We start from the raw sequence: 57,671 nt of genomic DNA, 5'->3' as shown, positions 1-57,671 counted from the left end.
GGGTTATCTATGGAGATACCGATGCTGCAGCTATAGTGTATAATGCCAATTATCTTCGGTATTTTGAAATTGGTCGAACAGAGATGATGCGCGCCTGGGCTATGCCCTACACCGCCATTGAAAAGCTTGGATGTATTCTTCCTGTGACTGAAAGCTATATCCGCTTTAAAGCTCCTGCCAGGTACGATGATCTGATCACCATAGCAACTTCATTGGTAGAACTAAAAAACGTTTCCTGCCGTTTTCATTATGCTATTACCAGGCAAGAAGAAAACGAAAAAGAAACCTTATTGGTAAAAGGATTCACCACCCATGCGTGCGTAGATATGGCTGGCAAGCTTACGGCTTTTCCTCGGGAGGTGGTAGAAATGATCACTCCTTTGCTTGGAAATGCAAAATAGAACAGTAATGGAAACTTATATTATTTGTTGACACATTTTTTTTAATGTGGTATATACATATCTCGCAACGCGGGGTGGAGCAGTTCGGTAGCTCGTCGGGCTCATAACCCGAAGGTCAGAGGTTCAAATCCTCTCCCCGCTACCAAGCTTATTCAAGGAGTTAAGTCAGTCTGGCTTAACTCCTTTTTTTGTTTGTACAAAATCGTACAGACAGTATGACGCACTGCCGCCAATTCCCACCAGAATGCTATGCCGTTCAGATACCATTCAGCCTGATTGAGTTTTCTCAATGGATTTTTTTATAAAAATGCTTGAGTCAGTTTGACATTTGAAAAAACACATGCCATAAGATATCTTTGTTACCACTTTGTGGTGCTAGTCTGTGTTTCTCATGATTTTTTTGAAGACCTATTTGAGGTACAGAATGAATAGTATTTATCGTATGCCTCGGAGTCTGTGTTTACCTAAACTTGAGTAAAAATTCTCATTTGTGAATAGACATGATTCGGTTTTGAAAACGTAGCGTTTCTAGGAGTCTGTCAGAGAATTGCTATGTATCTCAGATTAAGGTATTTTCAGGAAATCTAGCACAGCCATATACTTGATATTGCGAGCATTGATTTTCTGGAAATAACACAAATATGGGAAAAAGAGCTTTCTCCGACAGGCTCCTGGAAAAAATCAAAGAAGTTGACTGCTGCTGCATATTTGGTGCATCGTATCAACTACTATTCTCATGAGAAATCCGGACTGGTTGAAGTTTTTGTTAATAAACTACCAGTAAAGAGACACAATGAAACTGACCAAGGCCATCATAGCCAACGAAATTCGCAAGGCAAACAATAAGGTTTCCACAAAAGAGGCAAGTAAATATGTAGAAACATTTCTTGCTATTGTGAAACAGGATATCGTAGCCGGTAACGACCTCTTGATTTCAGGGTTCGGCAAATTTGTCGTCAGGGATAAACGGCAAAGGCGTGGAAGAAACCCACAGACAGGAGATGCCTTGTTGCTTGACCCAAGAAGAGTAGTAACTTTTCACTCTTCAGTGAAATTGCGGGAAAAAGTAAACGGAGACGTCGTCGATTGAAGTTATGGAGACGCCATTATGGCGCGCTCCACAATCGGCAGCTTGCTATTTTAAAGAGGAATATCCCCCTTTGGGGTAACTGTTCACAGTGTACCTGATTTTTCCCAGGTCAGCGTGGCTGACGGGCCAAAGACGCTGCACCAGTCTGTTTGTGAGAATCTCAGGTGCCTTATAACCACTTATAAAGAGGGAAGGCTTTCACGTGTAATAGTCTTCCCTCTGACACTCTGTGCAGTGATCTCGTTAGTGTTTGTCCATAAATGGCCTTGCTACCCAATTTTTGCGTTATGTTCAGACTTCTGCCTTTGAAGGTAAGCGTAACCTCTGATATCAACTATATGTCTGCGGACATTTTATTGTATAGCTTAAATGTGAGCAAAAATCTTCATTGCTGGACAAATACAAACTCTACATCGAAGGTTTTTCCAGGTAGAATGGGTTATCTGTAAACAAGGGAATTATTTTCCTGCACTGTGCTGCTGGTATTAACCAAAAATCTGAGCCGGAATATTGACGGAAAAAGCTTTTTTTGCTGTAGTTGTGTTTTTTGAGAAGTTCAAAGCTTTCCTTGTCTATCAACATGAGTGTGCATATTTTTGGAAAAGTTTGTATTCTAAGGAAAAAAGTAATTCTCCGACCGGTTTTAGGAAGGCTTTTTGAAAGGTGTTTGCATGAAAGAAAAATTGAAAAAAATCTTCGCCCCAATTCTTAAGCCATTTGAGTCTGGTGAAAACGAATATATTTACCGAGAATCACATAGAAGCATACTTAAAATATTTGGCTTGTTGTTCTTTATCCTTTCCATTGGTTCTATCTATGCTTCTATTAAAGCCTCTGTGCTTGGTGGTGTTCTACCGGCAACAGTTTTTTTCCTGATAGCATTTGTTAGCGAAATTGTCGCTTTTTTAGGGAGTGATAGAGCTGTAGCAAATATATGGAAAAGAAGATAAGTGACAACCCTTCATAGAAGAAACGGTTACAGTACCAACTCCCCCGTATTTTTGTAACTGGTTACAGTGTGTTTGAACGCACACAGGTTGATCACGAAAAAAATCAGAAGCACTGTGAGCAGTATCGATAAGTGTTACAAAAATATTCCTGCGACAGCCCCTGTCATGCATGTTGCAAGGGTTCCCGCTACAATGGAGCGAAAGCCCAGAGCAACTATTTCGTCTCGTCTTTCCGGCGCCATGGTTCCCAGCCCTCCTATCATGATTCCCAGGCTTCCGGGGTTGGCAAAGCCGCACAGTGCATAGGATATAATGATGCGACTGCGCTCTGTCAGGTCTCCTTCAGGAATCCGGCTGAGATCCAGGTATGCGATAAACTCATTGAGAACAGTTTTGGTCCCCATGAGTGAGCCGGTTGTCAGTGATTCGGTCCAGGGAATCCCCATAAGCCATGATATGGGAGCCATAACCCATCCAAGAATACGCTGTAAGGTCAATTCCTGGTCCTGAACCAGAGGCAGAAGTGTCAGGATCATATTGAGCAGGCTGACCAACGCAACCAGCACGATAATCATAGCCACTATGCTTAACAGAAGCTCGATGCCGGAGACTGTTCCTTTGGTTATGGCATCCATGGAGCTCTTGTATTCCAGGTTTAAAGAGAGTTTTCCTTCTGTTACGTTTTGGGTTTCCGGCAGCATGATTTTGGAAATCAACACAGCCGCAGGGGCACTGATAATTGAAGCGGTCAGAATATGGCCCAGAATTTCCGGGATGGCTTCGTTTAAAATAGTTGCATACAGTACCATGACTGTTCCGGCAATGGTTGCCATGCCACAGGTCATCAGAGTAAAAAGTTCACTCCGAGTCATGGATGCAAGATAGGGTTTTATCAACAGGGGCGATTCCACCATGCCTAGAAAAATATTTGCAGAAATGCCAATGCCTTCGGCTCCTCCTGTCCCCAGCGTCTTTTTAAGAATCATGCTGAAGAAATGCACCATGGCCGGAATAATTTTCCAGTAGAACAACAGAGCCGAAAGAGCACTCATTACCAGTACCAGCGGAAGGGACTGAAAAGCCAACACGAAGGCCGCACCGGGGTATGATTCTGTGAAAGGCAAGGGGCCGCCTCCAAGGTAGCCGAAAACCAGGGCTGTACCATCCCCCGTAGCCCTGGATATGGCCATTACCAGGTCGTTGAGGTATAAAAAAAACTGGCGCACCCATGTAAGTTTCAGCAGTAAGAGGCCCAGGAAGAGTTGCATTCCCATGGCTGCCACAATCAGTTTTACCGAGACTCCTTTTTTGTTTTCACTCAGTAGAAAAGCGATGGCAATAAAGGCAAGCAGGCCCAAAAGACTCTGAATCATAACTTCTCCTTATCTCTTTCCATAACTCTGCTCATTTATCATAATCAGCTAATTGAAGTAACTCAACTTGACAACTTCCATGTATCTGAACCTGGTTACAGGCTGTCTGAGCTTTGCGCAAGCAGGCTGGTGCTGCGCATTGGATCATACGTAAACAGGGCTGATTGCGGAATATCAGGGCCACCGTGAACAGGTACGTTTTACCCTGTTGTGTTGGAGCAAAAGGTACGTGGGGAAACGGCTTGTTGTAACTGTTTAAAATTCTGTGTCCTATTGAAGGTTTCAAGGGCCTTAATCAAATGTTCATCGCCTTCGCGGATAAAAGAGCCTCCCTCCACGGCCAGACCTTCATCAAACAATCCGACAAAGAGGGTGAGGGAGGAATCCTCTGCATATAGAACTGCCTGTACCACATCAACCAGCTTTGGAGGCACGAACGTGCCTTCGTAAAAGGATTGTTCCAATGGCGTACCGTATGCTGCATAGGTGGGATTAAGGTGCATGTTGATTCTTACATTATATCGTATGGACATGTCATTCAGGTAGTCTATGGCATGGATAATATCAGCCAAAGCATCGCTATCAGAAAAATTGGGTATGGGTTTCTGCATAAAATAGCATTTCACCCGGCAGTTGAATGGTGACACCTGTCCAATAAACCTTTCGAAGGTTTCAAGTGTTAACCCTTTGTTGAAGGTATCATTTCGGATTGTTTCATCAAATGCCTCAAAGCCTATACCCAGTTCCAGCAGGGTAGGAGTATCTCCCTCGGCAAGGGTTCTTGAGAGGAATTCAAGTTCTTCAATCTCTACAAATTCTGGCCTGGTCTCCAAGGTGAGAATATCCAGATTGGTAAAGTTGAGGTTTATTTTGGCCATTAGATACAGCAGGGCTGTGGATGAAAAAGTATCCTGGTCAAGAATGGAGCCATTGTTGCTGATTATCAACTTTCTGATTACATGGCGTTTTGTGAGAACCTCGGGCAGGGAGAAAACATGGTCAATCTGGGCAATAATATCTTTATATCCCACATGGTGATATGAAGATTTACTTGGAAGATTACATCCCATGCATCTCGACCATCGGCAGGCTTGGGTATAAAAAACAATAAAAAGAGTGAGGCCGTCAACGCTATTCTGAAACCACATCTGGGCGGGAGTTTTTTGATCGTGCTCCTCGTTAAATGCGTATGTTTTTCCCCCGGCAAGAGAACCTGTTTTGATTTGTTTTTCTATATTGTCTGTTGTCATGATTCATTCAGTCCGTATTCTGAGCGGACGAGTAAGGTTCGTCTGATTTGAGTGAAGTATACCATTCCGGCATATCTGATGAAATAACATAAACGTCTTTTAATTTGCGCCCTTCCGCTTGAGCTTTTCATTGCGTTTATAGAAGATAATTGCTCACAGTGTACCTGATCTTTCCGCAATCAGCCCTGTTTACGTATGATCCAATGCGCAGCACCAGCCTGCTTGCGCAGATCTCAGGCACCCTGTAACCAGTTATAAATACAGGGGGAGTCACGTTTGCCCGTTTTCTTATGAGTAGTTGCCGTTTGCGTATAGTAATATATTTTGTGATAGGTTTTACCTATTTGACACATTGAAAACATTGTGGTAATAAACTGTGTTTTTATTATCTGATACATAATTCTATTGAAGACAAAACTGGTAGCTGAGTGATGCAAGAGAAACAAATGACTGATTTGCGGATAGGTGTGTATGTTTGCCATTGTGGGTTGAATATAGCTGGGGTGGTTGACTGTGGTGCTGTATCGGAATATGCGGCAACTCTGCCTGATGTCGTGCTATCTCGTCATAATGCTTATACTTGCTCAGAGCCAGGTCAGAATCAGATAAAGCAGGATATTGCAGATCATAAACTCAATCGGGTGGTTGTGGCATCCTGTTCTCCCAGACTTCATGAGCCTACCTTTCGGCAATGTGTGGCTGAGGCAGGATTAAACCCATATCTCCTCGATATGGCTAATTTGAGGGAACACTGCTCCTGGGTGCACTGTAATGATAAGCAGGGAGCTACACAGAAGGCATGTGATCTTGTACGAGCATCTGTGGCTCGTACCCGCTTACTCCAGGAATGCCACGAGGCCCAGATAGCAGTGACTCCCACCACTCTGGTAGTAGGTGGAGGGGTAGCAGGAATTCAGGCTGCATTGGACTTGGCAAACGCTGGCACCAAAGTCATTCTGGTTGAAAAGAAACCCAGCATTGGTGGGATAATGGCGGCCTTGGACAAGACGTTTCCAACCATGGACTGCTCTATCTGTATATTGGGTCCAAAGATGACGGATGTGGGACGTCACCCAAATATCACTTTACTGACATTGAGTGAAGTGAAAGAAATTAAGGGGTTTGTTGGTAATTTTACTGTCAGGGTTTTAAAGAAAGCCAGATATGTGCATGAAGATATGTGTACAGCCTGTGGTGAATGTGCCAAGGTTTGTCCTGTTGTGCTACCAGACGAATTTGATCAAGGCTTATCTTCCAGAAGAGCCATTTATTCTCCTTTTCCCCAAGCTGTTCCTTCTTCCTATCTCATAGAGATGGAGAGGTGTCTGGGGCAGAATCCCACTGTATGCGGTAAGTGTGTCGATCAATGTGAAAAGCAGTGTATTGATTTCCACATGAGTGATGAAGAGTTATCTTTTGAAGTCGGTACGATCATCATGGCAACCGGGATGGACATTTATGATCCGACACGGCTCGATGAGTATGGCTACACGCGGTTTGACAATGTGCTGACGAGTATGGAATTCGAGCGCTTGATTAATGCAGGCGGACCGACAGGCGGTGAAGTGGTGCGCATGACCGATCGTAAGCGACCACGATCGGTTGCTTTTATTCAGTGTGTGGGGTCCAGATCTCTGCATAAGGGAAGTTCATATTGTTCCAATGTCTGCTGTATGAATACAATCAAATGCGCTTTTATGTTGAAAGAGCATTATCCTGATATTGAAGTCAAAGTGTTTTACATTGATATTAGAGCATTTGGTAAGGGCTTTGAAGACCAGTATCGACGGACCAAACGAATGGGAGTGCAGTACATACGTGGTTTGCCAGGAACCGTTGAAGAAAATACAGACAACGGGAACCTAACGGTATTTGTAGAAAATCCGGAAACCAGGATTGTTGAACGTCATGAATTGGAAATGTTGGTTCTGGCAGTAGGCGTAAGACCACCATCTGGGCTGAAGCACCTGCAGGAAATGCTAGCTCTGCAACGTAATCCAGATGGTTTTTTTCTCGAAGCACATCCTAAATTACAACCGGTTGATGCCGCCACCAGAGGAATCTTCTTTGCAGGATGCAGTGAAGGTCCCAAGGATGTAAAGGATAGTGTAACCCAGGCCTCTGCAGCGGCCATGCGAGCCAGTATATTAATGAGCAAAGGCATGCTTTCTGTTGAAGGTATTACAGCTGAGGTAAATCCTGAACTGTGCTCTTCTTGTGGATTGTGTGCAAAAGTATGTCCATATAAGGCAATTACTGTTGATAGAATAGCCAAATCCGGGGCTCACGTAACCACAGCAGCCTGTTCCGGCTGCGGAACTTGCTCGGCTGAATGCCCTGAAAACGCCATAGAGATGCATCATTTCACCGACCCTCAGATAGAGGCACAGATAGAAGCTGTATTAGGGGATAGGGCGGAAGAGCGCGTACTGGTTTTTGCCTGTAACTGGTGTTCGTATGCAGGTGCTGATTTTGCAGGGGTTTCAAGGCTTGAATATCCGGCAAGCACTCGCTTAATCAGAACCATGTGTTCCGGCCGGGTCGATGAAAAATTTCTATGGAAGGCTTTTGCCTTAGGTGTGCCCGCCATTTTGGTATCAGGGTGCCACCTCAGTGACTGCCATTACATTGATGCCAATCACTGGACGGAAAAACGCATTCATCGTATGTGGCGGAAAATGGAAAAATTGGGTGTTCGGCAGGAGCGGCTTCAATTGGAATGGATCAGTGCCGCAGAAGGCATTCGCTTTCAAGAAGCCATGCAAAAAATGGAAGGTATCCGGAAAACGGTCAGTTCAGAGGAGATTGCACTCACCAGAGAAGCATTGCAGTCTATGTTGGGCATGGCAACAGCTGAAGAAGTGTTGTGATTGAATGGCATGAGCTTGCGGCATCCTTCCTGCCCGGAGAAACAAACCCTATGTGCATTTAAGTTGCTCTTGCATTGTGTCAGCGTCCAACGTGTTGCGGGCTGGGCTGCTTTCGCTTGAAGCTTCTGAAGTCCAGGCCAGGATCTCTTCCTGGAAGTCGGCTTCATTGATCAGCTTCAAGGCTATGATTTCACATATTTCTTTTGAGAGAGAAGGGTAGTCCTGGCCAATGACATCAACGACCATCTCACCATTTTCATCAAGGGTCAGTAGGAGTGCAGCCTGGTTATGTTCTAATTTTACTGTGTGCACGTGTTTGTAGTATTAAGTTAATATTGGTTGTTTTTTTGATTAAGTCATCTTTGAATGTATAATATGTCAGTTTTTGACAACACACAAGTGCGATTTTATGGAGAAATTTCACGATTTGTTTAAGGAGCTGGATAACTATTTAATTTTATAAGTTATTTCTGGTGATGAGAATGTTTGTTTAGTGCTTCATTTGCAAACTTCCGCTTTTTTTCGCAGGATAGTTTGCGATACCGTATTCCGCCACTGAGTCTTCCGTGTATATTCAGATTTCTACCTTGCAATTCAAATTCTTGTGGACAATTGCTTTTTGTCAAGAGTATTATCGTCACACATTTCATGTGAAAGAACATCTGCAACCGTTGTGTGTACAACGGCATTTGTTTTGAACCGTTGGTAGAGCAGCCTTTAGCGCTGTATTTTGGTGATTACTTACCTTCCCGGCCGATTATCTTGGCCTCAGATCCTGTGGACCCTCAGGTGACAACCTCTATTATTTCGGGATGTGTTCTTGTACGGAACGTTTGCTGGAGGAATTCTGCGAATTTCTGACATTGGACACGACTATCCATGCGATGTGATATCGGATAATGTAGTGAGATAAGATTTATGTTCCAGTTTGGCGTATATGATAGATAGCCAGAATATCTTGGATATTCACTCTAATTTTTTAGGAGTAATACACAATGCCAGAGAGCAGCTTAAAAGAAATATCTGTGGTAATTCCAGCCTATAACGAGGAAAACGCAGTCGCGCAAGAGATCATGAATCTCAAGAAAGTATTGGATGTGTGCGATATTACTTATGAAATTATCGTTGTTGACGATGGCTCAAAGGACAGGACGGCGGAAGAGGCTATTGGTACAGGTGTGCAGGTTCTCAGGCATGTTAGAAACAGAGGATATGGAGCATCGTTAAAAACAGGTATTAATGCCGCCCAATATGACCATATAGCCATCACTGATGCCGATGGGACATATCCAGCAGAGGCATTGCCTGCAATGCTGAAGTTGGGAGCAGATTACGATATGGTCGTAGGAGCCAGGGTCGGGCCCAATGCACAGATTCCCACTATCCGTAAACCAGCCAAGTGGTTTTTGCGTATTCTGGCGAGTTACCTGGCCGGTCGGGTCATTCCGGATCTCAACTCCGGATTGCGGGTCATGAAAAAATCAGTGGTGAAACGTTTTGAATACCTTCTGCCATCGGGTTTTTCTTTTACCACCACCATTACGCTTTCCATGCTATGTAATGATTACCTGGTACATTATCACCCAATTGATTATTTCCAACGTGTGGGAAAATCTAAAATTAAACCAGTAGATGCCTATTATTTTTTTCTCCTTATTCTTCGCACAATCGTTTATTTCAATCCCCTGAAAGTGTTTTTACCTATTGGCGCGATATTTTTCGCGACAGGCCTTGGGAAGTTCATCTATGACCTTTTTCTGGGAAATATGTCTGAAACAGCAGTCCTGGGATTATTGGCAGCCTTTCTTTTCTGGGGAATGGGGCTTCTCTCCGATCAAATTGCCAAAGTCGGTATGAGTTTGCACAGGGAATAAGCATGCAATACCTTCTGGGGGTGTTCAAATCTCTCTGGCAGAAACCATTGGCCAGGGCCTTGACCAGCATACTCATCTTGGGTGTGTTGTTTACGCAGTTACCGATTGCAGAGTTCGGTCAGACGTTCTCAAAAATTTCTTTCACTCTCTGGGGATTGGTGGTGACTGTGTTTATTTTAGGTCACCTGGTCGGCGCTGCGAAATGGAATGTGCTGATAAATATTGGTCAAGGTGGTTTTTCGTACCTGCCCACAGTTCGTTATTATTTTGCTGGTCTCTTTGCCAATCTTTTTTTACCTTCAATTGCAGGGGGAGACGTGGTTCGCGCTGGGCTGGCAATTCGTCAAAACAGTATGGAGAAAGAAGCGGTTGTTTTGGGGAGCCTGCTTGATCGCTTTCTTGACATGGTTGCTCTGGCTTTGCTCATTATGTTCGGGGCTCTTTTTTCTCCACTTGGCTTAGGTGTAGAAGATCGATGGAGAATCTTGTGGGTGTGCATACTCCTTGCCTCTCTTTTTATAGGTGTTCTTCTGTTTGTCGTGGTTCCAATCCCTTCCAGTACGCCAGCAAAAGTATTGGCAATTATTGAGCGTGTTCGATCCATTCTCAGACAATTGTTTCTACGTCCCCAAAAGGCGATTCTTGGGCTATTCTTGGCTCTTTTGATACAAGGTACGTTTGTGGTGATCAACGCTTTTCTGGCAAAGCATATCGGGCTGGACCTGCCCCTGGCAGTATGGTTTTTAGCCTGGCCTCTGGCAAAACTTACGGCAACTTTACCTATCAGTCTCGGAGGACTTGGCGTTCGAGAGGCAGCTCTTTCCATTTTCCTTGGAAAATTTGGCGTCAGTATGGTGGCTGCTGTAAGCCTGGGGCTTATGTGGCAAGCTGTTTTAATCTGTGGGGGGGGACTCGGAGGTATATATTATATTATAGCCAGTCATCAGTTACCAACCGCTCAAGAATTAGGTGTTGCAACCAAAGAAAAGCATGAGGATGCCTGAATGTGGATACACCAGGCATTTTCATTAACTGAACCCGTAAGCGTCCTGGAGAGCGAGAGGTACAGAGTTGTTCCGTTGAGCCGCTGTTCGTATCTGTCTTGCAGGCTGAGCGCAACGTCTTCACGGATTCATGTTCAGAACAACGACAAAATAACGACCTATGGAGCATATTAATGTGTAAGCCACGTGTGGCGATTTTAGGTGCAGGACCTGCTGGTCTTGGTGCGGCATTTCAGTTAGCTCGTCAGCAATCTGCAGAAGTTACCGTTCTGGAGCAAAACAGTTACGTCGGAGGAAATGCAGGAAGTTTTGAACTGAATGGCATACACTTGGATTATGGTAGCCACAGGCTGCATCCGGCATGTGATCCTGAGGTGTTACGAGATATTCGATCTCTACTCAAAGCTGATCTCCTTGATCGGCCTCGCCATGGGCGTATCCGTCTACGAAGGCGATGGATTCATTTTCCTCTTAAGCCCCTGGATCTTGCCCTTAAACTCCCACCAGCTTTTGCGATCGGTACTTTTGGAGATATTCTGCGGAAACAATTTCCCGGGGGGAACGATAACTCTGGATGCGGTAAAGAAACTTTTGCGTCTGTACTGCAGGCTGGACTTGGCAGGACAATTTGCAGGGATTTTTATTTTCCTTATGCACGCAAGTTATGGGGCACAGAGCCGGAATCATTATCTGCAATTCAGGCTCATAGAAGAGTTTCCGCAGGTTCTCTCGCGAAGATAGTTCGGAAAGTACTTGCCGCTATTCCAGGATTAAAGCCGGAGGGTAGTGGACGGTTTTTTTATCCCGTTAAAGGGTTCGGACAAATTTCAGAGGCGTATTATCAAGCTGCTGTTCAGGCAGGTGTACAGTTTCATTTTAACACGTCTCTTACCAGTGTAAATATGCAGGGTGCCAGCAGGTCAGTGTCCTTTTTGCAAGATGGTCAAGAGAAAACCATAGAAACAGATAACGTCTGGTCAACCATCCCCATTACCGTGCTTGCCAGGTTGCTTATGCCATCTGTTCCCATGAAAGTCCTGGAGGCAGCAGAAAATCTTGCATACCGATCAATGATTCTTGTCTACCTGATACTGGAGCAGAATCAGTTTACGGAATATGACGCTCATTATTTTCCTGAAACAGCAATAGGTATTTCACGTCTCTCGGAACCTAAAAACTATAATGCATCCATTCAGCCTGAGGGGAAAACCATACTCTGTGCAGAATTACCTTGTTCTAAAGACGATGATGTCTGGACACAGAGTGATGAAGAGCTTGGGACCCTGGTCTGCGAGAGCCTTGCCGCTGCGGGAATACCTATTCAGACAACTGTTCTGGAGGTCGTTACCAGACGCCTGCCACAGGCCTATCCCATTTATACAAACGGATATGATGAATATTTTGATCAGCTTGACAAATGGTTGGGTGGCGTGGATGGTCTGCTGACTTTCGGTCGACAGGGGGTGTTTGCCCATGATAACACCCATCATGCCTTGTTTATGGGGTATAGTGCAGCCCGCTGTCTGGATGAGGAAGGACAATTCGATTCCTCGCAGTGGCAAAGATACCGTGAAATTTTTAAAACTCACGTGGTTGAGGATTAAAAATAGAGAGGATCGAACAATACTCAAGTGAATAGGCAGAGCCATTGGGGCTCTGCTTTTTTTGTTTGCAATGTAAAAAGCTGATACTATTTTTTGCAGTATGAATAGAGAAAAAAGAAAAATAGAGTTACTCGCACCTGCAGGTAATCTCCGTAGCGGGATAGCTGCCATTAATCACGGTGCAGATGCTGTTTATATAGGCGGACCTGCTTTCAGCGCACGCGCTGCAGCTTCAAACAGTCTGGCCGATATTGAACAATTGGTTCGTTACAGCCACCAGTTCAATGCAAGAGTGTATGTGGCACTCAATACCCTGTTTACAGACAGGGAGATAGAACAGGCTGTGGATCTTACCTGGCAAATGTATGAAATCGGTGCTGACGCTCTTATTGTACAGGACGTTGGACTGCTGGAATCTGATATTCCCCCCATTCCCCTACATAGTTCAACCCAGATGAATAATCGTACCCCTGAAAAAGTACGGTTCCTTGAAGAGGTTGGTTTTTCCCAGGTTGTTCTGGCCCGGGAATTAAGTCTGGACCAGATTCGATCTATCCGCGCAGCAACGACGGTTCCCCTGGAATGTTTTATTCATGGGGCATTGTGTGTCTCATACAGCGGGCAGTGCTATATCAGTGAGTCGGTTGCCGGCAGGAGCGCTAACCGGGGAAATTGTGCTCAGTTTTGTCGTCATGCCTATGATCTTTGCGATCTGCAGGGTAACACTCTGGCTCAGGAGAAGTATTTATTGAGCCTGAAGGATCTCAATCTCTCTCACTACCTCAACGCGTTGATTGATGCAGGTATTGATTCGTTTAAGATAGAAGGTCGTTTGAAAAATGAGAACTATGTTAAAAATATTACTGCATATTACCGACAGTTGCTCGATGCCCTGATATTGGAGCGGAAAGATTTGGTACCTTCCTCCAGCGGCATCTGTAATTTTACGTTCGTTCCTGATCCTGACCGAGTATTCAACCGTGGCTACTGTTCTTATTTTGTAAAAGGTAAGAGAAATCGGGTGGCCCAGGTAGAGACGCCCAAGTCTTTAGGGAAAATGCTGGGACAGGTAAACGAAATACAATCACGCTCTTTTACGCTCAATACCAAGGAGACTGTCGTCAACGGAGATGGTCTTTGTTTTTTTAATGATCAGCATCAATTGGTTGGAATCAGGGTAAACAGGGCCGAGGGTACTACTATATTTCCCTGGGACGGTGTGACGAAAGCAGGATTGCGTAGCGGACTGAATGTATATCGAAATCTGGATGTTGAGTTTTCCAGGCAGTTGCAAAACAGCATCCTGTGTCGACGGATAACCGTAGCGTTGACATTGCAGGACAAGGGAAATTTTCTCCAATTGCAATGTGTGGATGAAGATGCCATTGAATCCGTTGCCTCCATCCCTATTACAAGGGAGAAAGCCCGCAAACCAGGTACCTTGGAAGCAGTGGCTTGCAGGCAGTTGCAGAAAAGTGGAGAAACTGTTTTTTCCATTGGAACAATCAACACTGAACTCGATGAGGATCTTTTTGTTCCAACGGCAGTTATCAATGCATTGCGTAGAAAAGCCCTGGACCTCCATCTGGAGAGACGATTGGAGCATTACCAGCAGAAGAAAGTTTCACTGAATCGTAACACATACCCGTGGGTGGCTCAAACGGTGTCGTTTTTTGACAATATAACCAATAGCAGGGCAGCAGCCTTTTATCTGCGTCATGGTGTCCCCCCCTTTTCCTGGAAGGAGTTACGTGCTGAGTTTCAAGATAAAGGAGCTCTGATGACAACCAGGTATTGTGTTCGCTATCAGTTAGGCATGTGTTTGCGGAAAGGTCCACAGGAAATATCTGCAGAACCGCTTATTCTAGCTGACAGGACAGGAAAATATCTGCTTGAATTTTGTTGCAGGCAATGTGAGATGACGATAAAAAAATTGATAAAACTTGATTCCTAGTCCATCTCAACGTTGTATCTGCTTGATAGCACATCTGTATTCCCTTTGCGGCAACTCGTTCCACAATTTGACAATTATCTCCCGTGTGCTAGAATTTTTCTTATCTTATAGAATATTAGCGCGTCATGCTATTGTTTGTATCCCTGCTGTTTGTACTTTTTGTTTGCGTATTAACCCGCATTTCTCGTGACTTCTTTGGATAAAGGTACAGTCATTCTGAAATGATTGCATTTGTCGGGTGTTCTTGGAAGACATTGTGCTTCCAGGGAAATTTAAACGTTCGTATTGCAGGGGGAGCAGATTATACACATTTGTTGTATTGGCAGACGGTGTCATTCTGGTGAATGATCATTATGTAGTGTTGCATATAAAATGCATCCTTTTTGAAGCGCGCCTGTATTGGCTATAAGCACAGGAAAAGAATACATAAAGGAGATTGCCATGGGGTTGTTTGATTTCAAGAAAAAACTGAAAAATGACCTTCACGTGGGGGCTGTTGTCGTTGAAAGTAGTGTTGACCGTTTGTCAACAAAGCTCAATGCGGTGTCTCTGGAGCCAACGTTTATATCAGCCTATGTTTCTCCTTATGTGGATATTGAACAAGCAGCCAAAATCATTACCGCCAGATTTCCCAAGGTTCCCATGACCCTTTGCTCCACAGCCGGAGAACTTTGTTCAACTGACGAAAAGCTTTATTGCCAGACAGGGAACAGCTGGGACAGAGTGGTGGTGCATTGTTTCGACGCCTCGGTTGTTTCCAAAGCCGAAATAGTGAGCCTTCCCCTTGCCTGCGAAGACCTGCGTAGAGGTAATGTTGAAATGCCTCTTAATGACCGTATTGCAAGAATCAAGAGAGGGATTGAAAGTCTGAAAGTCTCCATGCCTTTGGATTACCGTGATACGTTTGCTTACATTCTTTTCGATGGGTTATCAGCATCTGAATCATTTTTCATGGAGGCACTATACGATTCGGGACGCTTTCCCTGCCTGTTTGTTGGAGGATCTGCTGGTGGGAAGCTTGATTTCCAACACACCTGGCTGCATGATGGAAAGAAGAAATATGAAAACCATGCCTTGATCGCCTTTATAAAGACTGCTCCTGGAGTACGCTTCGGCATTATGAAAAGTCAGAATTTTGAGCCGACTGCTCATGTATACTCCGTTCTCTCAGCTTCTGTGGAGCAGCGATACGTTAGCCAGGTGATAGATAAGCAGGGGAGGATCAGCACTCTCGTCGAAGCATTGTGCGATACTTTACATTGTTCACCGACAGGGTTGGAAGGAAAGCTCTCGGGGTATTCCTTTGCAATTCATGTGGGCAAGGAACTGTTTGTTAGATCCATATCACAGATAAATCTGGAAACCGGTAACGTACATTTTTATTGTGATATCTCTCCAGGAGAGCAGATTTTGTTGGTTAAAAGAGGCGATCTTACTCAAAATACGCGGAGGGATTTTGAGCGTTTCATGGAGGGAAAACCTGCCCCTCCCATTGCTGGAATTTTAAACGACTGTATTTTGAGACGTCTGCTCAATGAACGGGAACTAGCAGGTATGGGAAAAGTATTGCATGGGCCTGGTATGGCAGGTTTTTCTACCTTTGGGGAGATTTTGGGACTGAATCTTAATCAGACCCTGACAGCAGTGTTTTTCTTCAGGGTGGGTGACGGACAGCAGTTCAGGGATGGGTATGTAGATGGATTCGTTTCCCATTATGGTGAATTTAAGGCGTTTTTTTTGAAAAGGCAGATTGCTAAGCTCAATGGGCTGGCCCAGGTTGTTGTCAGGCAGATATCTGATTTCAAGCAGCATGATTATGAGAGCCATCTTGATGCAGTTGGAATGGATCCGACCATGGCAAGGGTATTTGCGGGTCTCAATGATCTGGGAAATACACTCCAGGCTGTTAACGAGCAGCGTCGGGACATGTCTGGAAGGATAGAGGATTGTTCCACGGATATTTATGGATCTGTTGATAATCTGGTTTCACATATCGATCGGCAGATAAAGGCTATTGAAGAGCTGGGAGGCAATGTATCAGAGCTGGCAGAACAGGCGACAACAACCGCAGCCAGTGCGCACGATTTAGCCGATGCCAGTCGACGTATTCAGAAAGTAGTTGAAATAATTGAGCAGATTGCTGACCAGACCAACCTGTTGTCACTTAATGCAACCATTGAGGCGGCTCGGGCTGGTGAGAGCGGCCGTGGTTTTGCGGTTGTAGCCGATGAAGTCCGTGGTCTGGCGGAACGATCCCGAACCAGTGCTCTTGAAATACGAAACAGTATTGTTTCATTGGCTTCCGAAATCGGCAATGTGGCCACTGAAATTGAATCACAGAACGAGAGTGTTCTCAATCTTTCATCGCTGTTGGATGTCATTAAGGAGGCAAGTGATCAGACTTCAGAAACAGCCAGTCATACAAGAGGGATTGCAGATACATTAAAGGATGTTATCAGTTCACAGCACACGTTGTAATAACAAGCATGAAAGAAGAAGGGTGGAGGAGTTTGTTCGAAAATGCCTCTAAATGTCTCTTCTCGGACAACCCTCTCCTGTCTGTGGAGGTTATCAGCACGTTATCTGCCATTCTTTGTTAGCAGTGTGGTCGGGCAAGATTGCCCGACCATAATCAAGGTGACTTGTCACGGCTTTTGTATTTTGGTCAATGGTTCATTTTTCTTTGGTTCACTGAAACGAACCACCCAGAGCATTATCCACATGCCGGTAAAGAGCATAAAAAATACTTTAACCCCAAACAGCAGCTCTGTGGCTAAATTCCCTTTCTGCTGTGCTTCAAGGGGTGGGGAAAACGTATATACATAGTAGGGGTCAACAGCCGCATCTTCGGTTTGTATACCCATGGTATTCGAACCTATTGTATTGAAGGCTGTAATTTGATTGCTGAGCGTAGGGGTGACACGGAGCAGATCAACGAGTTGTTTACCTCGCACGTTGTACAATCCCGCCTCCTTCATGACAGCTGAACCTGCCATGTTCATCACATCCAAACGTATTCCATGAATTTTGCTGGCGGCAATGGTCAGGTAAAGCGGTGTTTCTACTTCTGGTGTAATAACAAAACTTGTTGAGTCATCTTCTCCGTATCCCCCCCCTATATCATAAAACAGCTGAAATATGAGGGGAGTATCTTCTGTGGGCAGTGTTGTCGGGGTAAGTGTTACGGTAGCTTTGAAAATTATCTGCTTTTCTGCCTGGTCGTGAAACCAGGTAGAGATGACAGCTAGGATCAGGGCCAGAATACAAGGAAGATAGTGGTTTTGAAATCGGGACATCGTCATCCTTCTGGTGTGCGGAGCCAGCGAGTGGTGCGTTGCTCTATGACCAGCTCCGGGTTATGTTTAAGGGTAAGTTCCTGCATGTTGACTCTACGTACAGGACTGTGTGGGATATAGGTAACTGTCCCAAACGTTTCTGTGAGGTATGGCATCAGGGCCAGGGAATAGGAGTCTCTGAACATAAGAACAGAATATGGTTTACCTGTACATGTTGTGGTAAACCATGCACGGTTGCGTGCTGCTGATGTGGGAAGGTTCTGTTCATTAATGGCTCGATTGAAACATTCCGACTGCCAGTTTTGTGGTATGAAAGCTGTTTCCCGTAAGCTGTCTCCCAGGTTGAGTGATTCCGCCAGATCTCCACCTTCCTCTTGTACTGCTATGAAATCCTGCACAGAAAGGTGTATTGGTTGTACCTGTGGGAGAACACGGTTGATTTCCTGCAACAGAGCACGATATCCATAGTAGGCTCCAAGACTGTTCCAGTGAGTGTCTGTTTTATGGTAAATCTGTCCGTTTTTTTTAGCTTGTTGCAGTGCCTTTCTCATATCTACTACGGTAACGTTTGTATGGCGCTGTAGATATGTTGTCAACTGGTCGGCCCTGCTTTCCGGACTGACAGGTTGGAAAGCATCTGGAAGGTTTTCTCCGTATACAATATGTTTGCTCGGTGTTATGACGAACATGTACTGAACGTTTCTCTGTTGCAGCCAGCGTTGTTTTTCTATAAGTACGTTGGCCCAGTGTCGTAGTTCTGCTTCAGAAAATGGCCATTGGTTTCGCATGTCTTTGAAGTGCGGCTGGCCATTTTGAAACAGCCAGCCGTTTTTGCCAACTATAACTTTTTCTGAAGATGATACATTGAAAAGCGCAAACTGATACAGGGCATGTGTTTTGAGAAGGGGTTCTCTGAGGCCAAACTGATCGTTGAAATATTTTTCAAACTGTTTAGGGTAGCCGCTTACTCCGGTTTCTTTCAGAGAGGGTAGGGAAGCCAGTTTTCGTTTTTCATGTATGGATATTTCTTTTCCTCCTGATATGAGAAGAAGAGATACCGGAATCCAGAGGGCTACAAAAAATGTAGAAATGAAGATAAGATGTAAAGGTTTGGGACAATGCATGTCAAAACCTGAAATAAATAAAAGGGTTGTGTGTTCCTGCCGCCAGTTCCATGGCACATAAGATAAAAAGCACTGCAAAAAAGAGAAAGCTCATTATGCACCAGAACATGGTATTTGTAGATGCTGAACCAGGCACGAAAAGAGTTTGCTGACCTTTCAGAAAAAGAGGGGTGGCACCGGCACAGGCCAGGATGAGAACGAAGACGGAGTGACTGTTCCAGACAAGGTCTAAAGGATATATCTGTGAGGATATACGGTGACCACCAAACATTGCTGCAATAAAATGCAAGCCTGTTTGTATGGAATCAGCTCTGAAAAATACCCAGGTTACAAGAACCCCGAATAGAAGATACATATGGCGCAGAATGTTTGGGAGTGTACTGAGCAGAGTGCCCCACAAGAAACGTTCGCCTATGAGGAAACAGCCGTGCAGGGTTCCCCAGAGTACAAAATTCCAACTTGCTCCGTGCCAGAGTCCGCAGAGCAGGAAAACTATCCACAGGTTGATTCCTGTTCGCCAGGGTGAATAGCGGTTGCCGCCAAGGGGGATGTAGAGATAATCCCGAAACCAGCGACTGAGTGATATATGCCAGCGTTGCCAGAATTCACGGAAGGATCGTGCCGTGTATGGATAGTTGAAATTAATGAGAAATTCAAAGCCAAACATGCGGCCTAGGCCGATGGCCATGTCGGAGTATCCGGAAAAATCAAAATATATCTGCAGGGTGTAGGCTATGGCGCCACTCCAGGAGAGAACCAGGGAAAGTTCTTCAACGGGCAGTGCAAAAATCTGGTCAGCAACACTTCCCATGGGGTTTGCCAGCAGCATTTTCTTACTCAGACCTATGATGAAAAGGATTATACCGCTATGGAATTTTACTGGTGTATGCTGCCTGTTTCGTAGTTGTAGGGCTATATCGTGGTAACGAACTATCGGGCCGGCAATCAGTTGAGGAAAAAGGGCTATGTAGAGCCCGCAATCCAGTACATTTCGTTGAACACGGGTCTGTTTTCGAAAAACATCAATTACATAGGAGAGAGCCTGGAAGGTAAAGAAAGAAATACCGATGGGCAAATGGATTGGAGCAAGCTCAAGAGGAGCAATTTCTAGCTGGTGAAGAAGCATGTTGAGACTTTCAACTAAAAAATTAGCGTATTTGAATGCTCCCAGCATTCCAAGATCTATTGTGATTGCAAGTGTCAGGAATAGCTTGGCCCGGAAAGGAGAGTTGTTTGCGGCCAGGAGTAATCCTATTCCGTAATTAAAAAAGATGGAGAAAAGCATGAGGATGAGATAGATTCCCTCCCCCCATGCATAGAAAAACAGGCTGGCAAGCAGCAGGCAGAGGTTGCGTAACCGGATACCAGGAATGCAGTAGTAACCTGTGAGAACAATCGGAAGAAAGAGAAAGAGAAAAACCGTTGAGCTGAATATCACTGGAATACTGTCCGCTGAGGCACAAAATCCTTGTTGTCTCTACTCCGTATCCTGCCGAAGAATACAAGGGTAGAGAGATTTTTTGGCGTTATTTTTTTCTTGCTGTGTCAATATAACTGAAGATATACAAGGTGCATGAAAAATATTAGTTATGCAAGCAAAATTAACGGGTAATACCCAACGAAAGCCATTGGATTAACACCGGCTTTAGGTACTATGAGAATCTTCTGTAAATGAGACGATTTATCCACACAGGGCATGTATCCTTTTAAAAAGTCAGTCGCCCTGTAATTACAGCTACGGGAAAAATTTAGGGCAGCGGAAATTAAATGATCCAATCTTGTTGGTCTATCAACTCATTTTCACGACTGTTTCACTGGATCAATACGGCCTGCATGGAACCATTGCGACATTCATGAGAATGAGCCGATGTTCTGGCAGTTTTTGGTAGTGATTATTTTCCGTTACCCTTAAGAATGATCGTCTCTTCTAGAAATCGTTACCCAAAAAAATAATGCAGATGAAGGATGCCTGCTGAATTCGTTCTGAACGGGCAATTACATAAGGAGTCGTTAGTTTGGAGCTCAATGCAAGAAAACAGGATCAGAAGGAAAATCGCGTTCTTCTGCTTGCCCCGCAACCTTTTTATCAGGAACGGGGAACTCCCATGAATGTTCGCCTTATGTGCACCATTCTCGGAAAAGCCGGATACAAGGTGGATCTGTTAGTGTTCCCTACAGGCAGCAGTCTTGAAATACCTGGCGTACGTATTTTTCGCGTGCCCAATGTGTTCAGACTCAAACGGATTGCCATCGGCTTTTCCATGATCAAACTTATGATGGATGCTGTTCTTATTCCGTATGCCGTTTTTCTATGCCTGCGAAACAGATACCATGTTGTTCATGGTATAGAAGAAGGCGGAGTGGTCGCGGTTGCCCTTGGCAAACTTTTTGCCTGCAAAAGTGTTTATGATATGGATTCGGTTATATCAGCCCAGTTTTCCACCCATGGTCTTGCTGGCGTTTTTCAACGTTTTATTTCCTTGGTTGAAAAGCTGGCTATTCGCAAAGCGTCGCTGGTTTTAACGGTGTGCGAATCTTTATCCGTTCATGCCGGAAACTTGCAGCCCGGTGGACAGATAGTGCAGATCGAAGATATCCCTCTGGATTTTGCATTTCCACTCTCTGAAGAAAAGAAAATGGCAAGTATGCAGACTGTGACAACGTACTTGAAAGACAGACAATTACTCGATAAGCAACTGTTTGTCTATACCGGAAATCTTGAATCATACCAGGGGATAGATCTCATGCTTGAGGCATGGCAACAGGCATGCCTCAAGTCAGAGAATATGAGTGACGCCAGGCTCGTAATCGTTGGAGGCGCGGAAGGCGCGGTTGACGCTTATAGGAGAAAAATAAAGGAACAGCAAGGGTTGGAAGGTGTATTGTTTGTTGGTCAGCGACCGGCAGAAGAGATGGGAGCCTGGATGCAGCATGCGTATTGCCTGCTTTCTCCCAGGGCAGAAGGTGAAAATACACCTTTGAAAATCTATAGCTACATGTCTTCAGGAAAGCCTGTTATTGCTACCAATATCGTCTCCCATACCCAGGTATTGAGCGATGCAACAGCAGTTATGGTGGCTCCTGAAGCTGACGTTATGGGCAAGGCCTTTATCCAGGTTGTTCAGAATGCCGATGACATGGCTGCAAAGGGAATGGCCGCAAGGCAGGATGTGGCGTCCCGTTTTGGATATGAAGTTTTTTCTGCAAAACTTCTTGCAGCGTATGCTGAATTGGTCAAGAAAAGAAGTGATAGAAACATTTTGGGGTAATGATCTGCAGGAAAACAAAGAAGCGCGTAATCGAAAATCCACTCGTATCAGTGGAATATGAGAAGAGAGAATATAATGGAATCAATACTAGTCACTGGTGGGAATGGATTTCTCGGTTCCCATATTGCTAACCGGTTACAGACTCTTGGATACCGAGTTCGTATTTTTGCACGCCGTCATGGACAGCAAGCCGTACGGGAAGAGTTTGACACAGTCTGGGGTGACATCCGTGACAAGGAAGCTGTCCGTACAGCTGTTCAGGGCATGGACCGTGTGATTCACACTGTTTCAAATTTTCGTAAAGGTGGATCAGATAAAGATGAAGCTCATGCCATTAACGTGGAAGGTACCAATAACGTTCTGGAGGCATGTAGTGAATTTAAGGTGAAACAGCTTATTCACTGCTCTACCATAGGTGTACATGGAAGTGTCAAGGAGATACCGGCAACTGAAACCACACCTTACAATCCAGGAGACCTTTACCAGGAAACCAAGCTGGAAGCAGAGCTTGCTGTCCGTAAATTCGCTGAAGATAAAAAATTGCCTACAACTGTAATCCGGCCAATTTCTCTTATCGGGCCTGGTGATATGCGAATGCTTAAGCTGTTTCGTATGATTCAGAAAGGGAAATTTTTCAAGGTAGGTCCCTGTACTGCATATTTTCAACCTGCGTATATAGACGATGTGGTTGAAGGATTTGTTACCTGTCTGGGTAATGAAAAGGCCCTGGGGGAGGTCTTTATTGTCGGTGGTGAGGAGTATGTTCCACTGGAAGAGCTGTTCCAGATTATCGCTGATGAATTGGGAGTAACCCCACCTAAAATTCGTATTCCTTTGACCCCGGTTCTCTGGATGGCCTCACTCTGTGAAACTATATGCGTGCCTTTACATCTGGAGCCGCCATTGCACAGACGTCGAGTTAGTTTTTACCAGAATAACCGGGCGTTTGACATATCTAAAGCCAAAGAGAAACTGGGATATAGGCCCGCTGTCTCCTTACGTGATGCAATCAGGAAAACCATTGACTGGTATCGCCGGGAGGGATGGTTATGAGTGCTGACAACAGCAGAGACCAACAGGAAATTTTTTCCGCTGAGCAGGCGGCAGAAGGAAAAACAGCGCTTCAGTCAGCTTTGACAGATAAGAAAACCTCGGCGTTGAAAAAATATCAACAGGTTGTAATCGGACGACCTGGCCTGATGAAACTCCTGTTTCTGGAACTGATTACATTGTTTATTACTCCCATGCCGGGTGCTCTGGGACTTTTACTACGCAGTAAGATCTATCCCTTGATTTTTGGCTCCATTGGTAAGAAAGTTGTGTTTGGTCGTTCCATGACCATTCGTCACCCCCATAAAATCCATATTGGAGATCATACTGTCATTGACGACTATGCAGTACTGGATGCCAAAGGTGAGAATAACAGGGGAATCAGAATTGGCAGTAATGTCATGATTGGCAGATCAACGGTGGTGAGTTGTAAAAATGGCGACATCACCATAGGTGATAATACCAATATTGCCATGAACTGCTTTATCCAGTCTGCAGGCAATGTACATATCGGAGATTTTGTTCTGTTTGGCGCGTACTGTTATGTCATCGGCGGTGGTGACCATCAGTTTGACAGAATAGATATCCCTATTATCAGCCAGGGACAGATAGTTCGTGGTATCCGTATCGATAAGAATTGCTGGCTCGGTGGCGGTGTGCTTGTCCAGGACGGGGCAGAGATAGAGCGCGATTCCATTGTCGGTAGCGGCGCTGTGGTGCGAGGCCATATTCCTGCATACAGCATTGCTGCAGGTGTTCCTGCCCGAATACTAAAATCCCGGAAAGAGAAGGGGGCTGAGTGAAAATTTTGCCCAGGATCTCGTATTGGCTCAAATTATGTATAAGTTTGTCCATACTCGGGATTATTTTAACCCAGATTGACTGGCAGACTTTTCTCCATACACTGCGCAGCGGTGACATTATGCTGCTGAGTGCAGCGTTTCTGCTCTTGTGGGTTGAGCGTGGCTGGGCTGTGGTCAAATGGCATTTTCTCCTGCGAACTCAGGGGGTGGCTATCTCCTGGTGGACCTTGTTCGGAATTTACAACATAGGCGCTTTCTGGGGCTTGTTTCTTCCCTCCAGCCTGAGCACTGATGTGGTCAGAGGGTATTATCTATCTAAAAATACCAGAAATATGGAGTTATCTGCAGCTTCTGTTGTTGTAGATAGGATGATGGGGCTCTTTTCTCTGCTTTTTCTCTGCCTTGTAAGTATAGGCGTGTATAGCTCCAAATTACAAACCTCGGTTATTGAACATGTGGTGCTGAGCAGTCTGTTTTTTATTCTTCTGGCTGTCCTGGTACATCTGGATTGGGTTTCTGATGTGTTGGAAAAAAAGATCCCATTTTTTGCCCAGCATAGTCTGGGTAAAAAATTGATCAGCATGCACAGAGCTTTCCTTCAATTCAAGAAATTTCCCCGTATCCTGTTAATATCGTTCATATTTTCCCTGGTACTGCAATTCATCAGGGTCATCACTATGTATGTTACTGCGTGTGCCTTTGGCATTGACGCCGATATAGTGACCTTTTTTATTGTGGTGCCCATTACAGTGATCGTGATTATGATCCCCGTTTCTGTGGGTGGGCTCGGAGTAAGAGAAGGAGCCTTTGTCAGTCTCTTCGGGCTTGTAGGTATCGGCGTCAATGAATCTTTTGTGATTTCAGGGACTAATTCCGTAATGGTTACCCTCATCGGTTTGATGGGGGGAATTTTCTATATAGCCTATAAAAACAAGGTACCAGCCGAATATGGACAGGTTAAGCAATGAACTGTTTTGCTGGTCAGGTATCAGAGGCTCAATTCGAACAACAATTATTATTTCTGGATAGATATAAACCAGGAGAGCAGAGTGGAACATTTTTCAGCAGCTGACGTAACCATCGCTGTCATAAACTATAACGGCAGAACGAAGATCCCAGATTTGTTTGAATCCATTCTCAACCTTGTGGAACCTCCAGGTGAGGTCATTATGGTTGATGACGGATCAAACGACGGCAGCCCTGATTGGGTTGAAGCACATTGGCCTGATGTGCGAGTTATTCGTTTTACAGAAAATTCAGGCGGAATGCTCAATATTGTGCGAAACAGAGCACTGCGCGAGGCGAGAAAACCGTTGGTATTAATTGTGGATAACGATGTGGTTCTTTTACCGGATTGTCTTCGGGAAGCATTACATGGCCTCAACACCTTACCGGATGCTGCCGTCTGCATGACCCGTGCTGTTTATGATGATCGTCCTGACATTATCTACCAGGATGGTCAGATGCTGCATTACATAGGTGCATCTCCGAATATTAACCGGGAAGCATCCATTCAGGAGGTTGATGCAGAACCCAGACTCAGTATTGGCTGGGGAGTACAGTTGATAAATACCAAACGCTGCGAACCACTTGGTTGGTTCAATGAAGCGTATCCCATGGGTTGGGGAGATGACGGTGAATTTAATCACAAATTGAATATGGCCGGACTCAACTGCTATCATATTCCCAAGTCTGTGGTGATTCATAAACGGCATAGCGCCTCAAAACGGTATATGGGCAGCGTCAGTAACCGGTGGCGGTTTCTTCTGGAAATGTATTCAGTGAAAACCCTGGTTCTCATTTCCCCTGCCTTGATTTTTTACGAAATTCCCCTGTTTCTTTTTCTGGTTATGAAAAAGCGGCCTGGCGATTATTTCAGGGGCATGTGGCATATGACGACACGGTTGCCTGGCATTTTACGTGAGCGAAAAAAAATACAGTTTCACAGGAGAGTTGCCGATAGAGAACTTATGGGGTGCGGTGATATTTTTGTATATACAGATGATATGTCATCCAAGATACTTCAACTCGGGTACAATTTTTTGAACAAAGCTCTCTTTTTTTACTGGCGAATTATTCGCAAAGCGCTATAAAACGATAAGAGATGGCTCTGTAGCATTTTTGTCATACGGTTGTAACAAAAGGTTAATGGTGCTGTTGAGCTTACTTTTCTGTTTGAGCCTTTGAGGAATATAACAATGAGAAAACGACTCCAAACCCTGTGGAGATATTGCGGCCAGTGCCTTTTTTTCGGTGTGTGTGTAATCCTGTCTGGACAGGAAATCGTCGCGGCTGCCGCAGGCCTAAGTGATTATGATGCGATATCCGTATATTCACAAGAAGATGAAAGCCGTTATTCCATTTTTCTGACAATACAGAAAAATGGGGCCTGGCAAACACCGGTAGTACTTTCTGACAACGATTACCTGAATATCGTTCCTTCCCTGGCTGTCAATGACAAGGGAGAAATCTGGGTTGTCTGGGCGGTTTTCCACAAAGGGGAAACCAGCCTGTACATGAAACAATATAGTAATGGAGCCTGGAGCAAAGAAGAAAAAATTGAAACCGGTCAGGCCTCCAGCATTGCTCCTTCTTTAATTTTTGACGCAGATAATGTGCTTTGGCTGGTTTGGGCCGGAGATGACGGGCAGGATGACGACATCTACTTTTCCCGCTGGAATGGCGCCAATTTTGAACCCCCTTCCAGAATCACAGACAATGAGGTTCCCGATGTTCAGCCTGTACTCGGATTGACCGATGAGGGAATTCCCTGGGTGCAGTGGCAATTCTATGGTAATGACGGCTATGTTCCCCGTTACGCAACCTGGAATCCTGATAAATCAGAGTGGGTGATCTCCACCCAGGAAGAAGAGGAAAACGACGTTCCTCTGAAAAAGGCCATGACCTTGAAATCCTCTGACGACAAATCCTCTGATCAGGTTTCAAGCTTTGATGTTCCCGGTTTTATAGAAAAGCCTAAGACAGCTTCATTTTATATCCCGGGAAAACAGGTGCAATCAATCCCTTATCGTATGGTTGAGGAGTATTTACAGGGTGGGACAAACGAGACAAAATGAAAGGGAACAGTGGTGTGAATAAGACAAAGGTGAAGGTCATGAATAAGATTTGTCTCAAGTGTCTGGCAGGACTCATCGGATTCTTTGCGCTGGTACAGGGCGTGCAGGCCGGAGTTATTATCGCTTTTGGAGATAGTATAACCGCAGGCAGGGGAAGTTCAACAGGAGGATATCCCCCCAAGCTGGCTGCTCTGACAGGCGATAACGTTTTGAATTACGGAGTGGGTAGTGAAAATACGGCCGCAGGCTCGTCACGGATCGATACTCCCCTTTCAGAAAATTCCGGTGCCTCGTTTATTTTGATTATGGAAGGTACCAATGATTTGTATTATGGGCAGTCATTGAGTTCGACACAGTATCATCTGGAAACCATGGTTGATAAAAGCCGTAACCATGGTGTGACCCCGGTACTTGCCACCCTGACTCCTGATACCCGCGAAGGCCATGAAGAAAAGGATATATCAGGATCCTATAATCCCATGATTCAATCCATCGGTTCAAGTAAAGGTGTTGCCGTCGTAGATATGTATGGTGCAGTGGCCGCTGACTGGGGGTCTCTGAATTCCGATGGACTGCATCCCAATGACAGCGGTTATCAGATCATTGCAAATATGTGGTCAGGTGCCGTCTCGTCGGGAGGTGGAGGAGGCAGCGACGGTGGCGGTGGCGGTGGCGGCTGTTTTATCGCAACCGCTGCTTTTGGTTCTTCGCTGGAAAAGCATGTGCAATTACTTACCCAGTTTCGTGATCAGTATTTGCTGACCAATAAACCGGGAACAGCTTTTGTTCATCTGTATTATACCTATTCTCCACCAATGGCTGACTTTATTGCTGATCACGATGGGTTGCGCACCTTTGTTCGGATTGCCCTCTATCCCCTTGTTGGCTTAAGTTATATTTTGGTAAAAGGTACTATCTGGCACAAGTTAGGCGCCATGCTGGTAACGTTGGTTGTGTTGACGACCCTGATAAGATTGCGAAAAAGGCGAGCATCTGTACTTTGCGCTTAGCCTGTTTGTTCCTGACAGCTACCCAGGAGTCTGGTCGTCAGATCAAATCTGTTAGGGTATATGAAAACAACATGAATATGTTACTTACATAGTCACACCCTGTCGTGGCAGACATTTCATCAGAGCAGGAAAGGGGATGCCTCTTTCCTGCTCTTTGTTTGTGCACCTAGCCCGGATTTCAAACGAGTATATTTTGCAGGAGATGCGAGGCACCGGAAATGAAACTGTAGTGAACTCGCGGAGTCTCTGCGCTTACCTGCAAATGTTCGGTAACAAGGCAGGTACTGTAAAATCTGCTCGTCCCATTGGGGACTTTTTTGAATCTCCCTGAAAAACAGTCTGTTTTTCAGGGGGGTAGCAAACGCTTTCATTTGAGTGAGTTGAGCATTTATTCAAAAAAGTCATGAGAAAGGCGGGCTAATTGTTAATCTATTAATGCGTTATATCCCATAGGTTGTGCCCGTGTATGTTGTAGATGCTCATACTCATTTAGATAAAGTAAAGAATTTTCCCGTGTTGCTTGATAATTGTGCGCGGAATATGCGATTTGTTCAGCAGGCGCAGTGTGGAAAAAATGCAAAACTAACCGGTCTTATGCTTTTGGCGGAGATTTATGGGCAGGATATTGTGGATCCCATCCTCACTTTGGGGCGGCAAGGGCAATCTTTGCAAACAGAGAGTCAATGGTGTTTCAGCGAAACTTCCGAACCTGGAAGCATATGCTGTACAAATCAGCACGGAGACAGTTTGTACTGTGTTATGGGAACCCAGGTCAATACCCTTGAAAAAGTGGAAGTATTACTTTTTGGACGCCAATCTGTAGAGTCCAATCTTCCTTTGAGAGATTACCTTCCAAAGAAGCGCGACGAGGCAGGTCAGCTGACAATCCTTCCCTGGGGGGTGGGAAAGTGGCTTGGCCAACGGGGGAAACTTATCAGTGAAGTATTGCGCCAGGAAGATACCCCATTGTTTGTTCTTGGAGATAACGGCAATAGACCCCAATGGTGGAAACGTGTGCCTCAATTCACCTTTGCTCAGCAGAATAACCTTCCGGTTTTGCGTGGAAGCGATCCTTTGTTTATTTCCGGTCAACTGTCGCGGGTAGGAACGTATGGACACCTCATTGAACAGGTGCTTGATCAGAAGTATCCATTACAAAGCTTGTGCCGCCATATCTTGAATTGGCCCGCACATATACTGCCCTGCGGTAACCTGCAGGGGATTTTATCCTTTATTCGTAGTCAGATAGCTCTGCGAGGAGCAAAACGTATTTCATGAAAAGACAACTCTCTGAACTCTCAAATCAAAGGTATGACCTCGCTGTTATTGGCGCTGGGATACATGGTGCCGCCATAGCGGCCATGGCGGCAAGTTGCGGTCTTTCGGTTGTTCTTCTTGAAAAGGGGGATTTCTGCAGTCGTACCTCGGCCAACAGTTTAAAGATTTTGCATGGTGGTTTGCGATACCTCCAACATCTCGATGTACCGAGAATTCTGGATTCCATTGCCAGTCGTCGCTGGGTAATGGCAAATTTTCCAGAAATTGTTGAGCCGCTAGAATGCATTCTTCTTACTTCAGGACATGGTTTTCGCAGCAAACAGGGGATGGCTGTTGGGCTGGCGGTGAATGATTTGTTCAGCTTGTTCAGGAATCGTGGTGTGCGCCTTGATAAACATCTGGGACGTGGTCGCACACTCCCTTTTGAGAAGTGTCAACAAATTATACCCGGGCTTGCCCGGGATCATTGGACCGGTGGAGCTTTATGGTTCGATGCACTTGCTACCAACACCGAGCGTGTTGTTCTGACCCTTATACATAACCTGGTTGATGGTGGAGGTGCAGCGGCTAATTATGTGGAAGTGAAGCGTATTCTCTGTCCGCATGGCAAGGTAACCGGGGTTCTCTGCCATGATCACCAGGCTCATCAAGATATTGAAATTCAGGCCGACATGGTGGTCAATGCTACTGGAGCCGGTGTCGCCCAGTATGCGGAAGACAAAATACCGCAGGAAAGTATTTCCGGGTGGAGTAAGGCTGTAAACCTGGTTTTAAATCGTCGCTTTTTTGGAAAATATGCTGTAGGCCTTGAAGGAACCAGCAGCTTTGTTGACAAGGATGCTCTGGTTCAGAAAGGGAAACGGTTATTTTTCTTTGTGCCCTGGAGAGAGAAGACCATGGTGGGTACCGTGTATACCCATGTGGAAAACGTTGACAAAGGTGCGGATTTGTCTCGTGAAGAAATTGAGGCAATACTTTCCGAGATAAATCAGATTTACCCTGCGGCTCAGTTGCAGCTCCGTGATGTCATAAACTATCATGCCGGCTTTGTTCCCTGTATAAAAGGCCGGCATCAGGGGCATTTTGATGTGCAGTTGGATAAACGGGAAACAGTTCTTGATCACGGCGCAGAAGGCGGTGTTGAGGGGCTGTACAGCATAAAGACTGTAAAGTTTACCACTGCCTATACACTCTGTCGGGATTTTTTGCAGAGGTTACAGGCAAAAGATAAAATTTCGAAACAGATATGGAAGGATCGAAGCAGGTCAGAATTCGTACTCTCCGGTGAAGGCGGGTCTCTTGAGCAGATTCCTGAGTGGCTGGTACTTCGATGGGGAAGATCTGCAACCGAGGTCGCTCGCAGGCTTCCGCGCGAGATCTTGGAAGACGTCAATGCAGGACATGTTCTCACCACAGAAGAAATCAAATATGCCGTGGAAGAAGAAATGGCATTGCATCTTGATGACCTGCTATTTCGTAGGACGGGCCTGGCAACCATTGGTCTGCCTGAAGAGGATATTCTACAAAAAGCCTGCGTAGAAATGGGGGCACTGCTTGGATGGGATGATGCGACCTGTTTAGCCGAACGAGGGCGGGTTACACATCACTTTCACCCTTTGGAAAACATGCAGGAAGAGCAGGCCTGACTGAAAACGGTGGTATGCAGTAGTGAACGATGGAGCTGGTCTGCCGGTAACGAACAGGAAATATATCATGATCTTGCAGCAGAGGATGTGGCGTTTAGCCGAAGTATGAGTGCTCGAGTCCTTGCCGTTATACCAACGTATTTACCCCAGCGGGAGCATCTTGGCCTGCTCTGCACTGATATCGCAGAGCAGGTCGATCATATTTTGTTGGTTGATAACTCCACGTTCAACCAGGCATGGCTGCATGAGCTTACCGCGGCAAAGATAAGTGTAGAAGTGCTCGGAACAAACGTTGGTATTGCTGCCGCTCAAAATAAAGGTGTGCAGTATGCAGAAAAGCAGGGGTTTGACTTTGTTCTTTTTCTTGATCAGGACAGCAGACCGACCAGAGGGATGGTAAAGGCACTTGTGGATGGCTACCACGCTTTGATGAAGCAGGGATTGCCCGTTGCTGCAGTTGGACCTGCCACCTATATGCAGAGCCCTGATACACTTGAACCATTTTATACCACCTCCAGATGGGGCTTGGGAAGTCGGCACTGCTGTAGCCCAAAGGATCAGGTTGAGGTTGCTTATCTCCATGCTTCCGGAACTCTTGTCTGTACAAGGATTTTTAGCCGCGTGGGGCTCCTGGCAGAGAACCTGTTTATTGACATGGTGGATATGGAATGGTGTTTTCGTGCAAGAAAGCAGGGATATCTCTGTTTTGGCCTCTGTAGGGCACTGTTGCAGCATCAGGTCGGTGAGGTATATCGTCCCTTATCTCTGAAAAAAATGCCACAATTGAGTGTACACGCGCCGTTACGCGGGTATTATCAGGTCCGTAACATTGTTCTGCTTATGCGTGGCCGCTGCGCCTCCCCAATGCTGCTCTGCCATTATTTTTTACGTCGGGTGTTATGTCGGTTTTTAGCGCAGCTTGTTTTTGCAGGCAACCGTCGTGAACGGTTGATGTTATTTGTTAAAGGTCTTATGCATGGGCTGCAGGGTATTGAAGGGCCTTATAAGAGTTTTTCAAAGAAGATATGAAAAATGCTGGGTAACAGGAAATTTTTACGGGCAGGTACTTCACCTGTAAATCCAGTCTGGGCAAAATATTATGAATTGTGAAATCCTACATATCCTCTACGTTAAGAGTAATGGGGAAATACTCTGCAACGATGACTTTGGAGAGCGTATTGTATTAGGGCATGTAGATACTGTACAGACAGCGGATGATGTCTCGACCCTTTTCTGCAATGAACAGTACACGCATATCCGCGATAGTTTTTTGCAAGGTGTGGTTCCCTGGCCGGATATTTGTGAACACTGTGCTTTTTTGCGCCGCAATGACGAGTTTACAGATCATATAGCGCACAAACATATTATCAAATTGCAGTTGGAGCCAACACTGCTTTGCAATCTTAACTGTCGGTGCTGCAGTAATGATGTGCAGATACAGACCAGAAAGAAACCTCACATAATGGCTCCGGAAACCTATGAGCGATTTCTCAGGGCTTTGCATGGGGCTGGGTTTCGTATTGACAATCTGGAATACTGCGGCCAGGGAGAGCCTCTGTTGCATCCAAAGATTGGAGAATTGCTGCGCATAACCCATGAAGTATACCCCAACGCCTGGCAACGTGTTATTACAAATGGCAACGTCTCCTACAGTAAAACCCTGCAAGGGACACCCGTTGATGAGGTCATGGTTGCCGGAGATGGCGTATGGCAGCGCAGTTATGAGCAATACAGAGTGCAGGGGCAGGTTGACAAGGTCCTCCGCTTTATGGCCGATGCTGTGGCGGACAAACAACTGGGAAAACCTCTGGTTATCTGGAAATATATTCTTTTTGAGTTTAATGACAGCAATGATGAGTTGATCGATGCCCAGCACAAAGCCCAGGAAATTGGTGTGGATTCGCTGCTTTTTGTGGTAACCCATTCCGAGTTTCATTCCCGGCGTTACCCAATGGAGGAGTTGGCGAAACTACCCATCATTATTCCGCAGGTTGCTACTAATGCACATCCTTCTTTTTTTGATGGTGTTCAGCAGGGAGTGTTACGTTTTCCAATTTTGCAGGCTATTAAAAACAAGTTGAGGAAACAATACCGGGCACAACTCGATGAAGCCCTGCTTTTTCCTGGAAATCTTCTCCAATTGAGAGGATGGACCGCTGCCACGGAACCCGTGAAGCGGATTTTACTGTATCTTGATGGAGAAAAACTGGGAGAAGTTGTGCCAACAGACTTACGTCCTGATGTGGAGGAAGTGTTTGCCACTTTCCGTCATCAACCCATGGGTTTTCGTCTGTCCGCCCACCTGGGAAAAAACATGACTGGTGCCTGCACATTTCAACTTGAGAGTTATGGAGAGAATGGCAGTTTTTTGGGCCAGACCACGACAAAATGTATTTTTATGCCATACACTGAACCTGGTATGGAGTAAACCGGTAAGAATTACCCTTTGAGGAAATCCACAGTGGATATATCTATTATTGTCCCTATTTATAATGAGGAAGAAAGCATTCCCCATCTGTACAAAGAAGTGACAGATGTTTTGCAAAATGTAAACCGTACTTATGAGCTGCTTTTTGTTGATGATGGTTCAAAGGATAGCAGTATGGAGATACTGCAGAAGATTCAGCAGGAAGATGAGCATGTGGTTGTGGTCAGTTTCAGAAGAAACTTCGGGCAGACAGCTGCCATGTCGGCAGGATTTGACCATGCCAGAGGGGATATCTGTATTACTATGGATGGAGACCTGCAAAATGATCCCCGGGATATCCCTGCACTGATCGCCAAGGTCGAGGAAGGGTACGACGTGGTAACCGGATGGCGCCATGATCGCAAAGATCCCTTTATTTCCAGAAAACTTCCTTCCATGCTTGCCAATCGTCTCATTTCATGGATAACAGGTGTCCAACTTAACGATTATGGCTGCACATTGAAGGCTTTTCGTAAAGAGGTTACCCAAAACATTAAGCTGTATGGCGAAATGCATCGCTTTATTCCCGCAATTGCCAGCGGGATGGGGATCAGTTTTACAGAGATCAAGGTTAATCATCGTGCTCGCCAGTATGGAACCTCTAAGTATGGCATTTCCAGAACCATTCGCGTGGTTCTGGATCTCATAACTGTAAAGTTTTTGCTGAGCTATGCAACAAAACCCTTGCATGTTTTTGGTGGGATAGGGTTTCTCAGTTCAGCCATTGGTATTCTTATGGCACTGGTAATGACTTTCCAGCGTCAGTTTATGGGAATTCCTCTGGGAAGCCGTCCTCTTCTTCTGCTGGCTATTCTTCTGATCTTCATCGGGTTCCAGTTTATCACCATTGGCCTGGTGGCAGAATTAATAGTCAGGACCTATCATGAGTCCCAAAAAAAACCTATTTATTATGTGCGCAAAGTATTGGGTAGAGAGCAGCAAGATAAGTAGTCATTTTTAACGTAACCTTAACCTACCAGGCTTTAAGCGTCCAATCTGGGTTAAACGTGAGATAATACCGACACATCTGTCACTGTAGTACTGACAGATGTGTCGGAAGCTAGATGAAACTCTACTCTGCTGGAAGCGGGAAAATTTTTCCCGTTGCCTGGTCCACCGCAATGGGTTGCTTTCGTTTCCAGATACTGGCTACCTCAATATCGAAATTTCTCTTGACCGCATATACTTTTTCAAAGTCCCTTTCCAGTTGTTCTTTGTTAAAGGGGTAGTCAAAAATACTTTCTCGAGGATCCCTTCTCGTATAGTTTGTGTCCACAATATAATTAAAGTGAATGAGCACATAGTTGGCGTTTTCAGGTGACCATGGAATGTCCAGGCCGTAATGCCAATAAAAGGGGGCCTGAATAAAAGCGTGTGCCATCATCCTGTAATTGAGGTAGGCAACCACATTCTGCTCTGGAGGGATATTGGCAACAGCCCATTTCAGCACCTGGGTTGTGCCATCCGATGGAATCTGGACTATGCCTTTATATCCAATGCTGCTTCTTCCTGCTATATATCTTTTACCAAGCCACTGGTAGCCGTTCAGATGAAAATTCGGGTAAGTAAGTTGTATGTCATAGAGGCAGTGGCCACAAAAAAGAAACGTTAGAGCATATCCTGTTATCTTTGAAGCGTTCCAGATGCGATCTAACAGGCAAGCTGCCAGGAGCGCGCATTGAGGAAGAATGGCCATCATATAAAAGGTCTGGGCTCTGCCTATGAAGATCAAAGATATAGGGTACACCAGCGCCATGGTAACCGGTAGGATAAGAATTGGCTTTCGGGATATGCAAAATGGAGAAATAAGGACTGCGACCAGTATGAAAATGCCTACGCTAAGTCCGGATTTGATGACCAGAGAAAGAATATTCAATCCTGCCGCGGAATATATTTGCATTATGCTTAGTCCACTTCCGTTGCTGAAAAATTCTCTGTAGAGCCCTTGAAGCAGGTTACCGTTTGTGAGGTTTGTCGGTGGGAAGACAAAGAAGGTTAGCAGTGATCCCGTAGAAATGATAGCAAGAGTCCAAAAAAGAGATATAGATTGTTTGCAACGTATAAGGATGACACTTGCTGCCGCAACCCAAAACACGGCAACCGATTTATAGTGTTCGATTTTGAAGCTAAGCACATGATGATCGTAGTACTTGTTCATATTTGCAACATGCTGTGCACCGCAGGTATAGTATCCTTTGACTATAAAAAAAATACCACAGAGAAGAAGGAGCACGACCAGCAACGGGCTTATGCTTGACAGGCTGTCTTTACTGGCTCGAGGTCGCAGAAAAATAAAGGGAATACATAAAAAGGGAATCCATACGGCGGCTATGACTTTGGTGGAGACCATGATGCCTGTTGCAAAGGCCAGCAGACCGGTTCGTCCAAGATCAGGAGTGCGCCGCCAATATGCGATTGTCAGCATGAGCCAGATACTGGAACAGGCAAGAAATGCATCACCTTCCGTCATGGCTGTTCTTGAAAAAGCAAGAAAATAGGGACTTACGGCAGCCATCCCCGTGGCAAGCAGGGCGGTTCTTCTGTTAAACTCCATACGACCAAAAAGATAGATGCCTGCCAATGTGAACACGCTGATGATGCAGCTAAAAAAGCGTGCCGTATAAACTGTCGGATTTTCAAACAATGTGCCGAAAAGGCCGCTGAGAAACATGGGCAACCTGGCTTGGGTAGGATCAACATCAGACCCGTTCCACCAGCCTTTCAGGGAAGAAAATAACGTCTGACTGATGGAGTGATCTATAAATTCGTCGTTGGAAATGCCTTGTACCGAGATGGTTGGCAGTATAATGGCCAGATACACAGCAATAAGCAGGAAGAGTGGGAGAATATCTTTGGTTAGTATGGAGTCCTTGTTCATAGGGTTTTGTGTATGCAAAAAGTTATGTTGAAACGTCCAGCCAAAAGATTACTGTAACTTCAGGAGAACACAGATGTGAATGTTCCCGGAGTTTTATGGCTTTTTTTAGAGACGGGCTTCATGTAATGAGTAAGCTGGGATAAATTGCCATCAAGCTGATAACTTTGCAAATACTAACCCACATTTCCTGTGTTTTTTTTATAAATATTTAGCTGATCGAAATAATACTGTTTATCTGGAATTCTTGAAAAAAATGAATTTTCCAGGAAAATTAAAAAAAACAATATGTTGTAGTGTTTTACTGGAGTGCATCATGTAAGACGCTACAAAAGCACAAGAAAGTCTATTCAGGGACGAGAAGAATACATGCGTACTCTTGTTTCTCCCCACCACGACATGAGGCAGAGCCCTGTCAGTATTCCCACTTCCTGAAGTACGGCTAGAAAATTATGGAGAGAAAAGAGACTGGGGATAAAACTGCTGGTATCAGAAGCTCGCCTGATATCGCTGAACAGGGCGATTGGACTTATGAGATATTCGTTGGAAAGCGGCCAGAGAAGCATGAGGCCAAAAGGGGCGGTGGTGTCTGTACAAAAGAGATCTAGCACGAGATGAAGGGTGGCCAAAAAGGTAAAGTAAAGAAAAAGTCTGGTACGTTGAGGAGTAGAATTTTTTTGTTGTTTGTCTTTGTCGCTAAAAAGTACAGCAAAAAGAATGCCGGTGATGAGTGCGAAAAAGAAGCTGTGAGTAAGCTGATGATGAAATTGATTGGGTGCCCCCACAAGAAATCCGGCAAGAAAATCAATATCAGGACTGTTGGCAACAAAAATGCTTGCCAACAACAAGGAGGGGCTGGCTTTTTTCTGCCAAATACCGCGACCCAATATTGGCAGGGCAATGCAAACACTTAAAGTGTGACCGACAGGTGAGGGCATGATAAATGATTAAAGACTGACACTGGGAGTTTGTAGGAGAAAGCTCTTCTTCCCCATATTCGTGTTGTTTTCAGGGGATTAATGTTCACAATATCAGCTGTATGGCTGTGCTTGATTTTCTGAAAATGTTCTCATCTGAGAAAGAAAACAATTCTCCGACAGACTCCTCGATAGTTATTCTTTTGCGCGGCCCTTGGAAATATGTGTGCAAGGAGTCTGTGGGTAAGTATTTTTTTCCGCGATCTTTATGTTATCCTCAACAAATCAATGTTCGCAACAGCAGTGAGATGGCTGCGCCTGGTTTCCTGAAGAGGTTATTATCCTGAAAGAAATTTTCGACAGACTCCGATCATGTGTATTTTTCAGGCCAAACGTTTCTGTTCAGATGTACTATTGATCAGTAGAAGCTTTTTTTCAAGGTCAATAATGCTATGTCGAACAGCAAAAATATATTTGGCACCAAGATACACATCCCGAAGAGGGGTGCACATAATAGTGGATTGGTATGTTCCTGTTTTTATCCATAGGGAACATCAATATGTCCTCCGATGGTGTACCAGCGTTACCAGATTCTTTACATATCTGACAACGGGTCAGGCTAATTTGCACAAGAATATACATTGGATGTGTGGTATAGTTGCCTTGTTGACATTCAGGAAATATGTTCTGCGTTGAACGTTCCTGTCAGGGGGTGGCATGAGCGATGGAAAGCCGGGAACAAGAATTGCAGGAAATATTTACAATGCTGTGGAACATTTACATCTATGTACGAAACAATGAATGAAAAGCTTTCCAAAAAGAGTATACCTGTAGCGCAGGCAGTTGGCATGGTTCTTCCACATGATATCACTGAGATTGATGGTACCACATTTAAAGGCACAGCCTTTAAAAAAGGTCATATTATTCAGGAGAAAGATGTAAGTCATCTGAAGCGTCTCGGGAAAGAACACATTTATGTATTTGAATTGACCCCGGAAGAAATTCACGAAAACGAAGCGGCACTTCTCCTTGCTGATGCACTCACAGGGGTGGGGGTCGGGTATTCGACAGAAGTTTCAGAAGGCAAGATAGAACTGGTCGCTCTGTGTGACGGAATTTTGAAAATTAATAAAGACGCTCTGTATGCACTCAATATGAGCGGAGAAGTGATTTGCGCGACTTTGCAGAGCAATACACCTGTTTTCAAAGGCGATCAGGTGGCAGCAACACGACTTATCCCGTTGATCAGCCAGCGTGCGCTAGTAGATAAGGCTGTCAAGGCTGCGAAGGAAGCGTCAGAACCTGTTGTTTCCGTAAAACAGTTGCGTAAAGCCCGGGTGGGATTGGTAATCACAGGAACTGAAGTATATTCCGGACGCATACAGGATAAATTTGAGCCGGTATTACGCAAAAAACTAGATCAACTGGGGTCGGAGGTTCTCAGTGTATCCTTTGCACCCGACGATATTGAACATATTGCTGCAGAAATAGGCAAGGCTCTCGACAAGGGGGCTGATCTTATTGTCACTTCCGGTGGAATGTCGGTGGATCCCGATGATGTTACCCGTTTAGGCATTCAGGCTGCGGGAGCGGTTAATATGGAATATGGGACGCCTGTGTTGCCAGGTGCTATGTTTATGGTAGCGCAAATTGGAGAAATTCCTGTTTTAGGCTTGCCTGCCTGTGGCATGTTTCATAAAATTACGGTTTTTGACCTTATACTGCCAAGAATTCTGGCCGGAGAAAAAATAGGAAGAAAGGAACTGGCAGAACTTGGACACGGCGGCCTGTGCCGGAACTGCAAAGTCTGTCAATATCCTGTCTGCAGTTTTGGTAAATAGTTTGTAAAACAAGACGTTGTCAGTTGGTCGATGTCTGTTCGGCAAGGAAAATTTCTGTTCATGTTCAGGTGAGACAAGACTCCGGGGCATGCTCAGAATTTTACCTCAGACATATCATGGATATCCGTATCTACTGCCTGTCTATTAAATGGGTTTTTACCCAATTTTTGCGTTATGCTCAGGAAAATATCCATGGAATATCGATTATATGTCTGCGGTAAAATGTATCGCATGCCTTAAGCAAAACTCCCAATTAATGGACAGCCTCCTAGGCTTACCTGTGCAGGTCAAATTTTGAACATAACTTGGGAACAGGATGAGAGATCGATATTGGGCGCAGACACCATTGTATCAGTCACAGCAGAATTTTGCCCAACTCGGTTTTAGTAGTATACTATCAATGTGCACAAGACGTTTTCTCTACAGGGAGACTACCAATGTTTAGGTACGCATTTGCAACTGGTCTATTTTTGCTTGTCGTCTTGACATCGTTGGTTCAGGCAGAATCAGCCTTGCGTTTAGCTTCAGACTTCGGTGAAGATGGTATTCTGGATACCGGTGTAGGCGTGTATGGCGACCGGGGACATGCCATGGCTGTTCAGGCTGATGGTAAACTGGTTATTGCCGGATCATCGTCCAATGCAGCGGATAATGATTTTGCTGTACTGCGGTTGCTGCAGGATGGCTCCATGGATACGAGCTTCAATGTTACCGGGCAGGCAACCACTGCAGTCGGCAGAAGCGATGATGAGGCGCTTGCCGTTACGGTTCTCAGCGACGGACGTATTGTTGCTGCAGGGTATACCATGAATGAGGGGAATAGGGATTTTGCATTGGTTTGTTACCAAGCTGACGGTTCCCTGGACACCTCATTTGGCGATCTGGGTATTGTTGTGACTGCAATAGGCAGTGGCCACGATGAACTGACAGCTGTCACCGTCGATAATGAAGGCCGTCTTGTCCTTGCTGGCATTGCCGAAGGTACCAATGGCGGTGTGGTGGTAATAGGTAGATTTTTTGAAGATGGAACTCCGGACACTTCCTTTGGTGACCAAGGGTGGTCCCTGGTAGGGGTAGGGGATGACGCCGTTGCCCAGGGCATTCTTGTACAGGAGAATGGACGCATTCTGGTTTCTGGTACCTACCAGGAAGATGATGTCACCTCTCTTTTTCTTATCGGTTTTTTGGAAAACGGGACCGTGGATGAATCCTTTGCTGAAAAAGGGGTTGCCATCCCAACTGCTGTTTTTGAGTTCAGTGAAGGGTATGGCCTGGCAAAAGGGGCGGGAAATGAAATTTTTGTTGCCGCGGCAGTTGGAGTAGATCAGCAGCGGGATGCGGCTCTTTTTGAATTTAGCGAAAGTGGAGTACCTGGAGTTTATTTTGATGGTGAGCAGTATCTCATTGCCCACGCAGGTGAAGGTGATGATGCTCTTTATGATGTGAAGGTGCTTGCCAGCGGCACTCTTGTTGCTAGCGGTTTTACCACAGAGGATGAGAGGAAAAAATTTCTCCTGATCAGCTACGGAGAGCAGGAGGCGGAATTCACCTCCAGCAGTCACGAAATAAATGAATCCAGCAGTACACAGGTAACAAAGCCTGTCAAGGTATCTGAGCTTCAAGTGGTTGAAGACGGGTCTCCTTATGCAATTCCAGATATTCAGGTTCGCAGCCTGAAAATGGAAAGCTCCCTGGAGTCGTTTCTTCAGTCTTCAGAGAGTGCTGCTGTTCCGTACACCGTCAGTCCTTATACCATTGATGTACTTGGAATTGAGCGCAAGCATCTGAGTTTTGGTGAGGTTTGCAACAAACTGTTGACCATGCTGGGCAATTTTTTTGTCGCCCCGGCTGCGGCCGAAGAGTCTTCCGGAAAGACTGTGACTGCAACAGTAATTGATGTCGGTGATGGAGATTCTGTCAGTTATTCCATTGGTGTGGTGGATGGGGAGGATGTAGTTGTTGTCGGTACCTCCAGTGATGATTCAACCGATACCGTGAGTGTAGCGAAAGTGACTTCAGGAAGCAGTGCCGATGCTGCAACCAGCAGTTCCATTGTGACTACACAGGTAACTGATATTAACCGAACAGGGGCGTTGAGCGGTGGCACCATCACCAGTGGTTTGAGTGGGGTTACCCAGCGCGGTGTGGTTTTCAGCATCGATCCTTATCCCATCTATAGCGATGCCAGTGGAGATGATGGCGATGATGATACCCCCACTACATTTACTGCGACTATAACCAATCCTAATAGTTCTACGATAACTACTACTACGCCTACGTTAGAAGTTACAACCTCTGATACCGCAACATGTAAATATAGTAAAGGTAGTGATCCTGGATATAGCTCCATGACCACCTTTTCTTCAACATCCAGCACGTCTCACAGTCAAGCTTTGTCAACACCGGTTTCTGAAAATCCCTATACGTATTATGTACGCTGTCAAAATAGTGACGGGGACGAAGCTTCCGATTCAGTTTCCTTTACTGTTTCAACTAGTAAAAATGCCAGTGCGCAAGTCTTACAGGATGTGCTGCAGAAGATGGGAAGTTTTTTGGTTGGCGATGCCCTTGCCGCAGACGACGATTCATCTGACGACAGCAGCGGCGGTATTTTTAGCGGGGTAAATTCATCCGATAAGAGGTTTGATGAAGAAGGCCATACCGACGATGGATCTGGAATCGGAATCTACACGTCAAGATTAACGAATCTGAAACCCAGCACTATCTACTATGTCCGCGCGTATGCAATGGTCGGAAGCTCGGTATACTACGGGCAGCAGTACAGCTTTAAAACTGCTGACGCCTGTTTTATAGCAACAGCATCATATGGGTCTCTGTTGCATCCATGTGTGCAGGTGCTCAGAGATTTTCGTGATCAATATTTGCTTACTAACGGTCTGGGAAAGGCTTTTGTAGATCAGTATTACTCCCACTCGCCATCCATAGCAGCATATATTGAACAGCACGGATGGGCCCGCGTCGCTGTGAAGGTTCTTCTTCTCCCTTTAATCGCTTTTTCCTGGCTAGCTGTTCATTGCGGGCTATATCCTGCATTGGTTATATCTGCAGCATTGACGGGAAGTGTGATGATGTATCTGAGAAAAAGAAGGCACTTGGCAGCGGTGTAATGTTAAGGTGGTGTTTCCCTGGCGAACGATCTCGACAGGTGATTTCAACTGTTGATTTGTGCGATGCTATATTTGCCTGAAAAATGCCCGCCAGGAAATCTTTACGTGAAAAAAGAGAAGACTTCTGAGTAAGCGAAGTCTTATTTATTGATATTCAACCGGTTGTATCTATGCAAAGAGCAAGAAAAGACAATATGCAAAAGATGTGTCGAAATATGAGAAAAACCACACTATTACGCTCCCAATCCGGCTTTACGCTGATTGAGCTGATGGTTGTTATGGTAATCCTGGGTATTCTGGGAGTGCTTATCGCACCGAGGATAATGGATCGTCCGGAAGAGGCGAGACGAACCAAAGCCGCTATTCAAATACAGTCCATGGAACAGGCTTTGAAGTTGTACAAGCTTGACAATGGCGAGTATCCAACGACTGAGCAGGGATTACAGGCTTTAGTAGAGGCTCCTTCTGTTGGGAAATTGGCTAAAAAATGGAAGGAAGGCGGATATCTGGAGAAAGGAAAAGTTCCAAGCGATCCCTGGGGAAATGATTTTGTCTATCTGAGTCCCGGTCTTCACGGCGACTTTGACCTGACCAGTTATGGCCCGGATAACGAACCCGGTGGAGAAGACAAGAACGCTGATATTAACAACTGGGAGTTGGAATAATTGCTGCCTCAAAGCAGGTTTTTTATGCGAGGACCTGCACGATGTATCATTGAGAATGCAACTCCAACTCGGAGTACACCTATTGGTATGGGTGCCCGGATGTCCGGGTGCCCGACTCTTTTAGGCTGGGACACAGTTTTCAGCCGTGTATACCTCATTCATTTCTCAGACAGTGTTTCATGACAGGCAGTAACAGCAACACACCAGTTGCGTTTTCATCTGTGTATGCCACGGTGAAAGGAGATCAAGCTTTTACTTTGGTTGAACTCATTGTGGTGATAGTTGTTCTTTCCATCACAGTGTTTTTTGTCATGCCACAACTCGGCTATGTTGTACCCACCGGTTCCGTGCAAAAGGCAGCCCGTCAGCTTTCCGCCTATTTTTCACAGGCTTCCCGGCTTGCCCAGAAACAATCAAGACCGTTTACAATTCATTATACTCCGTCTTCACACACTTTTACCCTGGAACCCACTGGCCTGGAATGGAGAGCAGACGTTGATGAGGAACTGACATTACCACAACTCACTTTGAAGCAGGATGTTGTTGTCAAGGATGTACAACTCTACAATGGTGGAATATTTTCAACAGGTACATTTTCTTTGCACATCGACAAGCATGGTTACCTGCAACCTGCTCTTGTCCATCTTCAGGATGGGAGTGGCAGTGAACTTACCCTGCAAATAGAACCTTTTCTCGGGGCCAGTAACATTATGAAAGGGTATGTGTCTTTGAGTGAAGAACTTTTTTATTAATGCCATGACCACGCAATCATTTCGTATGCAACAGGGCGGTTTGGCCCTTCTTGAAGTATTGCTTGCAGTCGCCGTTATCTCCATCACCTGGGTAACCCTCATAGGCAGTCAGTCGCAGTGTGTCTCATTGATCACAGAAGCACAGTTTGAGACCACAGCCGCGTTTCTCATGCAGCAAAAACTGGCAGAATTGCACCTGATGAAGTTTGATGATTTGAACAGCGATAATGGCGAATTTGGCGAGGATTTTGCAAATTATCAATGGAAAACAGAGGTGCAGGTTTTGTCTGAGGGCGACTTGAATATGGAAGGTGCAGACGACATGGTCAAGTCAATACTGCTTACTGTTTTTTCCTCCTCTGACCAAAAGGTATCTAGTCAGGTCCACACCCTTGTTTGTCGAGCCATTGATGGGAATAACAATGAGCAATGAAAAAGGGTTTACCCTGCTTGAAATACTCCTTGCTCTCTCCATCCTGGCTGTGGTGGGGGCAATGGTCGGATACGGTTTGCATTCAACTGTGCAGGTAGTGGCCGCCACTCGAGATCAGCGGCAGGTTTATCGCTATGCACAGATTACTTTAGCCAGAATTACCAGTGATTTAAAAAGCACGATAGTACATCCGGATATCGCCTTTGAAGGCATATCTCCCAAAGATGATGCGGAAAGTGTCACTGTATTGAGCTTTGCATCTTTGGCCCACCTGTCGTTTGACGGCAGTGAAACAGGGAATGCCCTTACAAAACTTCAATACAGGATTGTCCGCGAACCTGACACTGACGGGCTGTATAAACTCGTGCGTGATGACAGACTGATTTTACCTGGCCAGGAAGATGATGAAGACCAAACTTCGGGATTTGTACTTGCCAGGGGAATACGCCAACTTGAAATTGCTTTTATTGATCAGGATAGTCAAGAAGTTGACTCGTGGGATTCATTTTCTCAAATGGAAGAAGATGCAGATTACACGACACAGCTGTTTCCCCATGCCGTGCGTATTTCCCTACAGTTTGCGTTGAATCGGGATCAAGATGAAAACCTTGCTCTGCAGACAATGGTATGGTTGCCCACAGCAGTGTTCAAGGCCGATACAGGTGGGGAGTAAAGTGAGATCGCTGCAGAATGATCAGCGAGGTGTGGCCATGTTGCTGGCCTTACTGACCATGAGTTTTATGGTTGTTTTGACTGTGCAACTTATAACAGATGTCAACCAGCAGGTACATGAGAGCAGGAGTGCGATACACAGTGTGCAAAACCAGGAAGCGCTTATGTCTGCGCTGGCGCTGGTACAGACTGCTTTGTTTGCAGATAAGCAAGAAAATCGTGGAGACAGTTATCTTGACCAGTGGGCGCATATCAACCAGGAAACCCTGAGAACGCTGTTTGGAGGGACTGAGCTGCAGATACGGGTTGCTGATTTGACAGGGTTGCTGCAGGTTAATGCACTTGTCCAAAAAAAACAGGTGGGAACCAAGCAAAATACCAAAGACCTTGCCAAAATTATGGAAAAACAGCGAGAGTTATGGCTGCGTTTTCTGCTCTCTGGCAATTTTGTCATTGAAGATGAGGAGGACGCAAGGACCGTGGTGGATTCGCTTTGCGACTGGCTTGATAAGGATGACGAGCCTCGGGAAAATGGTGCGGAAAGCAGTTTTTACGGTTCACTTTCTCCTGGTTATTCAGCGGGCAATCACTCTATCATACATCTGAGTGAGCTAGCTTTGATAAAGGGAATGAGCAATGAGTTGCTTTACGGAGATGAGGAGCATGATGGCATACTCAAATATCTGACAGCCACAGGCACAAATGGAAAAATTAACATAAACACCGCACCGCAACCTGTTCTGATGGCTCTGGCAGATGGTATTACAGACGATATGGTCGAAGCTATGATCACTTTCAGAGAAGAAAAGGAGAACCATGAGGCCCTTGATTCCATTGATTGGTATAAGCAGGTTGATGAATTTCCTGGTGATATCACTCTGGATCAGGACCTGATTGGAATCCAGTCGACCTATTTTTCTGTGGATATCGTATCCAGGGAGGTAACAGTTGTCCAGCGCGGCAGCGCACTTCTGGAACGTGATGATAAAGGTGCCCAATCCCTGTTACAGTGGCATGTGGAATAAGAATTTGGTGGAAGTGAAGGCATGGTAAAAAAGGCCCTTGGCATAGACATTGGCGATGATTTCATAACTGCCGTAGTCACCCGGCTAAAGGGTAGACAGGGTGAAGTCATCTCTGCGCACAGCATCTCGCGAGGGTATGAAGAAAGCCTGGAAGATCAGTTGAGTCAGCTGGTAGAGAATCTGCAGTGGGAGAAGGAAGAAGTATTTTGTGGAATACCTCTTTCCATGTTGAGTGTGCGGAATCATTTTTTACCTTTTCAGGAAAAAAAGAAAATTATTCAGGCTTTGCCACTGGAGTTGGATGATCAGGTCATTCATTCCATTGATGATCAGGTTTTCGATTATAGCCTTGTGAGTGTGGACGGGACAGGCAGCAGCCTTCTTACTTTTACCTTGCTCAAGGAAGATATGCTGCGAATTCTCGCTTCGTTACAGGCACAGCATGTTGATCCTGATGTGGTTATGCCCCGAATTTTTGCTTTGGCAAATGCTGTTGGCAGGCGTCACTCAACTGGTTTATGTCTTCTGTTATGGATTGATATTTCCTCCCTGAGTCTTGTGTTGCTTTCAGAGGGGGTTTGCGTTTTCTGCAGGCGAATAGCTTATCCAGAAGAAATGCATGTGCAGTCTCCGTTTCGGTTTGATGACGGAAGTATTGATATTATTGACCAGAATCGTGCCGAACAGTGTTTTAAACAGGTATCGGCTTCCATCCGTCAGAGTCTTGATTTTTTGCATTTTAAGGGTCGTCCGGTTGGTAATGTTGAACGTATTCTTGTTACCGGGCCAATGTCAGGAAATGAAACCATTTGCCATATGTTGCACAAATATCTGGCTGCACGGGTAGAGGCCATTGATGTTGCTTCGTTGTTTGATGTTGAACTCCAGTTTGCTCAAAATGTTACCTTTCAGGGGAATATTTTTCAAACAGCTCTTTGTCTTTCTCTGGCTGGGCTGCAGAAACAACCTTTGCTGAACTTGCGCCAGGCCAACTTCAGCAAAAAACTGGCCTTGTTCTCTTCAAAAAAACACATGGTGGCATCAGGGCTTATTGGAGCGCTGGTTCTGATTTTGGGCACAGGATATCTTGCCATTGACAATTATCGACTGCAACAGAAGGATACAGCACAGGAAGAACAGATGCAGGCGATTTACAAGCAGACCTTTCCCGCTGCCAAGGTGATGCGCGAGTCGTATGGGCCAATGAAAAGTGCCATGAAAAGATTCCAGCAAGGCGCCACTTCAGGACCTGTTTTTTCTGATGAAAAAAGAAACCTCGAGCTTCTCGCTGATATATCCTCCCGAATTTCAGATGAGTTGGAACTGCAGGTAGCACGTATGGTGATAGATCAGGAACAGATAATGATCAGGGGAGAAACCACAACGTATAACAGTGTTGATGCGATTAAAAATGCGCTATCAGAATCCGACAGGTATACCGGCGTTCAAATCATTTCCGCAACAGCAGATAAGAAAACCAAGAAGATACGGTTTGAAATTCAACTCCAACTGGGTGACGCGTGATGTCACTTTCAGAAAGAGAAAGAATAATGGTCACCATATGCGGGATAAGTGTGGTGGTTTTTCTGTTTTTATATTTTCTTTTGCTGCCATTGCTTGATTCCCGATCCCGGCTGTCACTCAAAGTCGAACAACAGGCAGTCCAGATTAAAGAAATGAAAGTTTGGCAGGCTGAGCACCGATCTCTGAGTGCGCAAAATCAATCTTTGCAGGCCGTGTTGAACACACGTAGTTCAGGGTTCAGTCTTTTTTCGTTTTTGGAAATGCATGCTGCCAGGAGTAAGGTCAAGGATCATATAGTGTATATGAAGCCTTCTGAGCTCAAGGGGAGTGAAACGCTTTCGCAGAGCCAGGTTGAAATGAAATTGCAGGCCATTGACTTGAAGCGACTGGTCTCCTTTCTTGAGCAGGTGGAATCTCCTGAAAACCTGGTGGCTATAAAACGTCTTTCCATTCAACGTAACAGTAAAGAAGCCGGAACATTGGATGTGGTAATGCAGATAGTCAGTATTGATGAAATGTATGACGTGGACAATTGATGTCTTTGAAGGTTTTGAGGATGAAGTCCATGAAACTGGCAATGAAGGCAGTCAAATATTTTGGTTATCTGGTCTATTGCCTGCTCACGCTCATTGTTTTGCTCTGGCTGCTTTTTCCTGCAACATATGTAAAAGAGTGGCCTGAACGCTATATTAATGCACGTTTTCCCGATATTCAACTGGTGCTGGGTGAAATTGCCTATACGTTTCCTTCTCAGCTGGCATGTCAACAAGCAGTTATTCTTGACAGAGTGAAGCAAAGGGAAATCGTAAAACTACAGAACTTGAGAAGCAACATCCATATCCTTGATTTTTTTAAAAAAGGCGATGTTTCCTTGGACTATGATGCTGAATTGTACGATGGAACAGTGCAGGGTACCGGGCTTTTTACCCGTGATTCAATCCACATCGACGCAAGATCTCATGGAGTAATGGTGGAGCAAATGGATTGGTTTAGAAATGAACTGCATAGAAATATTCGGGGCAGTGTGCGGGCAGACATGGCAATTGATGTGGGGCTTCCCGCTGGTCAGGTGCGATCGCTGGTCGGTAATCTGACCGTCACCCAGGGTAGCGTCGAACTGAAGACTCCTGTATTTGGTCTTTCCAACATTGTTTATGACAGCTTGTATTGTGCAGTGAAGGGAGCAGCCAATCGTATACAGATGGAATCATGCCTTCTGCAGGCTGATATGTTTGATGTGCATTTTGGAGGCGAGATCTGGCCGAACACGACTTTGAGCCGCTCTACGCTGAACGTGAAAGGAACTGTGAGCCCTAAAGAGGATTTTATTTCTACCCTGCAAAGCCCTATGGTGCAACATCTGTTTCGCAAAAAACTGCAGCATGTACCGCTACGTTTTTTTGTTTCTGGCTCTGTCACCAAACCTCATCTCAGCATGGGAGAATATTCACTTTTAAATGAGACATTGAACAGTAATTGAGGAAAAACGTATGATTAAATCCGCCATCATACTCGCCATACTCACGGCCTGTCTGTATCTTGGGGTTTCTCAATTGTACGCAGAGGTCAAGGAACGCCTTGATGCTGTTATTCCGGCTGAAAATATTACGGGTGCCGGCAAGCAAACACGTGCAGACGATACTGCCGGGGAAAATGCAGGGTTGAAGCCAGTGGAATCTTCCTATGGTATTATTGTTGCCCGCAATATCTTTCAGGCAACACTGGAATCAGTTGCTCCCGTAAAAAAGGACGCCGAAATAGAGCTTGAGAATCTTGAGGAAACAACTCTCAAGCTGGTGTTGCAGGGTACTGTTGCCGGATCAGACAAGGACGCACGGGCCATAATCATAGATGAACGTGAAAAACGTCAGGATTTATACCGGGTAGGTGATAGTATTCAAAATGCGGTTATCACTCAGATTGAACGAGGAAAGATTGTTCTTGAACATAACGGAGACCGTGAAATCCTGGTTTTAAAAGAGAGAAAGGCCGGAGGTGTATCACCCCATACGCGGTTACTTGAGCAAGAGCCCATGGGTTTTCCCGACATTGAACCCCAGTCTCCCGAGGTGAAAGCTCCGGTTGTCCGTCCCAGGAGGCGTATTTCTTTTAGGCAGCAGCAGCCATCTCCTCCACAGGACGAGCAGGAGACTGCTCTTCTTCAGAATGAACCAGGAGAGGGGGGGGATCAGAATGAAGGAACTCTTGACATACCTGATGACAATGTTGATCAGGAGCAGAATATACCTGAAAATAATGCAGAAGGAGAGCTTGTGCCGCCTAATGAACTGGTTGAGTAGTATCTGATAGAAGGAGGCGCTGGTAACCGCCTGGCAGAAGGGAACGTCAACAGGAAGAAAATAAATCATACGGGCTGGTAGAGAGAGTTCAACGTGGTGCAATCTATGAAGGATAGAAATAAAATATTGAGAGGAGCTGTGGGGCGTAAGCTGGCAGTGGTGTGTTTATGTGCGTTGTTTGTCTGCAGCTGTTTTGCTATGGCTTACTCCGCCTCGGCCAAGAGTACCCAGCGATTTGTCACCATTGATTTTAATGATGTGGATATTAACCTGTTCATTAAATATATCAGTGAGCTGACAGGCCAAAATTTTATTGTGGACCGTTCTGTCAAAGGAAATGTTACCATTATCAGCCCGACGCAGATTTCTGAGCAGGAGGCCTATAAGGTTTTTGAATCTGTACTTGAAGTGAATGGATATACTGCGGTGCCAAGCGGTTCGGTTACTAAAATTGTACCTGCGGTGAATGCCCGTTCCAAAAGCATCGCCACTCTGATGTCCAGTAACTATACTGATCCTTCTGATCGCGTCATTACCCAGATTATTCCTTTGGTTCATACCAATGCTGATGATCTGAAAAAAATCCTTGCCCCTCTTGTTTCCAAGACCAGTGTACTCATCTCTCATGCAGCCTCCGGGATGCTCATCATTACGGATGTGCAGTCTAATATCAACCGACTCATGGAAATCATTGATGCGGTGGATGTTCCCAGTATTGGCGAAGAGGTAAAAATTTTACAGCTTGAGCACGCTGATGTTCAATCCGTAGCCAAGTCTATGAACGAATTGTTTGCCAAACAGGCTGCGACGAAAGGTGTACGCGGTAACCAGATTGTGAAAGTTATCGCCTATGAGCGAACCAACTCACTGATTGTCTTTGCGCCCAGGGCGCAGATTGACAAGATTGAAGAAGTATTGAGAGAACTTGATACCGAAGTTCCAAGAGGAGAAGGAAACATACGGGTCTACTATCTGCAACATGCCAATGCGGAAGAGTTAGTCAAAGTATTGACCAATCTTCCTGAAAAAGGAACTACCACCAACAAGCAGGGGGCAGTCAAGGCTCCAGCCATTTCTTCGGATGTAAAAATGGTTGCAGATGCAGAGACCAATTCCATTATCATCACAGCCCCGCGTGAAGAGTATCTGGTGCTTGAGGATGTTATCAAGAAACTCGATATTCCGAGACGGATGGTGTACATGGAAGCCCTGATTATGGAAGTACAGGTGGATAAGGATTTTAATATTGGAGTTCAGTGGGGTGGCGCTGGATCATATAATGACGAAACAGGTACCCTTTTCAGTGGATTCAGCGGCAACCAGGATAATCCTTATGATGTGATTTCGGGGATGACAGCGGATAAGCAGGTCTTACCTGCAGGCTTTGCTCTGGGTGTGCTTCAGGAGGGGGTTGAAATCGGTGGTGTGTATTTCCCTAATCTGGGTGCGGTGATCAACGCATATAAAAACGATGAAGATATTAATATCATAGCGACACCTCAGATTCTCACAACGGATAATAAAGAAGCCTCGATCAAGGTGGGAGAAAACGTACCGTATATTACCAGTAAGAACACTACAGCTTCAGAGCAGGACTATACCAATTACGAATACAAAGATGTTGCCACTTCCCTTAAAATTACCCCCCAGATCAACCAGGCAGATGTAGTACGCCTGGAGATAGGGGTGGAGGTTATTAAACTCAAGGACCTCAATGATGGTAACCCCACAACTTTTACCCGTACTGCAGACACAACTGTTATCGTACACAATGAAGAGACTGTAGTCCTCGGTGGCATGATAGGCCAGGATACAAGTTCTGGTGAATATAAGGTTCCTCTGCTCGGCGACATACCTCTTTTAGGCTGGTTGTTCAAATCGCGTACTTCATCGGAAACCAAAACAAATCTCTTTATTTTTATTACACCTCATATTGTTGAAAATCCTGCTGAGCTTGCTGCGATATATTATAAAAAACGCGATATCATGGAGAATCTGCAGCCTGGTTCCAGTGATATCCCGGACCAGTTTTTCTATGATAAGCCCAGCACTGATCATGCTGCCGCTCTCACTGATTTGGGTTTTGCCCGGTTACAGAAAAAACAGAATGGAGCTGCTAAGGATTATTTCATGCAAGCTTTACGAATCGATCCCCAGAATCCCTATGCCACCATTAACCTTGGTGTCGTGTATGAGCGGGAAGGCAGGTATCCACAGGCAAAAGAGATGTATGAGAGAGTATTGGAACTGCAGCCCCAGCCTGCTAAAGAAGGTTCTTCTCCAGCATATCCCTATGAGGATCTTCGCCAATTGGCCAAAGAAAATCTGATGCATCTTGGACAGCTCCAGGAGCCAAAACCTTGAATTCAGAAATTGATATGAAGCTCCCGGCAGTGGAGGCGCCCTCAGAAGCGGCTATTCCCAGGATGGAACCGCTTGGGAGTATTCTGCGGCGAACCTGCGGGTTGAGCGAAGATTCCCTGCATGCTGCCTTGGAAACACAAAAAGAAAAAGGTGGTCGTATCGGCGAAATTCTCGTACAGCTGCGGGCTATTACAGAAGAAGATCTGCTTGTTGCCAGAAGTGAGCAATGCGGGTTGCGACTTGTTACCAACCTGCCGGTTAACATTGAGCCATTTTTTGTAAAACGTGTACCAATAGGATACTTGAAGCGTTTCAAGATGATACCGGTAGCTACCAGCGAACGTTCCTTTATTGCCATCGCAGAGCCGCAATATTTCCAGCCTTTGGACGACCTAGCACGGATACTGGAGTGGGATGGCATTGAAGTGGTGCTGAGTCCGCAAAATGAGATTTTTGTGGCTATCAATGCTGCCTATGACACAACCAGCCAGGACGCAGCAGACCAGGTCATGCAGGATATGAACGAGGAGAATCCAGAGAGCATCTTCAACGAGATTGAAGAAACATCTGATCTGCTTGACGATACAAGTGATGCACCTGTGATTAAACTGGTAAATCTGGTGCTCTCCCAGGCCGTGAGAGACAATGCAAGTGATATTCACATTGAGCCCTATAAGGATCGGGTAAAAATCCGTAAAAGGGTGGATGGGATACTTTACGATATGTATACTCCACCCCGGCATGTCATGGGGAAATTGATTTCCCGTGTGAAAATCATGGCAAAAATGGACATCGCAGAAAAACGTCTACCCCAGGATGGGCGTATAGAAATCCGCATAGCTGATAAGAATATAGATATTCGAGTTTCTTCTTTACCAACCTCTTTTGGTGAAAGGGTGGTTATGCGTTTGCTGGATAAAAGCAGTGTGTTGCTGGATCTGCAGGATCTGGGGTTTGGAACATCTGAGCTGGCACGTTTCATGGAATTGATCCGTATGCCTTACGGCATTGTTCTTGTTACAGGACCAACAGGAAGCGGTAAGACCACAACCCTGTATTCAGCCCTGAATATTCTTAACACCTCTGATATCAATATTATTACAGTAGAGGATCCTGTTGAGTATCAACTTGATGGCGTCAGTCAGATGCAGGTCAACTCAAAAATAGGGTTGACTTTTGCCAGTGGTTTGCGAACCATTGTCCGTCAAGATCCGGATGTAATTCTGGTAGGTGAGATCCGCGATCTTGAGACTGCTGAAATAGCAATTCAGTCAGCTTTGACAGGTCATCTGGTGTTCAGCACTCTGCATACCAACGATGCTGCCAGCGCAATTACCCGTTTAATTGACATGGGTGTTGAGTCTTTTCTGGTTTCTTCTTCTGTCAACGCAATCCTGGCTCAACGGCTTGTACGTAAGATTTGTCCGTCCTGCAAAGAAGTCTTTGTTCCTTCACCTGAGCTTATACAAAAGACAGGACTGACTCCCGAAGAACTTGACCAGGGAACCTTTTACAAAGGCAGGGGATGCAGTGAGTGTTTTGATACCGGGTATAGAGGGCGACTTGGTATTTTTGAGCTGCTGGTGCTGACAGATGAGGTGAAGCGTTTTCTGCTGACAACTTCTGATGCCGGCCAGATTAAACAGATGGCATTATCTCAGCCGGATATAGGCATGCGGACTCTTCGTCAGGATGCGTTGAAAAAGGTACTCGCCGGTCAGACCACCTTGGAAGAGGTATTCAGGGTTACGTGATTTCAGAGAATGGTCAGAATCTGCAGAAGACATCAGTCCGTATTATGTCAGCCGGATACTTGATTGATAAACTATGGATTTTCTAGCGCCACCTGCCACGCATGCAAGGGTATCCACTGTTGATATTGTTGTTCCTGTATATAATGAGGCAACTTGTATTGAAGAATTTGTGTCAATAACCTTTTTGGCTTTTGAGTAAACCTCGTATACATATAGAATCTCACTGATAGATGATGGAAGTGTTGACTATTCTCTCATATTGATGAGACATCTTGCAGAAAGACATGGGGCAATCGAATACATCAGTTTCAGTAGAAATTTTGGCAAAGAGGCAGCCCTGGCGGCTGGGCTCAATTATTGTACTGCTGACGCTGTCGCGACTATCGATGCAGATCTCCAAAGCCCTCCTGAACTTATATCACAAATGATTGAAAAACTTGAACAGGAGGGAGCAGATGTTGGGGGCCGGCAAAAGGAACTCCCGTGATGGTGAGAAATGGCTGAAAAAAGCAACTGCTGCAGCATTTTATAGAGTATTTAGCCGACTCAGTAGATTTTCTTTTCCCCGGGACATTGGCGATTTTCATGTGTTACAGAAACGGGTTGTTATGAGTTCCAAGGGATTCATGAAAAAAATCGTTTTAATGAAAAGCCTTTTTGCCTGGGCAGGATTTCATCAGTTGGAATTCCTTTATGACCGTGATGCTCGTATCAGGGAGAATCTACGTTTGCTTTCTTAACACTATGGAATGCTGCTCTGGATGGTTTTACTGTATTTATACCTGTACCACTTAAATTGGCGACCGGCCTTGGTGTGCTTTTTTCTCTTGCAGTGGTTTGTATGCCATGCTTTTTGGGGTGAAAACACTGTTTTTTGGAGTGTCTGCCAAAGGTTTTCCTTCTCTTGTTGTCGCTCTTTCCTTTTTCAGCGGTATTCAGCTTTTATTTTTGGGAGTTATCGGAGAATACCTGACTCGACCATATGAAGAAGTCAAGGGCAGGCCGACCTGTATTATCGCAGAGTCAACATTGCAGAGGAGCGAAATGAAAGGCCATGAATAATACACTGATGACATTGCCAATGTATTTTTTCTGAAAATCGACTAAGATTTTGCAGGTGCTATCTCTTCTTTTATTGTTTTTGTTTCTATGCATGTCTCTGAAAAGTTGACAATATTGGCTGATGCTGCCAAATATGATGCATCCTGTGCTTCAAGTGGCAGTCGTCGAAAGAACACTCCCGGAGGACTTGGCAATGCCGCCACCAGTGGAATCTGCCACAGTTGGTCTGCTGACGGTCGTTGTATTTCATTACTGAAACTGCTATTGAGTAATGATTGCCTTTATGACTGTGCATATTGCCTCAGCCGACGTTCTAACACTATTCCCAGAGCCACTTTCACCCCCGAAGAGGTTGTAGACCTTACCATCAATTTCTACCTGCGTAATTATATAGAAGGCCTTTTTCTCAGTTCTGCGGTGTATGATCACCCCGATACCACCATGGCAGATATGATTGAAGTGTGCCGGGTGCTTCGTAAAAAACATCAATTCAATGGATATATCCATCTCAAGATTATCCCCGGTGCAAGCAGCGAACTGGTAACAGAGGCCGGATTATTGGCAGACAGGTTAAGTGTAAACATTGAACTCCCCTCATCCCAATCCCTGAAACAACTTGCTCCACAAAAATCGAGGAAAGGTATCTTACAGCCCATGCAACAGATAGGAGAGTATGCGCGTGGGTATGACAGGGAGCGGAAAAAGAGCAGGCACGTACCGGGATTCTGTCCGGCGGGCCAGTCTACCCAGATGATTGTCGGCGCCTCGACAGAGCATGATTTGCAAATTTTGACCCTTACCCAGAGTCTCTATCAAACCATGCATTTGAGGAGGGTTTATTATTCAGCGTATATTGCTGTGAATGATGCCCCTGATTTGCCAGCACGTACGTCAGCTCCGCCTCTTATTCGAGAACATCGATTATATCAGGCTGACTGGTTGCTCAGATTCTATCACTTCCAGGCAAGTGAAATACTTTCTGTTAAAGATCCTTTTCTTGATGAACGTCTTGATCCCAAAGCTGCCTGGGCATTAAAAAATTTTGATGTATTTCCACTGGATATCAACAGGGCAAGTTATGAAGAGCTTTTGAGGGTCCCTGGGCTTGGCGTAATTTCAGCCAAACGGATTGTAGCCACTCGCAGGGTCGCGGCCATCAGGGAGCAGGATTTGAAGAAAATAGGATTGGTTATGAAACGAGCCAAATATTTTCTTACCATCAATGGCAGAAAACTGGTGGATTCTGTTCCTGCCTATCCGGCATTAGTATCGGCGATGTGTAAGGTCGAAACTGCCTCTACCAGGCGTTTGATCCGGGAAAGCCGGCAACTCCGGCTGTTTTGATATGTCTCGCAAGGTGTATCTGTATGATGGTTCCCTGGAAGGCCTTCTGCACAGTGTTGCTGCGGCTGTCAAGCAAGGTACGGCTGTGCAGGGGATTTATTCTCAGCGCACCTATATGCCGACCCTGTTTGATACTGTGGTTAATGTAATTACTGATGCTGACCAAGCAGATAGACTTCTTAAGTATTTGTATAAATTACATTTTACGGCAGCGCAATTTGCTATCAATGGTTTTTTCAGCGAACATAGAGAAATTGGTCTGCATTTATACAACTTTGTTCTTCTTTGTTTAAGGGTTGGGCCTGATGCTATCCAACTTCATAGTGATGACAGTGTGCGTCAACTACACGCGTTAAACCGGAAGGTAAGTTTTGAGGCTCATCGCCTGGCAGGTCTGATTCGGTTTCGCATTCTTGCTGATGAGTTACAATATGCTCCCTTTGAATCAGATCATAATGTACTTGGCTATTGCGCCAAGCATTTCAGGAAACGGCTTGCAACCCGTAAATGGATTATACATGATGTTGGCCGTGATATAGCTCTCTATTGGGACAAAGAAGACCTACACCCCGTGAACATTGACAGGGAATTTACCAGCCAGGTAGGAATACACGGCGAGATCGCTGGTATGGAGTTAACTGAACAGGAGCGTTATTACCAGACCCTTTGGAGGAATTTTCATGACTCAATATCCAATCCAGATCGACAAAATAAACAGCTTCAACGTTCTCTTATGCCAAAGCGGTACTGGAAATACCTTCCTGAAATGAAATGAGAGTATTTATTCAGAAGGGAGTCCTAAAAGAAATACTGCAAAACATACCCCGGCAATAATTGTATAGGTAATTCGTAGAATACCTCTTCTGGGAATATCCGTATTCTGCCAGGTGATTATTACTGCCACAAGGCACTGCAGCGTGTAGTAAAGAGCAAATGCCCGTGAAGCATATGAGATAATACTGTTGACATTTGTTTCCCACGAAATTGTAATGGTAATACAGAGGATTAAGAGATAGGTGTAGCGAGGAGGCAGTTTTTGATGGACAAGTTCTTCGATAAGGCCGCCGGCACCTGACGTGTCTGCCACAGCGGCACTGAATTGGCTTCCTATTGCAGCAAAAGAAAGTAATATCGGTAGGATAACTGCAACTGGTGCGGCCATGTGGGTTATTGCTGTGACATCAGTGCCAAAATCACTGTGAAAGAGCACTGTGGCAAGTCCGACAAAGAGTAGATAAATGAGCGAGGAAACAATTTGTGCTGTACGCATGGTAGCTATTCTAACTGCTGCAGCGTGTTGTTGGACGAAGCCGCTATGCGGCAGAAAATAGTGTATATTCCTGTAACAGGTTGATTCTCTAATCATTTACAAAGGAGTATACCATGAACAAAGCAGAAATAAAACGATTCGAATCTCTGTATGAGCGCCATCTGCAAAAGCTGACCCTGCAAGGCAAAAGTCCCAAAACCATAGACGCTTACGGTAGGGCTGTACGCCGTCTGGTTCAGTATTTTGGCCGCTGCCCTGACAAAATCAGCGTACCGGAGCTTGAAGACTACTTTGCCAAATTGGTCGAAGGTTACTCTTGGAGCACGGTCAAGCTTGACAGGCTCGGGTTAATGTT

Annotated in this window: 49 protein-coding genes and 1 tRNA gene (1 of these 50 running past the window's edge); 41 read left to right on the top strand and 9 right to left on the bottom strand. The window is 45.3% G+C overall.

Annotation, left to right across the window (positions count from 1 at the left end):
- From G493_RS0110720 to G493_RS0110700, 4 genes are all read left to right on the top strand, one after another.
- Positions 1–401 carry the 3' portion of an acyl-CoA thioesterase gene (locus G493_RS0110720; RefSeq protein ID WP_051309218.1) on the top strand. The gene continues 55 nt to the left of window position 1, outside the view, so 401 of the gene's 456 nt are visible here — the last part of the coding sequence; its start codon lies beyond the left edge, outside the window; its stop codon occupies positions 399–401.
- Positions 402–469: 68 nt separating this feature from the next.
- Positions 470–546, top strand: a tRNA-Met gene (locus tag G493_RS0110715).
- A gap of 648 nt (positions 547–1,194) precedes the next feature.
- Positions 1,195–1,491 carry an integration host factor subunit alpha gene (locus G493_RS0110710; RefSeq protein ID WP_028580380.1) on the top strand — a complete coding sequence of 99 codons (297 nt, stop codon included), beginning with the start codon at positions 1,195–1,197 and terminating at the stop codon, positions 1,489–1,491.
- 671 nt (positions 1,492–2,162) lie between these two features.
- Complete coding sequence (locus tag G493_RS0110700) at positions 2,163–2,441, top strand: hypothetical protein (RefSeq protein ID WP_028580379.1); 279 nt, start codon at positions 2,163–2,165, stop codon at positions 2,439–2,441.
- 134 nt (positions 2,442–2,575) lie between these two features.
- On the opposite strand, the gene G493_RS0110695 is transcribed toward G493_RS0110700, so the two are convergent.
- Positions 2,576–3,814, bottom strand: a complete 1,239-nt coding sequence (locus G493_RS0110695) for a NupC/NupG family nucleoside CNT transporter (protein ID WP_028580378.1) — start codon at positions 3,812–3,814, stop codon at positions 2,576–2,578.
- Between the two features lie 200 nt (positions 3,815–4,014).
- Positions 4,015–5,064: a hypothetical protein gene (locus tag G493_RS0110690; RefSeq protein ID WP_028580377.1), complete on the bottom strand. Its 1,050-nt coding sequence runs from the start codon at positions 5,062–5,064 to the stop codon at positions 4,015–4,017.
- Positions 5,065–5,510: 446 nt separating this feature from the next.
- Between G493_RS0110690 and hdrA2 the strand changes: the two genes are divergently transcribed.
- A complete protein-coding gene (gene hdrA2, locus G493_RS28820; RefSeq protein WP_035274205.1) occupies positions 5,511–7,934 on the top strand; it encodes a CoB-CoM heterodisulfide reductase HdrA2 in 2,424 nt (807 codons plus the stop codon).
- A 48-nt stretch (positions 7,935–7,982) separates the two neighbouring features.
- Here the strand turns inward: hdrA2 and G493_RS28815 are convergent, their stop codons facing one another.
- Positions 7,983–8,246, bottom strand: a complete 264-nt coding sequence (locus tag G493_RS28815; protein WP_035274203.1) for a hypothetical protein — start codon at positions 8,244–8,246, stop codon at positions 7,983–7,985.
- Positions 8,247–8,929: 683 nt separating this feature from the next.
- On the opposite strand from G493_RS28815, the gene G493_RS0110675 reads away from it, so the two are divergent.
- The 5 genes from G493_RS0110675 to G493_RS34645 all read left to right on the top strand — a co-directional run bounded on the left by G493_RS0110675 (position 8,930) and on the right by G493_RS34645 (position 16,848).
- A complete protein-coding gene (locus tag G493_RS0110675; protein WP_028580376.1) occupies positions 8,930–9,808 on the top strand; it encodes a glycosyltransferase family 2 protein in 879 nt (292 codons plus the stop codon).
- 2 nt (positions 9,809–9,810) lie between these two features.
- Positions 9,811–10,812, top strand: a complete 1,002-nt coding sequence (locus G493_RS0110670; protein WP_028580375.1) for a lysylphosphatidylglycerol synthase transmembrane domain-containing protein — start codon at positions 9,811–9,813, stop codon at positions 10,810–10,812.
- Positions 10,813–10,985: 173 nt separating this feature from the next.
- Positions 10,986–12,416, top strand: coding sequence for a protoporphyrinogen/coproporphyrinogen oxidase (locus G493_RS0110665; RefSeq protein WP_051309216.1), 1,431 nt, complete (start codon positions 10,986–10,988; stop codon positions 12,414–12,416).
- 100 nt (positions 12,417–12,516) lie between these two features.
- A complete protein-coding gene (locus G493_RS0110660) occupies positions 12,517–14,370 on the top strand; it encodes a peptidase U32 family protein (protein WP_028580373.1) in 1,854 nt (617 codons plus the stop codon).
- A 441-nt stretch (positions 14,371–14,811) separates the two neighbouring features.
- Positions 14,812–16,848, top strand: coding sequence for a methyl-accepting chemotaxis protein (locus G493_RS34645; protein ID WP_028580372.1), 2,037 nt, complete (start codon positions 14,812–14,814; stop codon positions 16,846–16,848).
- Positions 16,849–17,015: 167 nt separating this feature from the next.
- On the opposite strand, the gene G493_RS0110650 is transcribed toward G493_RS34645, so the two are convergent.
- Genes G493_RS0110650 through G493_RS0110640 form a run of 3 tightly spaced genes read right to left on the bottom strand, consistent with a single transcriptional unit; the run spans position 17,016 to position 20,228 of the window.
- Complete coding sequence (locus tag G493_RS0110650; RefSeq protein ID WP_028580371.1) at positions 17,016–17,666, bottom strand: hypothetical protein; 651 nt, start codon at positions 17,664–17,666, stop codon at positions 17,016–17,018.
- Between the two features lie 2 nt (positions 17,667–17,668).
- The gene (locus G493_RS0110645; RefSeq protein WP_028580370.1) at positions 17,669–18,790 is read right to left on the bottom strand and encodes a DHHW family protein; all 1,122 of its coding nucleotides are present in this window, start codon (positions 18,788–18,790) and stop codon (positions 17,669–17,671) included.
- A 1-nt stretch (position 18,791) separates the two neighbouring features.
- Positions 18,792–20,228, bottom strand: coding sequence for an MBOAT family O-acyltransferase (locus tag G493_RS0110640; protein ID WP_028580369.1), 1,437 nt, complete (start codon positions 20,226–20,228; stop codon positions 18,792–18,794).
- 577 nt (positions 20,229–20,805) lie between these two features.
- On the opposite strand from G493_RS0110640, the gene G493_RS32095 reads away from it, so the two are divergent.
- The 12 genes from G493_RS32095 to G493_RS0110575 all read left to right on the top strand — a co-directional run bounded on the left by G493_RS32095 (position 20,806) and on the right by G493_RS0110575 (position 34,341).
- Positions 20,806–22,059 (top strand): glycosyltransferase, encoded by a 1,254-nt coding sequence (locus tag G493_RS32095; RefSeq protein WP_051309215.1) that lies wholly within the window; start codon positions 20,806–20,808, stop codon positions 22,057–22,059.
- Between the two features lie 75 nt (positions 22,060–22,134).
- Positions 22,135–23,112 (top strand): NAD-dependent epimerase/dehydratase family protein, encoded by a 978-nt coding sequence (locus tag G493_RS0110630; RefSeq protein WP_051309214.1) that lies wholly within the window; start codon positions 22,135–22,137, stop codon positions 23,110–23,112.
- Positions 23,109–23,912, top strand: a complete 804-nt coding sequence (locus tag G493_RS0110625; protein ID WP_051309213.1) for a DapH/DapD/GlmU-related protein — start codon at positions 23,109–23,111, stop codon at positions 23,910–23,912. The genes G493_RS0110630 and G493_RS0110625 overlap by 4 nt, the downstream gene beginning before the upstream one ends.
- Positions 23,909–24,880: a lysylphosphatidylglycerol synthase transmembrane domain-containing protein gene (locus G493_RS0110620; RefSeq protein WP_028580366.1), complete on the top strand. Its 972-nt coding sequence runs from the start codon at positions 23,909–23,911 to the stop codon at positions 24,878–24,880. The genes G493_RS0110625 and G493_RS0110620 overlap by 4 nt, the downstream gene beginning before the upstream one ends.
- Before the next feature lie 81 nt (positions 24,881–24,961).
- Positions 24,962–26,005: a glycosyltransferase family 2 protein gene (locus G493_RS0110615; protein ID WP_028580365.1), complete on the top strand. Its 1,044-nt coding sequence runs from the start codon at positions 24,962–24,964 to the stop codon at positions 26,003–26,005.
- 105 nt (positions 26,006–26,110) lie between these two features.
- Positions 26,111–26,989 (top strand): hypothetical protein, encoded by an 879-nt coding sequence (locus G493_RS0110610; RefSeq protein WP_028580364.1) that lies wholly within the window; start codon positions 26,111–26,113, stop codon positions 26,987–26,989.
- Positions 26,990–27,027: 38 nt separating this feature from the next.
- Positions 27,028–27,999, top strand: a complete 972-nt coding sequence (locus G493_RS0110605) for an SGNH/GDSL hydrolase family protein (RefSeq protein WP_161629819.1) — start codon at positions 27,028–27,030, stop codon at positions 27,997–27,999.
- 540 nt (positions 28,000–28,539) lie between these two features.
- Positions 28,540–29,277 (top strand): hypothetical protein, encoded by a 738-nt coding sequence (locus G493_RS32090; protein WP_051309212.1) that lies wholly within the window; start codon positions 28,540–28,542, stop codon positions 29,275–29,277.
- Entirely contained in the window at positions 29,274–30,923 is a 1,650-nt protein-coding gene (locus G493_RS0110590) for an FAD-dependent oxidoreductase (protein ID WP_028580361.1), read from the top strand. Before G493_RS32090 ends, G493_RS0110590 begins: the two co-directional genes overlap by 4 nt.
- Positions 30,924–30,932: 9 nt before the next feature.
- Positions 30,933–31,952, top strand: coding sequence for a glycosyltransferase family 2 protein (locus G493_RS0110585; protein WP_028580360.1), 1,020 nt, complete (start codon positions 30,933–30,935; stop codon positions 31,950–31,952).
- A 70-nt stretch (positions 31,953–32,022) separates the two neighbouring features.
- Positions 32,023–33,351, top strand: coding sequence for a radical SAM protein (locus tag G493_RS0110580; RefSeq protein ID WP_028580359.1), 1,329 nt, complete (start codon positions 32,023–32,025; stop codon positions 33,349–33,351).
- Positions 33,352–33,384: 33 nt separating this feature from the next.
- A complete protein-coding gene (locus G493_RS0110575; protein ID WP_028580358.1) occupies positions 33,385–34,341 on the top strand; it encodes a glycosyltransferase family 2 protein in 957 nt (318 codons plus the stop codon).
- Positions 34,342–34,462: 121 nt separating this feature from the next.
- Here the strand turns inward: G493_RS0110575 and G493_RS0110570 are convergent, their stop codons facing one another.
- Together G493_RS0110570 and G493_RS0110565 are read right to left on the bottom strand one after the other, a co-directional pair.
- A complete protein-coding gene (locus G493_RS0110570; protein ID WP_028580357.1) occupies positions 34,463–36,268 on the bottom strand; it encodes a glycosyltransferase family 39 protein in 1,806 nt (601 codons plus the stop codon).
- A gap of 347 nt (positions 36,269–36,615) precedes the next feature.
- Positions 36,616–37,203, bottom strand: a complete 588-nt coding sequence (locus G493_RS0110565) for a metal-dependent hydrolase (protein WP_028580356.1) — start codon at positions 37,201–37,203, stop codon at positions 36,616–36,618.
- 776 nt (positions 37,204–37,979) lie between these two features.
- Between G493_RS0110565 and G493_RS0110555 the strand changes: the two genes are divergently transcribed.
- The 18 genes from G493_RS0110555 (at position 37,980) to G493_RS0110465 (ending at position 56,821) form a co-directional block, all read left to right on the top strand.
- Positions 37,980–39,023, top strand: a complete 1,044-nt coding sequence (locus G493_RS0110555; protein ID WP_028580355.1) for a molybdopterin-binding protein — start codon at positions 37,980–37,982, stop codon at positions 39,021–39,023.
- Positions 39,024–39,460: 437 nt separating this feature from the next.
- Positions 39,461–42,151: a delta-60 repeat domain-containing protein gene (locus G493_RS0110545; RefSeq protein WP_028580354.1), complete on the top strand. Its 2,691-nt coding sequence runs from the start codon at positions 39,461–39,463 to the stop codon at positions 42,149–42,151.
- A gap of 215 nt (positions 42,152–42,366) precedes the next feature.
- Positions 42,367–42,816 (top strand): type II secretion system major pseudopilin GspG, encoded by a 450-nt coding sequence (gspG, locus tag G493_RS0110540; protein ID WP_028580353.1) that lies wholly within the window; start codon positions 42,367–42,369, stop codon positions 42,814–42,816.
- A 179-nt stretch (positions 42,817–42,995) separates the two neighbouring features.
- Complete coding sequence (locus G493_RS0110535) at positions 42,996–43,568, top strand: prepilin-type N-terminal cleavage/methylation domain-containing protein (RefSeq protein ID WP_028580352.1); 573 nt, start codon at positions 42,996–42,998, stop codon at positions 43,566–43,568.
- Entirely contained in the window at positions 43,549–44,001 is a 453-nt protein-coding gene (locus G493_RS0110530; protein WP_028580351.1) for a hypothetical protein, read from the top strand. The genes G493_RS0110535 and G493_RS0110530 overlap by 20 nt, the downstream gene beginning before the upstream one ends.
- A complete protein-coding gene (locus G493_RS0110525) occupies positions 43,991–44,674 on the top strand; it encodes a PulJ/GspJ family protein (RefSeq protein WP_028580350.1) in 684 nt (227 codons plus the stop codon). Before G493_RS0110530 ends, G493_RS0110525 begins: the two co-directional genes overlap by 11 nt.
- Before the next feature lies 1 nt (position 44,675).
- Entirely contained in the window at positions 44,676–45,698 is a 1,023-nt protein-coding gene (gspK, locus tag G493_RS0110520) for a type II secretion system minor pseudopilin GspK (RefSeq protein ID WP_028580349.1), read from the top strand.
- 21 nt (positions 45,699–45,719) lie between these two features.
- Positions 45,720–47,222: a type II secretion system protein GspL gene (gene gspL / locus G493_RS0110515; RefSeq protein WP_028580348.1), complete on the top strand. Its 1,503-nt coding sequence runs from the start codon at positions 45,720–45,722 to the stop codon at positions 47,220–47,222.
- Positions 47,222–47,758 carry a type II secretion system protein GspM gene (gene gspM / locus G493_RS0110510; protein ID WP_084813524.1) on the top strand — a complete coding sequence of 179 codons (537 nt, stop codon included), beginning with the start codon at positions 47,222–47,224 and terminating at the stop codon, positions 47,756–47,758. The genes gspL and gspM overlap by 1 nt, the downstream gene beginning before the upstream one ends.
- A gap of 29 nt (positions 47,759–47,787) precedes the next feature.
- Positions 47,788–48,702, top strand: coding sequence for a type II secretion system protein GspN (gspN, locus tag G493_RS0110505; RefSeq protein ID WP_028580346.1), 915 nt, complete (start codon positions 47,788–47,790; stop codon positions 48,700–48,702).
- A gap of 10 nt (positions 48,703–48,712) precedes the next feature.
- Positions 48,713–49,522, top strand: a complete 810-nt coding sequence (locus G493_RS0110500) for a type II secretion system protein N (RefSeq protein ID WP_028580345.1) — start codon at positions 48,713–48,715, stop codon at positions 49,520–49,522.
- Positions 49,523–49,627: 105 nt separating this feature from the next.
- Positions 49,628–51,886: a type II secretion system secretin GspD gene (gene gspD / locus G493_RS28800; RefSeq protein ID WP_051309211.1), complete on the top strand. Its 2,259-nt coding sequence runs from the start codon at positions 49,628–49,630 to the stop codon at positions 51,884–51,886.
- The gene (gspE, locus tag G493_RS0110490; protein WP_232363741.1) at positions 51,883–53,640 is read left to right on the top strand and encodes a type II secretion system ATPase GspE; all 1,758 of its coding nucleotides are present in this window, start codon (positions 51,883–51,885) and stop codon (positions 53,638–53,640) included. The genes gspD and gspE overlap by 4 nt, the downstream gene beginning before the upstream one ends.
- Before the next feature lie 262 nt (positions 53,641–53,902).
- On the top strand, positions 53,903–54,127 hold the full coding sequence (locus tag G493_RS32085) for a glycosyltransferase (RefSeq protein ID WP_028580343.1): 225 nt from the start codon (positions 53,903–53,905) through the stop codon (positions 54,125–54,127).
- The gene (locus G493_RS32080; RefSeq protein WP_028580342.1) at positions 54,096–54,380 is read left to right on the top strand and encodes a glycosyltransferase family protein; all 285 of its coding nucleotides are present in this window, start codon (positions 54,096–54,098) and stop codon (positions 54,378–54,380) included. The genes G493_RS32085 and G493_RS32080 overlap by 32 nt, the downstream gene beginning before the upstream one ends.
- 118 nt (positions 54,381–54,498) lie before the next feature.
- Positions 54,499–54,702, top strand: coding sequence for a hypothetical protein (locus G493_RS32075; RefSeq protein ID WP_153306479.1), 204 nt, complete (start codon positions 54,499–54,501; stop codon positions 54,700–54,702).
- 87 nt (positions 54,703–54,789) lie between these two features.
- The gene (locus G493_RS0110470) at positions 54,790–56,046 is read left to right on the top strand and encodes a putative DNA modification/repair radical SAM protein (RefSeq protein ID WP_028580340.1); all 1,257 of its coding nucleotides are present in this window, start codon (positions 54,790–54,792) and stop codon (positions 56,044–56,046) included.
- 1 nt (position 56,047) lies between these two features.
- Positions 56,048–56,821: a TIGR03915 family putative DNA repair protein gene (locus G493_RS0110465; protein ID WP_028580339.1), complete on the top strand. Its 774-nt coding sequence runs from the start codon at positions 56,048–56,050 to the stop codon at positions 56,819–56,821.
- A gap of 6 nt (positions 56,822–56,827) precedes the next feature.
- Here the strand turns inward: G493_RS0110465 and G493_RS28790 are convergent, their stop codons facing one another.
- Entirely contained in the window at positions 56,828–57,316 is a 489-nt protein-coding gene (locus G493_RS28790; protein WP_051309210.1) for a hypothetical protein, read from the bottom strand.
- Positions 57,317–57,429: 113 nt separating this feature from the next.
- Here G493_RS28790 and G493_RS0110455 point away from each other — a divergent pair.
- A partial coding sequence (locus tag G493_RS0110455) for a phage integrase N-terminal SAM-like domain-containing protein (RefSeq protein ID WP_028580338.1) occupies positions 57,430–57,671 on the top strand: 242 nt, incomplete at its 3' end.

This window comes from Desulfogranum japonicum DSM 18378 (genome assembly GCF_000429945.1).
Taxonomy (GTDB): domain Bacteria; phylum Desulfobacterota; class Desulfobulbia; order Desulfobulbales; family Desulfobulbaceae; genus Desulfogranum; species Desulfogranum japonicum.
Note: the sequence above shows the minus strand (reverse complement) of the source record. Positions and strands in the feature narration are given on the sequence as shown.

Bases quoted from the DNA above. Each gene is read 5' to 3' on its own strand.
- G493_RS32080 (WP_028580342.1), top strand. From the start codon at position 54,096: ATGTTGGGGGCCGGCAAAAGGAACTCCCGTGATGGTGAGAAATGGCTG.
- G493_RS32085 (WP_028580343.1), top strand. From the start codon at position 53,903: ATGAGACATCTTGCAGAAAGACATGGGGCAATCGAATACATCAGTTTC.
- G493_RS0110570 (WP_028580357.1), bottom strand. From the start codon at position 36,268: ATGAACAAGGACTCCATACTAACCAAAGATATTCTCCCACTCTTCCTG.
- G493_RS0110650 (WP_028580371.1), bottom strand. From the start codon at position 17,666: ATGTCCCGATTTCAAAACCACTATCTTCCTTGTATTCTGGCCCTGATC.
- G493_RS0110665 (WP_051309216.1), top strand. From the start codon at position 10,986: ATGTGTAAGCCACGTGTGGCGATTTTAGGTGCAGGACCTGCTGGTCTT.
- G493_RS0110555 (WP_028580355.1), top strand. From the start codon at position 37,980: ATGAATGAAAAGCTTTCCAAAAAGAGTATACCTGTAGCGCAGGCAGTT.
- G493_RS34645 (WP_028580372.1), top strand. From the start codon at position 14,812: ATGGGGTTGTTTGATTTCAAGAAAAAACTGAAAAATGACCTTCACGTG.
- gspN (WP_028580346.1), top strand. From the start codon at position 47,788: ATGAAACTGGCAATGAAGGCAGTCAAATATTTTGGTTATCTGGTCTAT.
- gspL (WP_028580348.1), top strand. From the start codon at position 45,720: ATGGTAAAAAAGGCCCTTGGCATAGACATTGGCGATGATTTCATAACT.
- G493_RS0110660 (WP_028580373.1), top strand. From the start codon at position 12,517: ATGAATAGAGAAAAAAGAAAAATAGAGTTACTCGCACCTGCAGGTAAT.
- G493_RS28790 (WP_051309210.1), bottom strand. From the start codon at position 57,316: ATGCGTACAGCACAAATTGTTTCCTCGCTCATTTATCTACTCTTTGTC.
- G493_RS0110535 (WP_028580352.1), top strand. From the start codon at position 42,996: ATGACAGGCAGTAACAGCAACACACCAGTTGCGTTTTCATCTGTGTAT.
- gspM (WP_084813524.1), top strand. From the start codon at position 47,222: ATGTCACTTTCAGAAAGAGAAAGAATAATGGTCACCATATGCGGGATA.
- G493_RS0110565 (WP_028580356.1), bottom strand. From the start codon at position 37,203: ATGCCCTCACCTGTCGGTCACACTTTAAGTGTTTGCATTGCCCTGCCA.
- gspG (WP_028580353.1), top strand. From the start codon at position 42,367: ATGAGAAAAACCACACTATTACGCTCCCAATCCGGCTTTACGCTGATT.
- G493_RS0110580 (WP_028580359.1), top strand. From the start codon at position 32,023: ATGAATTGTGAAATCCTACATATCCTCTACGTTAAGAGTAATGGGGAA.
- G493_RS0110605 (WP_161629819.1), top strand. From the start codon at position 27,028: ATGAATAAGATTTGTCTCAAGTGTCTGGCAGGACTCATCGGATTCTTT.
- G493_RS0110695 (WP_028580378.1), bottom strand. From the start codon at position 3,814: ATGATTCAGAGTCTTTTGGGCCTGCTTGCCTTTATTGCCATCGCTTTT.
- G493_RS0110670 (WP_028580375.1), top strand. From the start codon at position 9,811: ATGCAATACCTTCTGGGGGTGTTCAAATCTCTCTGGCAGAAACCATTG.
- G493_RS0110610 (WP_028580364.1), top strand. From the start codon at position 26,111: ATGAGAAAACGACTCCAAACCCTGTGGAGATATTGCGGCCAGTGCCTT.
- G493_RS0110590 (WP_028580361.1), top strand. From the start codon at position 29,274: ATGAAAAGACAACTCTCTGAACTCTCAAATCAAAGGTATGACCTCGCT.
- G493_RS0110700 (WP_028580379.1), top strand. From the start codon at position 2,163: ATGAAAGAAAAATTGAAAAAAATCTTCGCCCCAATTCTTAAGCCATTT.
- G493_RS0110645 (WP_028580370.1), bottom strand. From the start codon at position 18,790: ATGCATTGTCCCAAACCTTTACATCTTATCTTCATTTCTACATTTTTT.
- G493_RS0110525 (WP_028580350.1), top strand. From the start codon at position 43,991: ATGAGCAATGAAAAAGGGTTTACCCTGCTTGAAATACTCCTTGCTCTC.
- G493_RS0110545 (WP_028580354.1), top strand. From the start codon at position 39,461: ATGTTTAGGTACGCATTTGCAACTGGTCTATTTTTGCTTGTCGTCTTG.
- G493_RS0110710 (WP_028580380.1), top strand. From the start codon at position 1,195: ATGAAACTGACCAAGGCCATCATAGCCAACGAAATTCGCAAGGCAAAC.
- gspD (WP_051309211.1), top strand. From the start codon at position 49,628: ATGAAGGATAGAAATAAAATATTGAGAGGAGCTGTGGGGCGTAAGCTG.
- G493_RS0110500 (WP_028580345.1), top strand. From the start codon at position 48,713: ATGATTAAATCCGCCATCATACTCGCCATACTCACGGCCTGTCTGTAT.
- G493_RS0110630 (WP_051309214.1), top strand. From the start codon at position 22,135: ATGGAATCAATACTAGTCACTGGTGGGAATGGATTTCTCGGTTCCCAT.
- G493_RS0110465 (WP_028580339.1), top strand. From the start codon at position 56,048: ATGTCTCGCAAGGTGTATCTGTATGATGGTTCCCTGGAAGGCCTTCTG.
- G493_RS32090 (WP_051309212.1), top strand. From the start codon at position 28,540: ATGCGATTTGTTCAGCAGGCGCAGTGTGGAAAAAATGCAAAACTAACC.
- G493_RS0110690 (WP_028580377.1), bottom strand. From the start codon at position 5,064: ATGACAACAGACAATATAGAAAAACAAATCAAAACAGGTTCTCTTGCC.
- hdrA2 (WP_035274205.1), top strand. From the start codon at position 5,511: ATGACTGATTTGCGGATAGGTGTGTATGTTTGCCATTGTGGGTTGAAT.
- G493_RS0110675 (WP_028580376.1), top strand. From the start codon at position 8,930: ATGCCAGAGAGCAGCTTAAAAGAAATATCTGTGGTAATTCCAGCCTAT.
- G493_RS0110625 (WP_051309213.1), top strand. From the start codon at position 23,109: ATGAGTGCTGACAACAGCAGAGACCAACAGGAAATTTTTTCCGCTGAG.
- G493_RS0110470 (WP_028580340.1), top strand. From the start codon at position 54,790: ATGCATGTCTCTGAAAAGTTGACAATATTGGCTGATGCTGCCAAATAT.